This window comes from Polaromonas sp. P2_G11, from assembly GCF_056403595.1.
In genome coordinates, this window is the sequence record NZ_JBFUFE010000001.1 from 1287785 (window position 1) to 1342123 (window position 54339).

The following is a 54339-nucleotide window of genomic DNA, read 5'->3' on the forward strand; positions in this document are numbered from 1 at the left end:
CCTTCGGACAGCGAGGCGTTGAGCACGGCCGAACTCAGGTTGGAACTGGCTGCGCCGCTGGAGGTGAAAGGAGAGCTCCCAGTCGCGCCGACGCTTGCCGTGCTCGTAATGTTGATGTTGTAGGGGTCGATCAGCCAGGTGCCTCCCTTGCCGGAGGCCGCGCTGATATCCACCGAACCCGTTGCATCCAGGTGATGGCCCGAGGTCTCGACCAGGCCCCCGCTGCCTGTCTGCCCGCCACCCAGCACCGTGATGCCGCCGTGAAATTGCGTGCTGTCGGTGGACCACAGGATGACTTTTCCGCCGCCGCCGCTGCTGAGCGCATCGGCATGAATGCGGGCATCCTCCCCCATATAAGTTCCGACGGCCTGGCGCTCGGTACCACTGCCCTGGTAGTTGCCGCCGACCAGTACCGTGCCGCCACCGGCATCGCCGGAAGCATCGATTCGGGCACCGTCGAACACACCGACGTACTGGCCCAAAGCCTTGAAGCTGCCGCCGGTTTCGCCGGCATCGCGGCCGGAGACGTCGACACGGCCGCTTACGGCGACAACACCGGCCTCCCCGCCGTCAAGCAGGACCGTGCCGTTTCGGCGCTGCAGGCTGGTCGCCTCGATCACGCCTTCGTTGTTGACCACATTGGACATCAGCGCGTCGCCGGAGCGGGCCGACATGACGACCAGGCCACCGTTGGCCTTGAGCAGCCCCTGGTTTACCACACTGGCGCCCAGCGAAGGGTCACTCACCTGCATATTGATCAGGCCGTCACCGTTGAAGTCCAGCGTGATATTCTTGCCCGCGCCCAGCATCACGCTGCCCAGACGGGCCGTGATGCTGCCCACATTGCGCACCTGCGCACCCAGCAGCGCCACGTACCCGCCGTCGGCCGCCACGATGTTGCCCTCATTGATCACGGCGCCGCCCGCGCTGCCGGCTTCAAAGCGGTTGTTGCCGGCCATGAAGTTGCCGTCCGAGATGTTCAGCGAGCTGGCCACCAGGCCGCCGACATTGACAGCTGAACCCTGACCGAACAGGATGCCCGAGGGATTGATCAGGTAGACCTGCCCGTTGGCATTGAGCTGGCCCATGATCTGCGAGGCATCGCTGGATGTGACACGGTTGAGGGCCACCGACGAGGCCGAGGGCTGCGCGAAATTGACTTTGGCCGCGCTACCGATGTTAAAAGTGTTCCAGGTAGCAACCATCCGGTCGCTGCCCTGTACCACGTTCATGACGTTGCCGCTCTGGCTGATGCTGCCGCTGCCAGCTGTGACCTGACCATTGGTAGGTAAGGCGCTGGCGTCCAGCGCATATCCCCGTACCGGGTATATGGCGCAAAGCGCTGACAGGATGGCTGCACTCAGCGGTGTCAGCGTCGGGCGGCTTTTACGTGGGAAAACCGGGGAAGAGTGGTATGTCATGCGAGCCCCTCAGAACGTGTAGTTGATACCGAAACCGATCGCGCGGATCGTGGTGCCTGCGCCTGCGCTGCCGAACACGCCGGCAACGGCGTAGTTGTAATTGGCCAGCGGTTGGTTGCGCAGCAGCACGTACTGCCCGAAAATCCTGAGCTGCTTGCTCCAGGCATAGGAGAAACCGATGGCCTGGGAGGTCGCACCCATACCTTCCGTCGAACAGTTCACGCCATTGCCGGAAATCATGGTGCAGTCGCCTGCGAAGGCTTTGGCATGGCTGGCGCGCAACTGCCAGGCACCTATCTTGTGTGAGACGCCGACCATGTAGGCGCGGCGGCGGTAGCTGGCGAGGTCGCTTGAAGTGACGCTGGTGTTGATGACACCGGACTCGGCATAGCTCAGTTCGTCGGCGATCAGCGAAACCTTGGTATCGCCAAAATCGTAGGCTACGCCGTAGCGCACGCTGTAGTCATTGGACGAAGTGCCCTGCGTGACGTGGGTATTGGTACCTACCCCGCGCGCGTTGCGGCCCAGGCTGGCTATGCCGAAATAATTCACATGCTGCTCAGCCGCAACCACAGCAGAAAATCCGCCGTTCTCATACGACAGGCTGCCGCCGTAGAGGTAGCCTGTATCAACGTCCGGCGCGGCCTTCATGCCGTTGTTCGAATAAGCCAGCTTGAGCTGGAAGCCGCCCATCTTGGGCGTCCAGTAGCCGAACACGCCGGCCTGGCGGCGGTTGAAAGCGGCGTCGTCGTTGTTTTCCACCGCCGCCGTGCCCACCGGGCCGGAGTTTTTAGTGATGCTGGTGGCGAAGCCCGGTGACCCGATGATGTTGTAGTGCGCCGCACTGGTGGTCGCGCCGAAGGGGTCGAAGGAAGAGGTGCTTTCCTTGAGCGGCATGTCCCAGTTGCCGTACATCGCGGTGCCAGCATCTGGATGGGCGACAGCCACGCCGGTATTACGCAGCTCTTGCCTGTGTGTCCAGTTCGGGGTCGCGTCGTCTCCGGCCGCGCCCGCGCTCAGTGACAGGCCCAGCTCCAACTGCCACAGCAGCTTCCACTGCTCATGGATTGGAATGCCGCCACGCGCGCCCACATACGACACATTGTCGCGCGCACGCCAGAAGCCCGACATGTTGCGCCCATTGGGCGTGGCCAGCTTGCTCTGGTCGGCGGGCGCCGCAGGGGTCGCGCCTGAGCGGCTCACGTATTCGGGGATGATGCCCAGTGATCCGTACAGCCGCATGCCGTCTTCCGCCTCCTCGAAATCCTCACCCCGGCTGCCGCTGCTGGAGGCCAGGCCCGTGAAGGCCTGGGGTGAACCCGATACCGATAGCCACAGGCGACGCGCGCTTTTTGGTTCGCTGACCGGATTGACGCCGGGCGACACCGCGATGCTGGCATTGAACACCAGGTCCTTGTTGTAGACGTTCAGGCCCACGCCATAGCCGTAGCGGCTCGCGCGGTTTTCGCTGTTGTCCCACGGCTTCTTGTTGATGGTCACGCGCCCTGCATCGGCGAACAGCGCACCTTCCACGACGGAGTTGCCGACAACACCCAGGGTCTTGCGCAGTTCCAGACGCGCCAGCATGCCCTGGTCGCCCGCGGCTTCGCCGGCAGGGTAAGCGCGCACGCCGCCGGAGCCGCCCAGGCTCATTTTCTCTGACGCGTCCAGGTTCTTGTCGGCGTACTGCGCGGTGACCGAGCCCAGCAGGGAGTAGCCGCCGCCAAGCTGCTGCAGGCGGCTGAACGACAGGTTGAGCTTTTTGTAGTCGCCTGCCGCATTGGCCGTGAAACGGTCCAGTGCTGCGTCGTTGGGCGTTTCTTTTTTCAGGTGACCCATACCCAAACGCGCGTTCCAGCTGTTGTTCGCCGACGCGCCTGTCCAGTCGTCACGCCAGTCGCCAGACAGGCCCGCACTCATCAGGTTGGCAGACTTTTCAACGGTCGTGCCGCCAGTAGTGTCCTGGAAATGTCGGTATTCCGTCGCCAGCGACAGATTCATGTTGGCGCGCCGGCTGCGCAGCAACGCCGCGTTGAGAAACAGCGTGCTCACGCGGGCTTCACCTCTGGCCTCTACTTCCTTGAGGTTTTTGCCGATGTTGTATTGCAGGCCCGCAAAATTCGCGCCTACTGACAGCCCTGTCGTGCCGAGGGGCTGCACATAACCAACGCCTGCAATACGCAGGCCTTCAAAAGTTTGCTGCGTATTCAGGCTGAAGCTTTCGCCCATGCCCAGTGCGTCGTTGAGGCTCAGGTTGGCGGACAGGCGATTGGCACCGGTGTAATAGCTGCCACCGTTGTCGATGCTCACGCGCGAGGTGATCGCCCCCATCTCGCTGACCTTGACGATGACGTCGGTGGCGCCCGGTTCTGCCGAAGGCCGCAACACCGCCTTGACCGTCACACCGGCGATGTCAGAGAGCCGCAGCAGCGTGTTTTCGAGGTCGCTTTCCTGGATCACCTCGCCCGTCTGTAGTCCCGCGAGATGTCGGCCTATCAGTTCCGGGTCCAGGCGCACGTTGGCATCGGGCTCGGCCACCACCCGGCCGATGACGCCTTCACGGATGCCGAGGGCAACCACACCGCCTTGTATTTCCTGTGCGGGGAGGTAGGCGCGCGCTACCAGATAGCCCCGGGTGCGATAGTAGGCCGTGATTTTGGCGGCGGCTTTGCCCAGCCCGGCGAAGTCCAGCTCGCGGCCGACAAACTCCTGCAGTTGGGCTTGCAGCTCGGATGCCGGCAGAGACCGGTTGCCGCTCAGTACAAAACCCGTGACCTGGATGCCCGTTCCGCCGGCGGTGGGGCTCTGGCCCTCATCACTGCCTTCCACCTCTTTTTCGATGCGCGCAGGACGCTGCACCGCCGCCGGCGGGCCGGCATTTTCCGTCGGCGAGAGCTGTTGCCGGTTCGCGTCGAAAAGAGTACCGGCGCTGGGCGGCGTCTGCGCATGGACGGCAAAAGGGGCGGCGGCCAGCATTGCGCAGATCCGCGATGCGAGGATTTTTCGCCGTGGTGCGGCAAGGCGTGAGGGTTCCATCATGGTTTTCGTCTTCTGTCTTGGTGTTGTGTCCGCGCGTCTCTGTGCTTCTTCTTTTTTTTCTTGTTGTGCTCGTTCGGCTTGTCCCTGTTTGTCCCGGCTGTTCGCTAGTTGCCGGCGGCATGGAAAATTTTTGCAGCAACATCGCGGGACTCAAAAATTTCGGCCGCTTCGTGCCCCGCGTCTGGCACCACCATGACCGCACGCGTCACGGGTGTCTGCCATTTCTGGGCTAAAAACTGTTCGTAGCGCATGTAATTCCTGTGCCGATTAAGCCGGTCTGTGCCCTGCATGGCGGCCCCGCAGGATTTGTCGAGTGACTCGTAGGCTGGGTCGTTGTCCTGCGCGCCCACCAGGTAGAGGACTTCACGCGCTGCATAGCGCTTGAACAACTGTTCGCCGTCCAGGCCCTGCCCATAGGGAACCATGTTGCCCAAGCCGTAGCGGAAGTTGTTGTAACCGGGGCAAAGGATGCTGTTCACAGGCTTGAAGCTCCCACCCTCCGGCCGGTTGTCATCCAGGTACAAATAGGAAGACGGGCTGGAGACTACATACCGCACGCGGACGCCCGACTTGCGCAACTCCTCCTCGCTGTTGTTGAGCACGGCATAGCGCTGCATTAGCTGTCCACCGGCTGAGTGGCCGATGAAAACGATTTCCTTGAGTACGGGAAAACGCTTGCCCGCGCTCAGATAGCGGGCGATATCGTCCAGCACGCCGCAGGAATTGATGGCCTCCTTGCCCCGGGAGGGCTGGCACTGCATCCAGTTGCCACCGCGCCAAAGCGGGATATTGCCGTCAGGCGAAGTGTCTGATGCCGTCAGGAAGTGGGGTACCAGCAGCAACGTGCTTGATGCGTCCAGCCGCGCGGCTTCCAGCAAGCCCAGGCCCACGCCAAAATAACGGTCGGCATCGCGCTGCACGCCATGTACAAAAATGACCGCACGCTTAATCCCGGCGTCCGGCTGGCGCAAGTCAATGTTGGAATAGACCGCAAAGGGATATGCGGTGCCCGCGGCTTCCAGGTCAATTACCTGCTCCCTGGGCGGTTCGCCGGCGGCTTTGTCAGCTGCGGCGAAAAGACGCGCGCCAAAGAAAGCCAGGCCCATTGCCACCACCAGTTGTAACCACTTGTTTCTAGTGCGTGTCATACCTGTATCTCGCTTTGTCAAAAATGCAGACACCGAAAAGGCTTGACGCGTCGTGCTCGAATGCCGGGTGCTCCCGACTTACGCACTACAAATGGATCACAAATCCAGCGTTTCCCTTCACGGCCTTTTTTAGGAGATCCACCGGGAAAGATCAGTTGTAATAACTTGCAACTCACGGTGTTGTTGGCGATTCTAGGAAGACAACCGCTACCTGTAAAATATCTTGATTCTGGTACGTGAATACTTTAAAAGTATCTTATGAGCAAGAATCCAGCAGCGAGGATCAGCGTGACACGCGATGGACGTTAGCCACTGGATTGATACCGGGTAGGCATCGGTTCCACGCAAATTCGGTGTGGACGTGCCTCGACTCCAATGCTGGAATGCGGTCTGGCGCTAACCCCGTGCGCTCTAAGGGGATAGCCGCTGAGCGTGCGTTTTTGATGGAAGGTCCCAAGGCGCCATTGCCTCGCGGATCAGCGCGACGTGCGGATGATGACCTTGCCGCGCGCATGACCGCCGGCCACCTGCTCAAGCGCCGCGCGGGCGTCATCCAGCGGATGGATTGTGTCGAGGATCACCTGGAGCCGTTTGTCGTCGAAGCGCTTGAGAATCAGCGCCAATGCCGCAGCATCGCCGCTGAAGAATGCGAAGACGCCGTGGATATCTCCACGCGGCTGTATCGTGTGATCGACGATCGACACCACCGTCCCGCCCGGCCTTGTCACTCGCCACGACCGCTCGAGAGTCTCCCCACCAATCGTGTCGATGACCAGGTCCAGGTCTCGCCAACGCTCTGCAAAGTCATCACGGCGGTAATCGATAATTTCGTCCGCACCCAATTCTTTGACCAGTGTGTGGTTCTTTGCAGAAGCCGTGGCTAAGACGTGCGCACCTGCCTGCCTTGCGAACTGGACGGCGAAGCTGCCCACGCCACCGGCTGCCGCGTGAACCAGCACGCGCTGCCCCGCCCTTAACTTTCCAGCCCCAAACAGTGCCAGCCAGGCCGTACCAGCTGCCGTCGGCAACGCTGCGGCCTGCTCGTAGCTCATCTCAGCGGGAACCAGGCACAACGCGCTTGCGGACAGCAGGGCAGACTGCGCGAAGGCACCCCCCGCCGTCGGCGCGAGCCTCCCCACGACGCGGTCACCGGGCTTGAACCGGTCAACCTCTGGACCCACGGCTTCAATCACACCGGCAAGGTCAGTGCCTAACGTATAGGGCAAAGTGACAGGAAAGACAGGCTGCATGGACCCGCCAAGGATTTTCAGATCCAGCGGGTTCACGCTCGCCGCCTCGACGCGGACCAGGGCCTGACCGCCACCCGGTGTGCCCAGGGCGGCATGTTCAATATCCGCCTGGCTGGCGCCGCCGAATGCATGGATGCGAAGTGCTTTCATCAAATTCTTTCCCAGTTAATCGCCGAGTGGAGGGAAGCTTCCAAGTTGCAGGAAAACGCCAAACCAGTCTTCCAGGTGCCAGGTTCGCTGGATACGCGTCTCATGGAATTCGTGGAACTCGTGGATGCGGATGCTGACCTTTTTTCCGGTTGCCGCAATGCCGAAGAGTGGCCCCAGATGGGTACCCGTTATCTCAGCCCGTACACCGATACGCCCGGGTACCTGAATCAAGTCGTGAATGGCAATATGGACGTCCGGCAGGGCTTCGATGAAGCTGCGGATGATCGGTTTCAAACCCTCGGGTCCCGGGCCTTGCCCGGGCGCCAGCGGAATGTCATCCCAGTCGGCAGTCACAGCGCTGTCCAGCAGGTCCGGGTTCTTGTCGTTGAATGCGCGATACAAGGTTTCGGTGGCGCGGCGCTCAGCCATCATCTGTGTGGTGTCGTTCATTTGTCCGGCTTTCGGTGGTTGAAGTGGAAGAAGGCCGATTCTGGTAGACCGATAAAAATCTGTCCAACAAATGACTTATATACAGTTATATTTGATTCATGGATTTTCATGGCATTGATCTGAATCTGCTCGTGGCGTTTGACGCGCTGATGGACGAGTGCAATGTGACCCGCGCAGCCGCGCGGGTAGGCGTGAGCCAACCTGCCATGAGTGCCGCGCTGTCACGTCTGCGAACGTTGTTTGGCGACCCGCTGTTCCTGCGCAGCGCAGAAGGACTTCTGCCGACAGCGCGTGCCAGGGAAATCGTGGGACCCGTGTCGCAAGCACTGCGGCAAATCAAGACAGCTCTCGTGCAGGAGCCGGACTTCGAGCCCGAGCAGGCATCTCTGGTGTTCAACCTTGGACTGTCCGACTATCCGGCTTTCGTATTGCTGCCCGCACTTGTCAGGGAGCTGGCGCGCGCGGCGCCGGGAATATCGCTGAGCGTGCACGCGATTAACAATCGGGATAGTGCGGTCGACATGCTGGACGCAGGAACGATTGATGCGGCAGTTGGCGTCCCGCCGACCCATGCAGAGAGACGGATATTGACACGGCCTGTTCTGAGAGACGAGTTCGTGACCATCGTTCGCCGGGACAACCCGGCAGCGAAGCGAAGCATGGGTCTGAAGGCATTTCTTGCGCTGCCTCATGTGCTCGTGTCACCTGAGGGTGATCGCCATGGCCTGGTTGACGAGGCGCTGGCCGGGCTGGGGAAGCGCCGCACCCTCGCACTGACGCTTCCGCAGATGTTTGCCGCGCCCGCGGTGGTGGCCCAGACAGATACCACGGCCACGGTGATGAAGCGCGTGGCCCTCAAATCCCCGGCTCTGCGCAAGCTGGTCTTGTTTCCGCCGCCTGTTGCGTTGCCAGAAGTCGTCTTCGACCTCATCTGGCACCGACGGAACGATGCACATCAGGTGCAGCAATGGCTCAGGGAATTGATCGCATCACTTGCTTTGGCTGCCTAGAATAATAGAACCCGCCAGTCGCTTCACCGTGACGAATTTCAGTGCAGTTGGGCTTTGAAACGCTGCGGCGTGCCTGCGCGACAACGGCAAACAAGAAAAACCATGATTGGTGCGGCTGGCGGGGATCGAACCCACGACCCTTGGCTTCGGAGGCCAATACTCTATCCACTGAGCTACAGCCGCAACGCTGGAAACGGTCTGCGCCGGATTCGCGGCCGAGGGGCGCAAAATCAGGGCAATTTGCACTGCGCGGGCGATTCACGCCGCGCAACGTCTCCGATTCTACCAGCCGGCCGTGACGCTCCCCGGCCTCTGCAAGCCCCCAGTTATAATGTGAGGTTGCTGAGCAAGCGCTGCCCAAGAGCGCCATATCACCACGCGATAGCCCCCCGATTCTTAGTTTTTTGAGGACGCCATGAGCGCAAACGACCACACCACGGCCCACGAAGAAGCCCATACTGGCCCCATCAAGACCCCCCAGCAACTGCTGGCTGCGGTTTTTTTCTCTTTTGTCGTTCCTGTTTTCGCCATCATCGGCCTGGTGTATTACGTCGCTTCGGCCAACAAGCCAGCTGCGGGTGCGGACGAAGGCGCCAAGGCGGTTGCGCAGCGCATCCAGAAGATCGGCGCGGTTGAAATCCGTGATGCCAACCGTCCGCTGAAGTCCGGCGAAGAGGTCTACAAGGCGCAGTGCGTGACTTGCCATGGCACGGGTGCAGCCGGTGCGCCGAAGTTTGGCGATACGGGTGCCTGGGCAGCCCGTATCAAGACCGGTTTTGACGCGCTCTGGCATTCCGCCCTGAAGGGCAAAGGCGCCATGGGAGCCCAGGGCGGCGGTGATTTTGAAGACGTCGAAATTGGCCGTGCAGTGGTTTACATGACGGCTGCCGCAGGCGGCAAGTTTGCGGAGCCAGCCGCCCCGGCAGCTGCTGCCGCTACGGCACCTGCAGCCGCAGCCGCCGCACCGTCCGCAGATGTGGTCGCCGCACTCGCTGCAGCCAACAAGACGGCAGCGCCAGCCGCCGGTGCAACGCCGGCTGCAGCCGGTGGTGCCGCACCTGCGCTGTATGGCCAGGTCTGCGCAGCCTGCCACGTGGCCGGCGTTGCCAATGCACCCAAGCTGGGCGACAAGGCTGCATGGGCTCCCCGGATTTCCGCAGGTGTCGAGGCACTGACAGCCAGCGCCATCAAAGGTAAGGGCGCCATGCCTCCCAAGGGCGGCTCGGCCGCCTCCGATGGTGAAATCAAGGCCGTGGTGCAGTACATGGTCAATACGTCCAAGTAAACGCTGTCGTGCACCCCAAAAAAAGCCGGTCAATGACCGGCTTTTTTAATGGAAATTTGATGTAAATTCAAAAGGAAATGGGCTGCAACCCAAGCAGAGCCAGCGCAAACAGCTACTTTTTTTGTAGCAGCTGAGGGCTTCGCACATAGCCGAACCGGCGCGACAAATCGCTGGCCAGGACTTCCTCGGGCACCCACAGGCCCTGCTCTATCGCGTCAGCCGCATGCGTCATGTCCTGGGTATGAACGAGGCCAAAACCCAGGTCGGTTTCCAGGTAGACCCTGCCGGATTCGTCCACGATGCAGCGCTGCGGCCGCGCCGTTTGGCCGGAATGGGCTGTGACCTCAAACATAGGTGCCGGGGCGACACGCCAGACCAGCGGCGTCACTTCGAGCTCCACATACACGCGCTGTGGCCCATTCTGGAAGAACCACTGGCCAGCAGCGTCGCTTTCATAATTCCGCTGAATGAAATCGATCAGCTTGTCGTGCTTGAGCAGCGAGCCCTTGCTGGCCGCATGGCGCGCGGCATCCAGGCCAGGCGCGCCACCAAAAGGTCCCGCGGCCTGGGCCCTCTCATCACGCATGTACCAATTGCCGCGTGCGTCCAGCCCCAGCCAGCCGTAGCAGTCGGGAACATTGGGCCATTTCGCAATGGCCTGCCTGACGATGTCATCCATGCCGCTATTTTGCGCTGCACACGGCAGGTGCGATGTGGGCAGGGTTATGGGTAAGCATCAAAGATGCGCAGCCAGGAAACCGGTGACCGCTTCCGGCATGGCACGCACATGACCAGGAAATGGCGGCGAAGGAAACCCGACATGGCCGCCCTGTGCCGGCTGCCAAAGCGTGACATGGCTGCCGGCGTCTGCGGTTTGCGGCAGGCTGCCGGCCGGCACAAAGGGATCGTTCAGCGCGTTCAGGGCCAGCGCCGGCACGGCAATGCTGCGCAAATGCGGCTTGGCAGAGGCACGCAGCCAGTAGTCATCCGCATCCTTGAACCCGTGGACAGGCGCGGTGAATACATTGTCGAAAGCGTACAAGTCGCGCGCGGCCAGCAATCGGTCGCGGTCAAAAAGACCTGGGTGCTGCTCCAGTTTTTTCAGCGCCTTCGGCACCATGGTTCTCAGGAACATGCGGGTGTAGACCTGCCGGTTGAATCCCCGACCTATGGCCCAGCCGCTGGCCGTCAGGTCCAGCGGCGAACAGACGGACGCAATACCGCTAACCACCTGGCGGGCCTCCGCGCCAAGCTCGCCGGCCCAGCGCATCAACGCATTGCCACCCAATGAAATGCCTACGGCAACGACCGGCCCGGAATGGGCCTGCGCAAAGCGCCGCAGTATCCAGTCTATCTCTGCAAAATCTCCTGAGTGATAAGCCCGCGGCGCTAGGTTCAATTCACCGGAACACCCCCGGAAGTGTGGAATGGCGCAGCCCCAGCCGCGCTCGCGAGCCACATCGGCAAGCGCTTCGGCGTAGTGGCTGGCAGATGACCCCTCAAGCCCATGAAACACCACCAGGAGTGGCACTTCCTTGCGCGATTCCTTGCGTCTCATCTCGATGGATTCGTTGCCCGTCGGGGAAGCTGCCGGAAACCCCGACGAAGGCTCGTTTCCATCGAGCATCCAGTCAACGTCGACAAAGTCGCTATCGGGGGTATCCCAGCGCTCGCGGCGAAACACGGGCGGCGGGCCCAGGTAGCGGCGTGACCGCAGCGCAGCCCAGATGGTCTGCAAATTGCCGCCCGGCAGCCACCAGGGTGCTGCGTATTTCACCGCAGGCCTTTCAGTGCAGGACGGTCGGTGTTTCCGACACTTCCTGCATTTCTCGCGGCGTGCCGGGACTGGCATGGTGTGCCACCATGCGCCAGCCTTGCGCACCCTTGTGATACACATTGGTGGCAATCACGTAGGCATGCCGTGGCCCTTCATCGGTCAGCACCTCGATGCGTTCCAGCACGCTGTGCACGCAGGCGCTCATGGTCTCGACCTTTCGCACCTTGATGGCCTGGGCATTGATGGTGCCATTGGCAAACATGGCGTCAAAAGTGGCGCGTATGGCCGCCGGGCCCACCAGCCGGGCGCCACCCGGGTGCACACAGACGATGTCGTCGTCATCGCCCCAGCAGGCCATGAGCTTTTCGATGTCGCCGCTTTGCAGCGCGTCATAAAAAGCCGCCTCGATGTCATCGGCGTTGCCGCTGCTGGCGGGCGGGACTTTGGGTTTGGGCATGGGAAGGCGTCAGTCCGGCTTGGCGTTGGGTGGTGAATTCTGCTCGGGATTGAGCCTTGCAGCAAGCCACGAGCGTACGACACCTTGCATGCTGTTGTCTTGCGGCCCGATACGCCGGCCGTTTCCGCCGCTCTGGTTAGCCTGCCAAAGCACCTCAGGCGCGGCCACATGGGTACCCGGCGGCAAAACCTGCAGCGCTGCGTCGATAAACTCTGCCAGCTTGGCAGGACGCACCGGCTGCTCGGCTGCGGGAATCATGAACTTGAGGGTCGACAGCATCCACGACGCCGTCTTCTCGAAAAAATTGGCGCCCGCAATACCTTCGGTCTTGCGCGCCGAGCGCACCAACAACACGCGTTCAAAGCCCAGTGAAGCCACGGCTTGCTCATCGAGGTCGGCCAGTCCGCGCTTGAGGGCATCGGGTAAACGCCCCGAAGCGTGGGGCACCACCACAACCAGTGTCTGTGCGCCACAGCGTTTCAACCAGCGGGCCAGCACCGGCAGTTGTCCCGGCACGGGCGTCCACAGTGTGCGCTCACGCCCATAAAAAAGCCGTGGCGGCTCAAACATGACCAGGCCGGTATGAACAAGCTGAGGCCGCGCGGGCCATGCCTCGATTGCTGAAGCATCACCTGCCAGCACAATCCCCACGCCGGCCATACCGGTGGTCATGGTTTCAGTAGCCAGCACCTCGGTGTGCGCATAACGTCCGCTGCCCACAAGGCGGCGCAACACTTCATTGCCCAGCACGCCGGTCGCGCCCGCAATCATCAGACGTGGTTTCGCGGCTGCCGCCGCCAAGGGGCGCAGGTTGGCCTGCAGAGCTTGGAATGCCTGCACGGACCCGGGGGAATGAGGCGTCATCGACATTCGACTATGTTAGTGTTGCGGCTTGCATTTTCGAAAGACATCGCCATGAAATCCCGCTTTTTAAACCTGTTCCTTGTCAGCATGCTGGGCCTGCTCCTCACGGGTTGCGGCTACAACGACTTTCAGCGCCTCGACGAGCAAACCAAATCGGCCTGGTCTGAAGTGCTGAACCAGTACCAGCGCCGTGCCGACCTGGTGCCCAACATTGTGGCCACGGTCAAGGGCGAAGCCGCTTTTGAACAGGACACCCTGACCAAGGTGATTGAAGCACGCGCCAAGGCCACCTCCATCCAGGTGACGCCGGAAACCCTGAACGATCCGGCAGCCTTCAAAAAATTCCAGGCAGCGCAAGGCGAATTGGGCAGTGCGCTGAGCCGCCTGATGGTGGTCAGTGAACGCTACCCCGACCTCAAGGCCAACCAGGGTTTTCGTGACCTGCGCGTGCAGCTGGAAGGCACCGAAAACCGCATCACGGTAGCACGCAATCGCTACATCCAGGCGGTCCAGGAATACAACGTGCTGACACGCAGTTTCCCAAGCAACCTGACGGCCATGGTCTTCAGCTACAACGTCAAGCCGAACTTCACCGTGGCCAATGAGGCACAGATTTCCGCACCGCCTGTGGTGGACTTCACGAAGAAATAAGTTTCTACAGGACTTGCTGTGCAGCAACTAGCGGGTTGGATATTGGGCCGTAGCCTCCTCCGCTGGATGGCGGGATTGTTGCTGGCCGTGTGGCTGCCCCTTGTGGCCTGGGCGCAAGGCGTCCAGCCGGTGCCGGCCCTCACGGCGCATGTCATGGACAGCACTGGTACGCTGGATGCCACGCAACGCGCCGCCCTGGAGGCCAAACTGGTTGCGTTTCAACAAAGCCGCGGCGCACAGGTGGTGGTGCTCGTCGTGCTCAGCACCCAGCCCGAAGACATCGCCGCTTATGCCCAGCGTGTGGGCGATGCCTGGAAAATTGGACGCAAAAGCGTGGGCGACGGGCTGCTGCTGGTCGTGGCCAAGAACGATCGTAAGGTCCGTATCGAAACCACCAAGGCGCTGGAAGGCGCCATTCCGGACCTCGCGGCGCGCCAGGTGATCGACACCGCCATCACCCCGCGCTTGAAACAGGGCGACTTTGCCGGCGGGCTGAATGCCGCGGCTGACCAGATCATGGCGCTGATCAGCGGCGAAAACCTCCCAGTGCCTGAGCAAAAAAGTGCTTCGGACATGGCTGACAGCGGCTTCGAGTGGACCGACCTCGCGGTGTTCCTGTTCTTTGCCGTGCCGATAGGCGGGCGCCTGGCCGCCGGCGTCTTGGGGCGCAAGCTGGGCTCCATCGCCACCGGCGGCGCCGTCGGCGTGCTGGCCTGGGTGTTCACCAGCAGCCTGATTGTGGCCGGCCTGGCGGCTGTGGCGGGTATGGTGTTTGCGCTGGTGGCCAGCCTCGGCGTCCTGGGCAGCGGCAGCCGCTCTTCGGGCGGCTGGACCACTGGCGGCTTTGGCGGCGGGAGCAGCGGAGGAAGCTGGGGCGGAGGCAGCAGCAGTGGCGGCGGATTCAGCAGTGGCGGTGGCGGTGATTTCGGCGGCGGCGGCGCATCAGGCGACTGGTAGGCACATGCTCAATAAACCCAAGACCATCCTCAAGCACCTCTGGCTGGATGCCTCCGACGCCCAGCGCGCAATTGCACCCGACATGCTCAACCGGCTGGCCAGCCGGGTGACGGCCAGCGAGCGGCGGCACAGCGGCGAAATACGGATATGCGTGGAGGCCTCGTTGCCCATGAGCTACCTGTGGCGGCTGGGCAAACACCAGTCCATCGGCCAGCTCACGCGCCAGCGCGCGGTCACGATGTTCGGGAAGCTGCGGGTATGGGACACCGAACACAACAACGGTGTGCTGATTTATTTGCTGCTGGCCGAGCACGCCATTGAAATCGTGGCGGACCGCGGCGTGGCGCGCCATGTGAATCAAGCACAGTGGCAGGCCACGGTGTCGCGCATGGCCCAGGCGTTCAGGGAGAACCGGTACGAGGACGGATTGACACAGGCACTGGAAGAAACCTCAGCGCTGCTGATGGCGCACTTTGCCATCGATGGTATGCAGGGCGACGCACCCAACAATCCCAACGAACTGCCCGACGCGCCCTGGCTGCAATAGCCGGTTCGCAGGTACCGCGGGCCTGGCGCCGATAACGCCGCGTCAGGGCGCCAGAACCACGACCAACACAAAGAGGGCGACTGCCGCGAGCACAACCCGCGTCAGCCAGGCCTTGCGCACGCGCCTGGCCCGACGCTCGAGCGACGCTTCCTCTCCCCATATCAGGCTGTCTAAAAGACTGTCCATTTCGCACCTCGTTGCTGGCTTGAACCCACCACAACGATAAGGGAGCGGCCCGGGCCATGGCTGTCATTTAGCGTGTCCAGTTGTTACTTTGCCGGCTCGGGCCAGGCCATTTGTCCGGAAACCGCTCCCTATTTGATAGCTGCTTGCGCTCACCCCGTATGGGTTGGAGGCCTTTTTTGCTTGAATAGCGGAAGCACGCCAGATTTCCGCATGGCGCAATGGAACGTCGCGCCGCAGCCACTCATGGCGGCGGGCAGTTAGTCCATCAACGTCCACTTCTGCTCACTGCGCGCCGATTGCACCCTTCTCGATAAAGCGGACGCCGCGGTCTCCGTCCTCGACCCGCAGATAGCCGGCGTCCAGCGGATCAGCCGCTTGCCCGGCGGCACGCACGTGGACGTCGGCCGCCCTACGAGGTAGACATTCGCAAAGGGTTCATGAAGGACTCGGGTGGCCGGCCAGTTGGCCCGCTACGCAGAGGGAGCACAAAACAACCATCTTCGTCATTTTCAGGAATGACTGTGAGCGCTTCGCCAACGGCATGAACGGCCAAACTGATTCGAATTTCTCCAGATCGAAGCGCCCATAAAAAAACCGGCCATAGGGCCGGTTTTTTCTGAAGCGTGGAAGCTTACTTTTTCTGCCGATATTTGCGCAAAGCGGCAATCTGGGCGGCCATGACGGCGAGCTCGGACTGGGCCATGGCAATATCGATATCGCTTTTTGCGTTTTTCAACGCTTCTTCAGCAGCAGCCTTGGCTTCCATCGCCTTGGCTTCGTCCAGGTCCTTGCCGCGAATGGCGGTGTCAGAGAGCACGGTGACACAGTTCGGTTGCACTTCGAGCAAGCCGCCGGCCACGAACACGAACTCTTCGCTGCCGTCGGCCTTCTCGATGCGCACCGCGCCCGGCTTGATGCGGGTGATCAGCGGGGTGTGGCGCGGGTAAATGCCCAGCTCGCCGGCCTCGCCGGGCAAGGCGACAAAGTGCGCTTCACCGGAGAAGATGGACTCTTCCGCGGAGACCACGTCGACGTGAATGGTGGTTGACATAAACGCTCCTTAATGGAAAAAAGTTGCAGGGCCTGAGCCCTTAGACCTTCTTCGCCTTCTCGAAAGCTTCGTCAATCGTGCCGACCATGTAGAACGCCTGTTCCGGCAGGTGATCGCACTCGCCGGCCACAATCATCTTGAAGCCGCGAATCGTTTCAGCCAGGCTGACGTACTTGCCGGGAGAGCCGGTGAACACTTCAGCAACGTGGAAAGGCTGCGACAGGAAACGCTGGATCTTGCGGGCGCGGGCCACGGCCAGCTTGTCTTCAGGGGCCAGTTCGTCCATGCCCAGAATCGCAATGATGTCGCGCAGTTCCTTGTAGCGCTGCAGCGTGCCCTGCACGGCGCGCGCCGTGGCGTAGTGGTCTTCTCCCACAACGTTCGGGTCGAGCTGACGGCTGGTGGAGTCGAGCGGGTCAACCGCAGGGTAGATACCCAGCGAAGCGATGTCACGCGAAAGCACCACGGTGGAATCCAGGTGGGCAAAGGTCGTGGCAGGCGATGGGTCGGTCAAGTCATCGGCAGGAACGTAAACGGCCTGGATGGAAGTGATGGAGCCGACCTTGGTGGAGGTAATACGCTCTTGCAGGCGGCCCATTTCTTCGGCCAGCGTAGGCTGGTAACCCACGGCGGAAGGCATACGACCCAGCAGTGCGGACACTTCGGTACCGGCCAGCGTGTAGCGGTAGATGTTGTCCACGAAGAACAGCACGTCGCGGCCTTCGTCACGGAAGGACTCGGCGATGGTCAGGCCGGTCAGCGCCACGCGCAGACGGTTTCCTGGAGGCTCGTTCATCTGGCCATAGACCATGGCCACCTTGGATTCGCCGAGGTTCTCGAGGTTCACAACACCGGAGTCGGCCATCTCGTGGTAGAAGTCATTGCCTTCGCGGGTACGTTCACCCACACCGGCAAACACGGACAAACCCGAGTGCGCCTTGGCGATGTTGTTGATGAGTTCCATCATGTTCACGGTCTTGCCGACGCCGGCGCCGCCGAACAGGCCCACCTTGCCGCCCTTGGCGAACGGGCAAACCAGGTCGATCACCTTGATGCCGGTTTCCAGCAGTTCCTGCGATGGCGAGAGTTCGTCATAAGCAGGCGCCTTGCGGTGGATGGGGGCGGTCAGGGTCTGGTCGACCGGGCCGCGCTCGTCAATCGGCGCACCCAGCACGTCCATGATGCGGCCCAGCGTGGCTTTGCCCACGGGAACGGTGATGTTGGCGCCGGTGTTGTAAACCATGTTGCCGCGGCGCAGGCCGTCGGAGGTACCCAGCGCGATGGTGCGCACGATGCCGTCACCCAGCTGCTGCTGGACTTCCAGCGTCAGCGCGGAGCCTTCCATTTTCAGCGCGTCATAGATCTTGGGCATCTGGTCGCGCGCGAATTCCACGTCAACCACCGCACCAATACACTGAACAATCTTGCCTTGAGCTTGAGCCATGATTGAATCCTCTTTCGTTTCTTTAAATCTTTAAATCGGGTGTGGCGGCCTAAACCACGATCAGACCGCTGCAGCACCGGCAACGATTTCCGAAAGTTCTTTCGTGATCGCCGCTTGACGCGTTTTGTTGTAAACCAGCTTGAGTTCGCCGATCACGCTGCCGGCGTTGTCCGTTGCGGCCTTCATGGCCACCATGCGGGCAGACTGCTCGGACGCCATGTTCTCCGCAACCGCCTGATAGACCAGCGCTTCCACATAGCGGATCAGCAAGTCGTCGATGACGGTTTGCGCGTCAGGCTCGTAGATGTAATCCCAGCCGTGCTGGTCCTTGTCGGCCTGCAGGTGCGCTGCCGTCAAAGGCAACAACTGCTCGACCACCGGTTCCTGGCGCATGGTGTTGATGAACTTGGTGTAGCACAGGTACACCGAATTGATCTTGCCTTCGCTGTAGGCATCGAGCAGCACCTTGACGGGGCCGATCAGCTTTTCCAGGTGCGGCTTGTCGCCCAGCTGCGTCGCATGCGACACCACCTTGGCGCCCACACGGTTCAGAAAACCGAGGCCCTTGTTGCCGATGGCCACAGCCTTCGCATCATGGCCGGCGGCCTGCACTTCCTTGAGCTTTGAGGTCACGGCGCGCAGCACGTTGGTGTTCATGCCGCCGCACAAGCCCTTGTCGGTCGTCACCACGATGAACCCGGTGGCCTTGGCGTCGTTGGACTCCATGAACGCGTGGGTGTATTCGGGGTTGGCCTGACTCAGGTTGGCCGTGATGTTGCGGATCTTGTCGCTGTAAGGACGGGCAGCGCGCATCCGCTCCTGCGCCTTGCGCATCTTGGAGGCGGCCACCATCTCCATGGCCTTGGTGATCTTCTTGGTGTTTTCCACCGATTTGATCTTGCCGCGTATTTCCTTGCCTGCTGCCATATGGATTCCTAAGGGGTTCCTGAGGGTTGCTTAATTACTTGCTTGACGATGCGTCAGGCGAGATCAGGCAAACGACTTCTTGAACTCGGCCACAGCCGCGTTCAGTTCAGCCTCAGCATCCTTGTCCATGGCCTTGTTGGCTTCGAGCTTGGCCATCAAGGCCGCGTTCTTGTCCTTCAGGAAGGCGTGCAAGCCGTGTTCGAAAGCCAGGACCTTCTTGACTTCGATGTCGTCCATGAAGCCCTTGTTCACTGCGAACAGCGTAGCGGCCATGTTGGAAATGGACAAAGGCGAGTACTGGGCCTGCTTGAGCAGCTCGGTCACGCGGGCACCGCGGTCCAGCTGTTTGCGGGTGGCTTCGTCCAGGTCGGAAGCGAACTGCGCGAAGGCAGCCAGTTCACGGTACTGGGCCAGGTCGGTACGGATACCGCCGGACAGATTCTTGATCAGCTTGGTCTGGGCAGCACCGCCGACGCGGGACACCGAGATACCGGCGTTAATGGCGGGACGAATACCGGCATTGAACAGGCTGGTTTCCAGGAAGATCTGGCCGTCGGTGATCGAAATCACGTTGGTTGGCACGAAAGCGGACACGTCGCCGGCTTGCGTTTCAATGATCGGCAGTGCGGTCAGTGAACCGGTCTTGCCCTTGACGGCGCCCTTGGTGAAGTCTTCAACGTACTTCTCGTTCACGCGAGCTGCGCGCTCGAGCAGACGGCTGTGCAGATAGAACACGTCGCCGGGGTAGGCTTCGCGTCCTGGTGGACGGCGCAGCAGCAGCGAAACCTGGCGGTAAGCCACGGCTTGCTTGGACAAATCGTCATACACGATCAGCGCGTCTTCGCCGCGGTCGCGGAAGTATTCGCCCATGGTGCAGCCAGAGTAGGCGCTCACGTATTGCATGGCGGCGGATTCGGAAGCGGAAGCGGCCACGACGATGGTGTATTCCATTGCGCCGGCTTGTTCCAGCGAACGCACCACGTTCTTGATCGACGAAGCCTTCTGGCCGATCGCGACGTAGACGCAGGAAACGCCTTTGCCCTTCTGGTTGATGATGGCGTCGATGGCCACAGCGGTCTTGCCGGTCTGACGGTCGCCGATGATCAGTTCGCGCTGGCCGCGGCCGACGGGCACCATGGAGTCGATGGACTTCAGGCCGGTCTGCAGGGGCTGGTCAACGGATTTACGGGCGATCACGCCGGGCGCGACCTTTTCGATCACGTCGGTCAACTTGGCGTTGATCGGGCCCTTGCCGTCAATCGGCTGGCCCAGTGCGTTGACCACACGGCCAAGCAGCTCAGGACCCACAGGCACTTCCAGGATGCGGCCCGTGCACTTCACGGTGTCGCCTTCGGCGATGTGCTCGTACTCGCCCAGAATCACGGAGCCGACGGAGTCGCGCTCAAGATTCAGCGCCAGGCCGTAGGTCGGCGTGCCGTCGGCGGTTGCGGGAAATTCCAGCATTTCGCCCTGCATCACGTCGGATAGGCCATGGATACGGACGATACCGTCGGTCACAGACACTACGGTGCCCTGGTTGCGGACATCGGCACTGGCTGTCAAGCCTTCGATGCGGCTCTTGATCAGTTCAGAAATTTCTGCGGGATTGAGTTGCATGACTCTTTCCTTCTTTCTATGTTGTTGGCTAAAAACCGGGGCGCGCCTGAGCGCAAGCTCAGGAAATCAGCGCCACTTTCATTTGCTCTAAACGGGCTTTGACCGAGGTGTCCAACACCTCGTCACCCACCACGACACGTACGCCACCGATCAGCGCCGGCTCAAGCTCGACCGAAAGGTTGAGCTTGCGGCCAAACCGCTTCTCCAGCGTTGTTGCCAAATCGGCCAGCGCAGCGCCTTCCAGCGGAAATGCGCTGTAAACGGTGGCATCCGAAGAACCACTTTGCGCATTTTTCAGTGCGCGAAACTGTGCGGCGATTTCCGGCAGGACGCTGATGCGGCCGTTCTCGATCACGGTCCGCAAGAAGTTCCTGGCGGCTTCCGGCAGCTTCGTTTTGGCCACCCCGGAAACTACGTCAAACGTCTGGTTTACCGTCACGCTGGGGTTGCCCGCAAATTGCTGCAACTGCACGTTGGCGGCAATGGCGGCAAGCTCATCGAGCCAGACGGCGGTGCCGCCCAGGTCGGAACCGGATGCCTTGAACAACGCTTCAGCGTAGGGACGGGCAATGGTGGCTAGTTCGGCCATGTTTTACGCTCGCTTAAAGTTCGGTCTTCAGGCGACCCAGCAAGTCAGCATGCACACCGGCATTGACTTCCTTGCGCAGAATCTGCTCTGCACCCTTGACGGCCAGTGCGGCGACCTGCTCACGCAGGGTCTCGCGGGCCTTGACGGTTTGCTGCTCGGCCTCAACCTTGGCGGCGGCAATGATCTTGCTGCCCTCTTCGGTTGCGCGGGCTTTAGCCTCTTCAATCAGGGCCTGGGCGCGGCGCTCGGCTTCCGCCAGGCGCACTGCCGATTCGTTGCGCGATTTGGCCAGTTCTTCTTCCACGCGCTTGTTGGCAACGGAGAGTTCAGACTTGGCTTTATCGGCAGCGGCAAGGCCGTCGGCGATCTTCCGGGCGCGTTCGTCGAGCGCAGCTGCAATTGGTGGCCACACGAATTTCATCGTGAACAGCACCAGAATCGCAAACACGACGAGCTGCGCAAAGAATGTGGAGTTAATACTCACAGCGGCACCTCTGTAGGTTGTCTAGAAAGGCGTGCGATTTACTTCAACACAAACGGGTTGGCAAATGCGAACAGCATGGCAATACCCACGCCGATCAGGAAAGCAGCATCGATCAGACCGGCCAGCAGGAACATCTTGGTCTGCAGTTCGTTCATCAGCTCAGGCTGGCGTGCAGCGGCTTCGAGGTATTTGCTGCCCATGATGCCGATGCCGATACATGCGCCGACAGCGCCCAGGCCAATGATCAGGCCAGCGGCCAAAGCGACAAAACCGAGTACGTGTTCCATTTAATGCTCCTATGGATTTAACTAACTAACAAAAATAAAAAAGAAAGCGGAAACCAGAAAACCAGGGGAAACTGATTCGTGAGAATCAGTGATGGTCGTGGGCCTGCCCCACATAGACCAGCGTCAACATCATGAAAATAAACGCCTGCAGCGCAACGATCAGGATGTGGAAGATTGCCCAGCCCGTGCCCGCGAGCACATGGCCGATGAAGAGGAACACACCAGTCGCAGAGCCGAAGCCCACTGCACCCATCAGCGCGATCAGCATGAACAGCAGTTCGCCCGCGTACATGTTGCCGAAAAGCCGGAGGCCGTGAGATACGGTCTTGGCGGCGAATTCGATCATCTGCATCAAGAAGTTGACGGGATACAAAAACCATTTGTCGCCGAACGGGGCCGAGAACAGCTCATGCACCCAGCCGCCAAAACCCTTGATCTTGACGTTGTAGTACAGGCAAACCAGCAGCACGCCGCAGGACATGCCCAGCGTGGCCGAGAGGTCGGCCGTGGGAACCACGCGGAAGTTGTGAATGCTGTGATCGAGGCCGGTCACAGCAAAAATTGTGTGGAACAGGTCGACAGGCAGGAAGTCCATGGAGTTCATCAGGAAAATCCAGATGAATACGGTGAGCGCCAGTGGGCCGACGGCCTTGCGCGATTCGGCGTTTTTAACGATGCCCTTGGCCTGGCTGTCCACCATTTCGAGCAGGATTTCAACAGCCGCCTGCAGGCGACCGGGAACGCCGGCGTGCACGCTTTTGGCCACACGCCACATCACGAACATACCGATCACACCGAGGGTGATGGCCCAGAAAATCGTGTCGAAATTGACAACGGAAAAGTCGACGATGCCTGTCTGTTTGTGGTTTTGCAGATGGACCAGGTGGTGACCAATGTACTCACCAGCGGTCAAAGCGTTTCCGGAAGATTCAGCCATTTACGAACTCTTTTCAACTCTTGAAAATGGATTACGCCAACTTTTTCGGCCGGGACTGGAACCAAAGCACCAGCCAGACCACCTTCATTGTCACTACAAGGCCAACCAGCATTGCCGGCCAGCTCAAATCCGAAACCATTCGGGGAGCAGCGAACAACATCGCTACCGTCAGGCCAATCTTGACCATTTCCCACAAAAAAAATCCAGCCACCGCAGCGCCCGGATTCATTGAAGACATCTTGCTGGTCAGGCCGCGCGCAAACAACGCACCCGGGATGACCACCGCCAGCGCGCCATAAAGGGCGGACCAGCCTGCACTTTGCCTTCCGGTCAATCCCCAGGCGGCCAGCGCCACCACAAGACCCACCACACTTTGCCCCGCCAATACCACCCAAGGTGAAACCGAGGGGTCCGCTTCACGAAGCTTTTGGGCTTCTTCACGCGTCAAGGGCTTGAAACCCTCATCACCAGTCTCCATCTCTTCTGTGACACGCCGCCCTGTCACACCCGGATTTCCCGGGTTTGTCGCTGACTTTGCCGAATTTGCCATTTTGGTCGTCACAAATTACGGAAAAGTTACAGGGCAGTTATCAGCAAAGCCCTTGATTATACGTAGAAACCCCTGCGTATCCGACAAAACCCCCGGCTTGCATATGAATTAGGGGCGATTCGCATCATTTGGGTGCGGCTCGCAGCGGGTGGTTCACAATTGTCCGGCGACTACGGCGCGCCGACCCTCCTACGTAGTTGCACGTGATGCTCGACGATGGCCCAAGCCCCCGCATCCGTCACCTTCCACCCACCGAAAGATGCCATGCCCGCCCTGATGAAATTCCTGCACATTGCCGCCGCCATTGCCTGGCTGGGCGGGGTGGTCTTCATGCTGTTTGCCTTACGGCCTGCCGTCGCCGAACAGCTGGCGCCACCCCAACGCCTGCCGCTCATCGCAAAGGTCATGCAGCGATTTTTCGTCCTGGTCTGGGCCACCATCGGCGTCCTGCTGGTGACAGGCCTGGCGATGCTGCTGGCCGAGGGCATGAAAACCGCCCCCCTGGGCTGGCACCTGATGTTCGGCATCGGCCTCTTGATGTTCGCGCTGTTCGGACATCTGTATTTCGGCCCTTTCCGGCGCTTGAAGCTCGCTGTCAGCGCGTCCGACTGGCCCGAGGGCGGTCGCCGCGTCGGGCAGATCGCCACTCTGGCCATGGTCAACCTGGTGCTGGGCGCGCTGGCGATAGCCGCCGTCATCTTTATTGCCTGATGCCGGAGCGAGCCTGCCATCTTGATCACCGCCTGCCATGAGCGCCCCTAAAAAGAAGGCGCCGCAACACCGGCACTGGACGGACCGGCTGAAAGCATCCGTGCCGACACGTGAAGCCCTGGTTGCGAACCGGTGGCTCAAGCCGGTGGCCCACCGGCTGCTGGAACCGCAGCTGTGGCGGCTGCAGCACGAGGCCGTGGCGCGCGGTGTGGCCATCGGCATATTCTGGGCATTTGCCCTGCCATTTGCGCAAACCGTGGCGGCCGCAGCCCACAGCGTCTGGTGGCGCGCCAATATTCCGGTGGCCGCCGGCATCACCTTCATTACCAACCCTTTCACCGTCGGATTCTGGCTCTGGCTGGCCTATCAGGTGGGCGATCTGCTGCTGGACGCGCCGCCGCCCATCCGCATCTCGGAAGGCTCAGGCATCGTGGCGTGGGCAGCCTCCTTCGGCGGGCCTGCCATCCTGGGCATGGGCATCTTTGCCGTGCTGGGCTCGATTACCGGCTACCTGCTGGTCAAGCTGGGCTGGCGCGTTCGCATCTGGTTCAAACGCCGCCGCCGGCAAACCGCCAGACGTTAGACAATCGGGTGCAGACCGTCCGGCAGTAGCCGTCTCGACACAGTTTCATTTCCTTTTCAAACCGATCCATGACAACGCTTCCCGCCAACGCCCTTCCCGACACCCCCTGCTACCTCAACGGCGAATTCACCCCGCTCAAAGACGCCAAGATCAGCGTGATGGACCGCGGTTTCATCTTCGGCGACGGTATTTATGAAGTGGTGCCGGCGTATGCAGGCAAGCCGTTTCGCTTCGAGCAGCACATGGCGCGGCTGGAACGCAGCCTCACCGAGCTGCGCATCGCCAACCCGCTGACCCGCGCCGAGTGGCTGGAAATTGCTCTTAAATTAATAGCTGCCTGCGCACAATCCACGGTCGCCTCAGCCGAAAAAGGCAATCAACTGGTGTACATCCAGATCACCCGCGGTGTGGCCATGCGCGACCACCCCATGCTGCCGGGCCTGACGCCCACCGTGTTCGTGATGTGCAATCCGATGAAGCTGCCCAGCGACCAGGCACGCGAAAACGGCGTGGCCTGCGTCACCGCCGACGACTTCCGCTGGGAAAAAGCCCACATCAAAAGCACCAGCCTGCTGGGCGCGGTGTTTTCACGCCAGATCAGCGTGGACGCTGGCGCGGTCGAGACCGTGATGTTCCGCGGCGACTACCTGAGCGAAGCCGCTTCCAGCAACGTCTGGATCGTCAAGGACGGCAAAGTCATGGGGCCGCCCAGGGACAACCTGGTGCTCGAAGGCATCCGCTTTGGCCTGATCGAAGAGATGTGCCGCGCGGCGGGCATTCCTTTTGAGCTGCGCCGCATCACCCGCGCCGAAGTGCTGGCAGCAGACGAGCTGCTGCTCTCATCCGCCACCAAGGAGGTTCTGCCCATCACCCTGCTGGACGGCCAGCCGGTCGGCCACGGAGTGGAAAAAGGCAAACCTGGCCCCATTTATGCAAAGCTGTACGCCCAATACCAGCGTGCCAAAGCGGCCTGAAAGGACCCATTGCCATGACGACTTCCCCCAACATCCCCAAAATCATCGGTGTTCCCAGCACGGAGCCCTCGCGCCAGGAATCGCTGATCGAGTACCCCTCGCAGTTCCCGATCAAGGTGATGGGTGAGAAGGTCGATGGCATGGTCGCGGCCATCACGTCCATCGCACACCAGTTCGACCCGGCCTTCGACGCCTCCACCATCGAGCTGCGTGAAAGCAAGGGCGGCAAATACCTGGGCGTCACCATCACCGTCACAGCCACCAGCCGCGAGCAGCTCGACGAGCTTTACCGCACGCTGTCGACGCACCCGATGGTCAAGGTAGTCCTGTAAACAATATCCGGGCAGACGCCGAACATGCAGGCTGAAACGCGCAACCTGGGCAAGGTCGACTACCTGCCCACCTATGAAGCCATGCAAGCCTTCACGGCGGCGCGCAACCCCGGTTTTTCAAGCGAAAATGGGCTGCAGCCTAATCGGGGCCTGCCCGACCAGCTATGGATTTGTGAGCATCCACCGGTCTACACCCAAGGCCTCGCGGGCAAGAGCGACCATGTTTTGAACCCCGGCAGCATCCCGGTGGTGCAGACCAACCGCGGCGGCCAGGTGACTTACCACGGCCCCGGCCAGGTGGTGGCCTACCCGCTCATCGATTTGAAGCGTGCCGGCTATTACGTCAAGGAATACGTCTACCGCATTGAAGAATCCGTCATCAAGACCCTGGCGCACTTCGGCGTGACCGGGCACCGGGTGGCCGGCTCGCCCGGCATTTATGTGCGGCTGGACGACCCCACCTCACATGCCGCCCTGACCGGCCCGATGCACCCTGCCGACCCGTTTCGCGGCCTTGGGAAGATCGCCGCCCTGGGCATCAAAGTCAGCCGGAATTGCACCTACCACGGGGTCGCGCTCAATGTGGCGATGGACCTGGAACCCTTCTCGCGGATCAACCCCTGCGGGTATGTGGGGCTCAAAACCACAGACCTTTCTACAATCGGGGTATCGGCAAGCTGGCAGGAAGCCGCAGATGTGCTGGGCCGCAAGCTCGTCACCTACCTGGCGCCCTGAGCACATTCCTTCAAAGAAATACACCATGAGCACCCCAGAAACCGTCAATCCTGTTGTTCGCGACATCCAGAGCCAGGAAGACTACAACCCGCTGGCCAAGCAAAAAGCCGCGGCCAAGCTGTCGCGCATCCCCGTCAAGGTGGTGCAGGGCGAAATGCTCAAGAAGCCCGACTGGATCCGCGTCAAGGCCGGCAGCCCGACCACGCGCTTTTACGAGATCAAGCAGATCCTGCGCGAAAACAAGCTCAACACAGTGTGCGAAGAAGCCAGCTGCCCCAACATCGGGGAATGCTTCGGCAAGGGCACGGCCACCTTCATGATCATGGGCGACAAGTGCACGCGCCGCTGCCCGTTTTGCGACGTGGGCCACGGCCGCCCCGATCCGCTGGACGTGAATGAACCGCTGAACCTGGCGAAAACCATCGCAGCACTCAAGCTCAAATACGTGGTGATCACCAGCGTGGACCGCGATGACCTGCGCGACGGCGGCAGCGGCCACTTTGTGGAATGCATCCAGAAGATCCGCGAACTCTCGCCCGCCACCACGATTGAAATCCTGGTGCCCGACTTCCGCGGCCGCGACGACCGCGCGCTTGAAATTTTGAAGGCCGCGCCGCCCGACGTGATGAACCACAACCTCGAAACCGCGCCGCGCCTTTACAAAGAAGCGCGTCCCGGCAGCGACTACAACTTCAGTCTGAACCTGCTCAAGAAGTTCAAGGCCCTGCACCCCGATGTGCCGACCAAGAGCGGCATCATGGTGGGCCTGGGCGAAACCGACGAGGAAATTCTGCAGGTCATGCGCGACATGCGCGCGCACAACATCGACATGCTGACCATCGGCCAGTACCTGGCGCCCTCCACCAGCCATCTGCCGGTGCGCCGCTATGTGCACCCCGACACCTTCAAGATGTTTGAAGAAGAAGCCTACAAGATGGGCTTCACGCACGCCGCCGTGGGCGCCATGGTGCGCAGCAGTTACCACGCCGACCAGCAGGCCCACGCGGCAGGCGTGGCCGACAAGGCCGACGCGGCCACCGCCGCTCTTTAATCCCCGCAACATGACCTTGCCGCAAGGCTCCCTGTCGCTGCGCCACTACGGCGCCTCGCACGGCAGCCATGCGCATGACCACTTCCAGGTACTGCTGGGCCTGAGTGGTGTGCTGGAACTGGAAGTACGCGGACGCGGGCGGCGCATTGCCGCCGGCCAGGGCTGCGTGATCACACCCGGCGACCGGCATGACTTTGAATCACGTGAAGGCAGCCGCTGCCTGGTGCTGGACACCACGCATGCGGACTGGGCTCGCTGCGCCTATGACCCTGCAAAAACCGCGCAAACCCTTGCGCTGGGAAATTACCTCGCCGAAGCGATGCAGCAGCCGGGCAGCCTCGCGCAACTTCACGGTCCGGCGCTGTTGCTGGAAGCGTGGCAACCCACAACACCCGCATCAACGCCCTTGCGCCATGCGCGGCCCATCCACTGGGAACAACTGGCCACCTGGACACAGCAGCGCCTGCACGAACCACTGAGCGTCGCGCAACTGGCCGCGCAGGTGTTTTTAAGCCCGACGCAGTTTGCCGCACGCTGCCGGCGCGAAACCGGCCTCAGCGTGATGCAGTGGCTGCGCCGGCAACGCCTGGCACTGGCCGTGCAACTGCGCAGCCGCGGCATGAGCGTGGCCGACACCGCGCTGCACTGCGGCTACCAGTCGCCCTCAGCCCTGACGGCCGCGATGCGGCGCGCCGGGCTGGGCAGCGCCTGACCTTTACGGATTTTCAATAGCGGCTCGGGTCGTTCGGCCGGCGGTCGTAGCGGTTGCGCACACCGTCGCCATCGCGGTCACCCCGGTAGCCGGGGCCATAGCCCGGCGCAGGGGCGGGCACGACACGATATTGCGGTCCGTTGTCATAAGCCACCGGGTAAGCCACGCAGCCCGACAGGGCGGCCATGCCGGCCAGCGCCAGCAAAAGGATGGAAAGCTTTCTCATGGTGAGTCTCCTTGGGTTTCATGCGATTTCGGAGAAATCTGCCATGCCATTGCAACTGAAGTCCGTACGGGCAAGGTGTCTGCAGCGCCCCTCGCACGTGAAGCTCGTTACCGGATGTTGGTCTGCGCGTAGGACATACCCCTGAATCGCCAGAACCGTCGTTGCACGACAACAAAGCGTTGCTCTGCGACGACGCCCACGTGACGTCCCCCTATGCTTGCCGCCATGCCAGCCAATCTCTACGCACTGGGCGCCATCGCCCTCTGGACCCTGCTCGCCTCGCTCGGGGTCTCGCTCAAACACGTTCCGCCCTTTCTGCTCACCGGCGTTGCGCTGCTGACCGGCAGCCTGCTGGCCCTGCCTTTTGTGCTGCGGGACCGCGCGCAATGGAAGATTCCCACCGCCACGCTGGCGCTCGGCGTGTACGGCCTCTTCGGCTATCACTTCCTGCTTTTCATCGCGCTGCGGTATGCGCCGGCAGTCGAGGCCAACCTGGTGAACTACCTCTGGCCGCTTTTTATCGTGGTGCTGGCGCCGCTGTTCCTTCGTGGCGTGCAGCTGCGCGCTGTGCATGTGGCTGCAGGCCTGCTGGGATTTGCCGGCGCCGCCATTGCCATATTGGGCGCGGGCGGTGGCGGTGCGACGTCCTCCGCAGGCTGGTCATGGGGTTACCTGCCGGCGCTGGGCTCGGCCTTCATCTGGGCCAGCTACTCGCTGCTGACAAAACGCGTGCCGGCCTTTCCCACCGCGGCCATCGGCCTCTTCGGCCTGGTCTCGGGCGTGCTTTCGCTGCTGTGCCATTGGGCGCTGGAGCCTGCCGCCACGCTGTCGGCGCAGGACTGGCTATTGCTGGCGGTGCTGGGCGCAGGGCCGCTGGGCGCGGCGTTCTTTCTCTGGGACAAGGCCCTCAAGCTGGGCGACGCGCAGCAGATCGGCATCCTCAGTTACCTCACGCCGCTGGGCTCGACTGCACTGCTGATGGGGGTAAGCGGCCGCGCGCTGAGCTGGAGCATCGCCCTGGCGGCGGTGATGATCATCGGCGCCGCGCTGCTGGGAACAAGAGCAAAATAAGGCTGCAGCCCTTTAAGGACGGGCGCCAGCAGCTCCTGATTCAATAGCATGCCACAGCACGAACACGGCCAGCCCGGGCTCTGCATTGCGCACTTGCAGCTCGGCGCCATGCGCTTCGGCCACCAGTCGGCACAAGTACATGCCCAGGCCCACGCCGCCCGTGGCGCGCTGGCGTGCGCCGTCGGTCCGGTAAAAGGGCTCGGTCAAATGCGCCAGCTGCGCGGCATCCACCCCCGGGCCGAAGTCGCGCACTTCCAGCATCACGCCGCCGCCCGCCGGCTGCAGCGACACATGCGGCGGCCTCCCGGCGCCGCTGCTGTAGCGCAGTGCGTTGTCCATCAGGTTGCGCACCAGCAGGCGCACGCGCATGCGGTCCAGTGCCAGCGGCGCAAGGCCAGTCGCCAGGTCCAGCACCATCTCCGACGCACCTGGCACCTCGGTGGCCGTCTCGCGCACCAGCGCCGCCAGGTCCACCGGTTCGCGCTGTAGTGCGACGTGCGGGCTGGCCAGACGCTCGCTTTCGAGCAAGTCGCTGATCAGGTCGCGCATCTCGCCCAGGTCGCGCAGCAGCGCCTCGCGTTCGCGCTCGCCGGCACCGGTGCCCTCGGGCGTGGTGGGCAACAGCTCGGCATTGAGCCGCGCACGTGTGAGCGGGGAGCGCAGTTCATGGCTCAGCGCCAGCAGCAAGGCGCGTTTGGCGTTCAGCATGCCTTCGATGTCGTGTGCCATGGTGTTGATGCGCCCGGCCAGGTCGCCGAGTTCGTCGCGGCGGCGCAGGGGAATCGGCGTTGCGAACTCGCCGCGGCCAAAGCGCTCGGCGCCTGCGCGGATGTCGTCCAGCGGGCGCAGCAGGCGCCGCACGTAGGCATAGGCGCCTATGAGCAAGCCCAGCAGCAGCGCCAGCGTGATCCAGCCAAACACGCCGTGTGGCGCTGCCTGCCAGGGCGCAGTGCCGGGGCCAAAAATCACGCGATGGCCGTCGGCCGTGGTGCGGCTCAGCCAGTCCTTGGCGCGGGCGTCGAACACCTTGCGGTCGGGCCTGTCAGGATGGGACTGCCAGTTGACCTGCGGCCCTTCAATGCGGATGGAAATCGGCAGCCGCGCAGCCAGCGCCTGGGCACGGCCCACATCGGGCGGCGAACCCAGGTCGGCCACCAGCCTGTCCATGTAGTCGCTGATCAGCGGTTTGGCCGCGTCGCGCCAGCCCGTTGAAAACGCCCGCTGCATGCCGCTCATGAACACAGCACCCATGGCCAGCGCCAGCAGCAGGAACACGGTGATCAGCCGCAGCCGGAGCGAATGCTTCCAGCGGTGGCGCCAGCGCTCGGGGCGTGAGCGTTCGCGGGCCCGGCAGTCCCGGCGCGTTTTCCACCGCCTCATGGCGTACCCGCCTTGCCGGCAGCGAGGGCATAGCCCGCGTTGCGCAAGGTCTTGATGCAGTCCAGTGGCTCCAGTTTTTTGCGCAGCCGGCTCACCACGATGTCGACGGCGCGCGTGTACAGCTCGGCCTCGTGGCCGCGCAGGCGGTTGAGGATGTCGTCGCGGTTGAAGACCTTGCCGGGCTCGGCCGCCAGCAGGGCCAGCAATTCAAATTCGGTGCCGGTCAGCTCGACCTTTTCGCCCAGGCGCAGCACCTCGCGCGTTTCCACGTCGATCACCAGCCCCTGGAACACATGGCGTTGGGTGGCCGCAGCCGGTGCGCTGCGCTGGCGCCGCAAAATGGTCTGCAGGCGCGCCACGAGCTCGCGCGGCTCAAACGGCTTGGGCAGGTAGTCGTCGGCGCCCAGCTCCAGCCCGACCACACGGTCCATCACGTCGCCGCGGGCCGTCAGCATCACGATGGGGATGTCGCTTTCCTTGCGGATCTCGCGGCACAGGGCAAAGCCGTCCATCTCGGGCAGCATGACGTCCAGGATGGCTGCGTCATACGCACCGGTGCGCAGCATGGCCAAGCCTTCACCGGGGCGCAGCGCGCTTTCGAGCACAAAGTCAAAACGGGCAAAGTAGGCGGCCAGCGGCGCAGCCAGGTGCTCGTCGTCGTCGATCAGCAGGATATGGGGCATAGGATTGGCTACATTCGCTTCGGAAAACTCGCATCGACCTGGAGTTGCTCCTGAAAAAACATCAATGCATCGCGGTTCACATTGTCATGCACAGCAGCCCGATTGACGCCTTGTGGATCCGTACACAGAGCGGGCGCGACGCCGCGCATCTCCGACGTGCACGGCGCGAGAAACACGAAGTGGTCGGCTGCGGGGATCTCGGTGTATCGGGCCAATGAGGGGAGCAGTTCCTTCACTTTGATCGCGTTCTCCTTGACCGGGAGCACGGAATCGGCGCCGGCCGCGTACAGATTCACCGGCCTCGAGACCTGCGACAGGCTTTCGCGGTCAAAGAAGGCTCCCGGCGGGCTCATGATGAACGCGGCGCGGATGCGGTCGTCGGTCTTCGCGATCAGCGGGGGAGACGACAGGGAAACCTTTCCGCCACCGGCACATAGAACACTTGTCGGCAAGGCTTTGCAATAGGCACTCAGCAGCTCGAACTTCGGTTTGGCGCCCATCAACAAGAGGGCCGAATAGCCGCCTGCCGAAAAACCCGCGACGCCCACCCGCCGGGAATCGATCAGGCCCGCAGAGGCCGGAGCCTGCAACAGGAAATCCAGCAGTGCCGACAGTTGCAGCGCTCTTCCAATCAGCACCCGATCGGTGCCGACCCCGCTGCTGTCGCGAAAATTGTCGCCCGGATGCTCGATTGCGGCCACCACGTAGCCATGACGCGCGAGGAATGTCGCTGTATCGTGGTGACTGAACCGGCCGGCACCATTGCCGTGCGAGAGCAGCACCAGAGGATGGCGCACACCCATCGGCGCCGCATCCTTCACGGCAGACACAACGACAGCCCCCATCCTGGTTGTTTCAGACGTAGGTGCTGCCGGATAGAACACCGCCGCCTGCATCGGTTGCTGCGTGACAGGATCGGGAAGCTGAATCAAACGAAAGCCGGCGCCACCGGAAAGTTCAGTGGCGTCCACCACGCCGGCGATCGCCGCCAAAGCAACGAACATGCTGCAAGTTAGCGATTTCAACATCGGGTTCCTTTGAAGCGGAGAAAAGCGCTGTTCACCACGGATCGGCCCGTCCGATGCGCCCGAGGTGCGTCTGGCCAAAACCCGCCGCGTACTTGAGCCCGTAGCCCAGCGCACGGTCAAAGCCGATGTGCGCGCACCAGACCAGGCCGCCGGCCACCAGCACGGGGGTTGCGCCCAGAACGCCCGCCGCCAGCAGGGCTACGGCGCCGAAGTAGGAATGCATGGCGTTATAGGCGGCAGCCCCCACACGCGGCCCGGCCAGGTAGGCCAGGAAAGACAGGTCGGGCAGCAAAAATAACGCTGCAAACCAGCCCCACCCCGCGCCGAACTGGGCGTAGGCCGCAGCCGCCGCAGCCACCACCGCCAGCCCCTCGGCACGCAGCAGCAGGCGTACGCCGCCGTTGGCGCTGCCCGGGGCAGCCACCTTGGTGATGCGGCGCACAGCGGTTGGCGCCGTGCGGCCCACCGGGAAGAGCAGCGCCTCAGCCACGGTAGCCCCAGCGGCGGCCGCGCTCCATGAAGTCGCGCACTTTTTGCTGTTGCTCAGGTTTGAGGTTGTCAAAGAAGTCCGCCGCTGCGGCGATCACTTCCGGGCTGCCGGACTGAATCGCGGCGGTTTTTTCCTCGATCAGCTTTTTGGCGCCGGCCTGGTCCAGCTTGTTGCCGGCAAAGAGGCCGCGAACGGCTTCCCGTGGCTCACTGCTGCCGCGCAGGGCCGCGCGCTGTGCCTGCAGCTTGTCAGCCAGCACGGCGAGTTTTTGCTTTTGCACAGCGTCCAGGTCCAGGCGTGAGCCGATTTTTTCGACCATGCGGGCGCGCGCTTCAGGGGAGCCGGCGTCGCCGTGCCAGCCGTGGCCGCCGTGCGAGCACGCACCCAGGCTGCCGACGATGAGCGCCCCGCCGAAAAGGCCGAGCAGGATTTTTTTAACGCGATGTTTCATGAGGAGCCTCAAAGAAGAAGTGAAGGTTCCTCATGGTGCCCGCGGGAGGCCCGCGGCTGTTTGCAGCGCGGTTGCGGCGTGTTTCGCTTTGTTTCAGCCCTCTCAACGGGTAGATTCGCGAGATTTACAAGCGTTTTCGGGCTCTAGCCCAATCTGAACGTGCGCGAGCAGCTATATTTTTAATAGCATCACACCTGCCCTGCCGGCAGCACCCTTCAGCCTTGCAGCATCGTCGCCGGCTCTTCGCAGGCCAGCACCTGTTCAGCCCAGGGCTGCAGCTTGGCGGCATCGGCGCGCAGGATTTGCTGCTTGACCGCCAGGATCTGCGACGGGTGCATGGAAAAGCTGCGCAGGCCCATGCCCAGCAACAGCCGCGTCATGGTGACGTCGCCGGCCATCTCGCCACAAACGCTGACACCCTTGCCCTGCGCGTTGCATTCGTTGATGGTGTCAGCGATCAGCCGCAACACGGCCGGGTGGCAGGGGTTGTACAGGTGTGACACCGCCTCGTCGGCGCGGTCGATGGCCAGCGTGTACTGGATCAGGTCGTTGGTGCCGATGGACAGGAAATCGAAGTACTTCAGGAAGAGCTTGAGCGTCAGCGCCGCGGCCGGGATTTCGATCATTGCGCCCAGCCGTACCGGCCCGTACGGAACGCCCTTGTTGTCGAGCAATGCGCGCGCACGGTCAATCAGCGCCATGGTCTGGCGGATTTCACTGCCGTGCGCCAGCATGGGCACCAGCAGGTTGACCTTGCCATGGGCGGCCGCACGCAAAATGGCGCGCAGCTGCGTCAAAAACATCGGCGGGTCGGCCAGGCTCCAGCGGATCGCGCGCAGGCCCAGCGCCGGGTTGAGGTGGGTGTCCTGCGCCTTGTGGCGGTCCAGCTGCTTGTCGGAGCCGATATCCACGGTGCGGATGGTGACGGGCAGGCCGTGCATGCCTTCAATCGCCTTGCGGTAGGCCTGGTATTGCTCTTCCTCGTCGGGCAGTTTGCCGCTGCGGCCCATAAATAGGAATTCACTGCGAAACAGCCCGACGCCGACGGCGCCGGCAGCCACCGCGCCCACCGTGTCTTCGGGCATTTCAATATTGGCCAGCAGATCGACTTTCTGCCCGTCGATGGTCAGCGCCGCCGTGTGCTTGAGCCGGTTCAGGCGCTGGCGTTCCAGCTCGCCCTGGCGCTGCTTGAAGCCGTATTCGGCCAGGATGATGGGCGACGGGTCGACGATCAACACCCCGGCCTCGCCGTCGATGATGACCCAGTCGTCCTGCTTGATCAGCTGGCTGGCGCTGCGCGCCCCGACCACCGCCGGGATGTCCATGCTGCGCGCCACGATGGCGGTGTGCGAGGTCTTGCCGCCCACATCGGTGGCAAAGCCGGCAAAGAGGCTCTGCTTGAACTGCAGCATGTCGGCCGGGGAAATATCGTGCGCAATCAGCACCAGCGGCACGTCGGTGGTGTCGTCCAGCAACAGGTCCTGCTGCGACTGCTTGCGGCTGGCGCCCGCCTGGGCCGCGGGCTGCACCGGCGAGGCCACGCCTTTCATGTGGCGCAGGATGCGCTCGACCACCTGCTCGAGGTCGGCCTTGCGTTCGCGCAGGTACTCGTCTTCCATGTCGTCGAACTGGCGCGCGATGATTTCGTACTGCGTAGTCAGCGCCCATTCGGCGTTGTAGTGGCGGTCGGTGATCCAGTGCTTCACGCCGCTGATCAGCTGCTCGTCCTGCAGCAGCATCAGGTGCACATCGAGCAGCGCGGCCAGCTCGTGCGGCGCGTCTTTGGGCAGGTCTTGCTGCAGGCGCGTGATTTCCTCCATCACCGCATTGCGCGACACCCTGACCCGCGTGATCTCGTCCGCCGTCTTGGCGTCGTCCACGAAATAGTGCGCCACGTCGGCACGGCTGGAAGCCACCAGCACGGCGCGGCCGATAGCAATGCCGCGCGAGACCGCCAGGCCGTGGACTGAAAAAGTCATGCAACAACTCCCTCCACGACGGTATCTTCGAGCCAGTCCGAGACGTGGAACCGGCTTTGCCGGGCCACAGGCGGGCGGCCCCCTCGGGGGGCAGGGAGCACACGAAGTGAGCGACCGTGGGGGCTGCACCTTCGGCTTTCCCGGGCCGCAGGCGGGGCGGCCCCCTCGGGGGGCAGCGTATTACACGAAGTGAAAAGCGTGGGGGCCATTCATTCCCCTTCGCCAAACTTGTCGGCGATCAAAGCGAGGATGGCGTCCATCGCGGCCTGCTCGTCGTTGCCGTTGGTCTCGACCTCGACAATGCTGCCCAACCCGGCAGCCAGCATCATCACGCCCATGATGCTTTTGGCGTTGACGCGGCGCTCGCCCTTGCTCATCCAGACCTCGCAGCCAAAGCTGCCGGCGAGTTTGGTGAGCTTGGCGGAGGCGCGGGCATGCAGGCCCAGCTTATTGCTGATGTTCGTGCTGGTCTTGATCATGATTTCGGCGTACCTGATTTTGCGGTGCGGTGATGGCCACCTGCATCACGCCCTGCGTGGCGCCGATCAGCGCGCGCGCTACCAGCGCATCGAGCGACTCGTGGCGGTAAGACACGGTGCGCAGCAGCATGGGCAGGTTGATGCCGGTGATGAGTTTGGAATGAACGCCGTCCACCAGCTTTTGCGCCACGTTGCAGGGCGTGGCGCCGAACACGTCGACCAGCACCAGGGCATGCGAGGTGCCGAGCTGCGTCAGCATGATGCGCGCCTGGGCCAGGGTTTCTTCGGGTGGCATGTTGGGCTGCACGTCCAGCGCGGAAATACCCGCTGCGTTGTCCGGAAACACATGCAACACGCATTGGCGCAGGGCAGAGGCCAAAGGAGCGTGAGCGATGATGAAAATGCCGTTCATTGCGGTGAATTATCAGCTTTCATACTGAGGAAATACCCATATGAGGCGATACAACAACACAAAAACACGGACATCGCCGCCTGAAAGCTCGCCACCCGTGCCAGGCCCATGGCGGCAAACACGTCAATCAGCAAGCCGATTCCCCATTGCACGGTGAACACGCCGGCAAAAATCATCAGGTTATAGGCCGATAGCGCCCGGCCGGCGAGCGAGGCCTTGAACGCCATGCCCACCGCGGGCTGCGCCAGCCCCATGACGCTGCACCCCATGCAAAACAGCGCCCAGCCCAGCCATCCGGTGGAGGTGCCGGCCGCGATATTGACCGCCAGCACGGTGAGGCTGAAGGGCACACCCCAGGTGATCAGACGGGTAGCGCCCCAGCCGTGCCGCGACAGCCAGGGGTTCACCATGCCCCAGCTCCAGAAGGTCACCAGCATGGAAGCATTGATATAAAAGAGGCCGGTGGCGGCCTCCAGCGGCGTATAGCCCGCGACCCTGATCATCCAGGGGCCGGCCCACAAGGTTTGCACAGCCACCAGCCCGCCGTAATTGAAGAAAGCCAGCGGCGTCATCTTGCGGAAGTAGCGGCTGCGCCAGATCGGCGCGTAGCCGGCTTCGGCATCGGTGCTTGAGGGCACGGTGGTCTCTGTGCTTTCGTGCTTCTTGGTCTGTTGCCACGTAGGTACGACCCAGGCGAGCGCGGCCATCGACAACAAAATCATCGCGGCCAGTATCCAGAACAGCGGTCGCCAGCCCGTCAACGGCATCAGCCATTGCACCGGCAGGGTAGACGCCAGCATGCCGAGCGAGCCGGTCATCAGCATCCACGAATTGGCGCGCAGCACAGTGGCGGGTTCATACCAGCGGCGGTAACCCGTGAGCGGCGCCATCAGGCAGGCGCTGACGCCCATGCCCACCAATACGCGCGAGGCCAACAGCCAGGCAAAGCTGGTGCTCAACGAAAAGGCCAGGCAGCCCAGCACCGACAGCGCCAGAAAACACAGGATCACGCGCTTGGGGCCGTGGCGGTCCAGCCAGGTGCCCAGCGGCAGCTGCGTGGCGGCAAAGCCCAGAAAGTAGCCGCCCGCCAGCAGGCCGAGGTCGCGCGCATGCAGCGAAAACTCCTGCGTGAGCACAGGCGCCAGCGTGGCGGTAATGGCCCGTACCAGCGCCGAGCAGAAATACGCGGCGGCAAACGCCAGGAAAACAATGGCGCCGGTTTTTGCGTCCAGCCGGCCCGGATGGGAACTGGCAGCCGGCGCAGCGGTATTCGGGGAGGTCGGCAAGGAAGCTTCTGCGCTGGTCATGAAAGGCAAGCCACTTTATTCAAACTTGAGGCTGGAGAAAAATGTCTCGGCCACCTCGGGCGCGATGCGCGGGGCATACATCACCACCTGGAACACCTGCGGGCCTTGCACAAAGTAGGCGGCCTGCCCGCTCACCGGTTTGCCGTCGGGACCCTGCCCATCGGCCTTGACCAGCGAGGCTGGCGGCAGCGTGGCAGCGCCGGGTAACTTGAGCGGTGACACCTGCGGCGCAGGCCCGGCCTTCATGTTCGCCAGCGTGAGGCTTTGCCACTGTGCGAGCACGGGCGCCGCTTTTGACGCGTCGCCGAGGTCGGCCACCGCCACGGCAAAGGTGGCGCCGCCGGCATCACAACCCAGCATGCGCAAGGTAGTTGCCGGGCCACCCAGTGGAACCACTTTTTCGGCTTTGTCGGGCTTGCAGGGCAAAAGCAGCGCCAGGCGCGTGCCCTCGGGCCGCACTTCGCGCCAGTTCAGCGCGGGGCTACAGGCCACGAGCAAGATCATCACTGTCAGGGCAAAGGCGGCGACCGGCCGCGGCGAGAGGTGCGCGGCGCCTCCAGAAATCGTAAGCATGCCTTGGACTTTACAGGGAATCAAAAAAAGCAGCCCGTTTTGGGGCGAACCTGGGGCAAGCCGCTCCGTCCAGCCCGCTTCAGTACCGATTTTGGGTTGATACAGTCCCGGCCACGCACCAAGCTGGGCACGATGTTTGCTCATGCCCGCATGTGCAGTATGGAAAGAACTCCGGCTTTGCCATGCCATGATGCGGTCCAACAATCACAACCGTTCAATGATGATGGATTTGAAAACACACCGATTACTGGCTGCTCTGCTGCTATGTGCTGCAAACCCTGTCTGGGCTTTGGAGCTGCAGAATCAAAACTTTAGCGACGACGAAATTTTCTCGGCTGTCGTTAACCGGTTTAAAAAGCCGCTTCAACACCGGTTCAACCCTGCCTCTACGGATGAGCGAAAACCTTTGCTGGTGCTGGGTCCAGCACTGAAATTCGGCAAAAAAATGCAGTCCCAATCGTTTATCCACCTGACGCAGCAGGAGCTGGTTGAGCAGCAACAGGCGGTTTTTATATTGGTAGAGAAGGCGCGCCCGAATCCTGAGCGGACCGAACTCTATGTGGACTACGACATACCGAGCAATGCGTCTTTCGGCGTGCTGAAGGTTTATCCCAAAGATGGTGTGCTGGTCGTTGAAAGTCTTGACAGCTTCCGGTCATCCTCAGGCGCAAGGGCCACTTACGGCAAGCTGTACAAGGGCGTGGCTTGCCAGGACAACACGGAAATGGCTTACCGCTGGAACTACTACGAGCGCAGTGGCTCCGGCGGGCGTTGCCCTGACAAGATGTTTACCGAATTTACGGACTACGGCGGTTAACCGAACTACGCCATGCCCGCACCCGCCCACCTTCCCGGCGCCAACCAGCCTGTCTGGCGCGACAAGCTGTCACAGCTGCTCGAATCCACCGGCGAAGGCATTTTCGGCATCGACATGGATGGCTGCTGCACATTCATCAACCGTGCCGGCGCCGAGCAACTGGGCTATGCCCCCGCCGACGTGCTGGGCCACAACATGCACGAGCTGGCCCACCACTCGCATGCCGGCGGCGAGCACTACCCCGAGCACCTCTGCCCCATCTTCAACGCTTTTCGCAAGGCCTTGCCTTGCCGCATCGACACGGAGCTGTTCTGGCGCAAGGACGGCAGCGCGTTTGCGGTCGAATATTCGTCGCACCCCATCGTCGAAGGCGGCGTGGTGCAGGGCGCGGTGGTCACCTTTGTCGACATCTCAGGGCGCCGCCAGGCCGAAGACGCACTGCGCCAGGCGCATGCGGTGCTGGAGCAACGCGTCAGCGAACGCACCCAGGCCTTGTCTGAAGCGCTGCAGCACCTGCGCGAGCTCACCGCCTACACCCACACTGTGCGCGAGGAAGAACGCACGCGCATCGCGCGCGAGGTACATGACGAGCTGGGCAGCCTGTTGGTGGCGCTGAAGATGGACGTGGGCTGGCTCGACAAACGCCTGGGCGAACAGCAGCAGCGCGAACCCGGCGACGCGCAGGCCATGCGCGACACCATGCGCAGCAAATGCCAGAACATGGGCCGGCTGATTGAAAGCGCGGTCGATAACGTGGGCCGCATCATCACCGACCTGCGCCCCAGCATCCTGGACCACCAGGGCCTGTGGGCGGCGCTGGACTGGCAGGCCCATGAATTCGTGCAGTCGGCCGAACTGGCGCTGGACTGGCAAATGGACGTGGCCAATGCGGTACCGCTGCCCGAGGCTTCAGCGATTGCCATCTTTCGCATCTTCCAGGAAATGCTCAGCAATGTAGGCCGGCATGCGGCTGCCAGCCGCGTGGCCATCACCATACGGGCCACAGCCAAAGACATCAGCATCGCCGTGCAGGACAACGGCCGCGGCGCCGAAGCCGCCGCCTTTGAAGCAGCCAATGCTTATGGCGTGATGGGCATGCGGGAGCGCGCGCGCCACCTGGGCGGCAGCCTGGAGATCACCAGCCGGGTCGGCCACGGCTCTCTCCTTCACCTTCGGATCCAGTTATGAGCACCCTCAAAATCCTGATCGGCGACGACCACCGCATCGTGCGTGAAGGCCTCAAGCAGGTGCTGGCCGACGCGCCCGAAATTGAAGTGGTGGCCGAAGCGGAGACCGGCCCCGACATCCTGCAGCGCGTCGACGCGTTGGGTGGGGACAAAGGCCTGAGCGCCGTGCTGCTGGACATTGCCTTGCCCGAGCGCGATGGCCTGGATGTGCTGCAGGCGCTCAAGAAAAACTGGCCTCGCCTGCCTGTGCTGATGCTCAGCACCTACCCTGAGAAGCAGTACGCCGTGCGCTGTATCAAGCTGGGGGCGGCGGGCTACCTGAATAAAAGTGCCAACCCCGATGACATGATTGCCGCGGTGCGCAAGGTGGCGGCCGGTGGCCTGTACGTTTCAGCCGCCACGGCCGAAGCGCTGGCCAGCGCCGTCGGCGGCAGCGGGGGACGCAGCGGCGCCGAAGCCCTGTCGCACCGTGAACACCAGGTGTTCCGCCTGCTCACGGCCGGCAAGTCCGTGGGCGAGATCGGCACGCAACTGGGCCTTGCGTCCAACACCGTAAGCACCTACCGCTTGCGCATCCTGGAAAAAACCGGCGCCAAAAACGACGTGGAACTGGCACTGTATGCCGAGCGCCATGGCAGGGCGCCTGCCGACAGCTGACCGCAACACGTCAAACGGCCTTGTCCTACGGCCGCTCGGGTACCCATGACCGGAAAAAACACGCACGCGCGGGGCATGCTGGCTGCAGACGGCGATGTCGTTCCGATATCGCCCAGCCCAGACCCAAGCTCACCCATCCAAGGAGTATTTTTATGACGACCGTCACCGACGTGATGACCCGCAACGTGCGAACCATGGCCCCCGGCAATACCGTGGCAGACGCCGCGAAAGCCATGCGCGAGCTCGACGTGGGCGTGATCCCTGTGTGCGAGGGCGACAAGCTGCTCGGCATGGTGACCGACCGCGACATCGTGCTGCGCGCCGTCGCGGAGGGCCTGAACGGCGGCACGCCGCTGTCTACCGTGATGAGCACCGACATACATACCGCACGTGAAACTGACGACCTCGACACGGTCCTTGCAGACATGGCGTCCCGCCAGATTCGCCGTCTCCCGGTTCTGGACGGCTCGCAGCGCCTGGCCGGCATCATTTCCATCGGCGATATCGCGGTCAAGGGCCAGGACGAAGAGGATGTGGGGCAGTCACTGGCCGACATCTCGTCTCCGGCCTGAGCCAGCAGAGGTAGAGGCAGGGCCCGCGCCCTGCGCGAATTTGGTGCGTGACAAAACCGGTGCGCCACCGTGAGCCCGGCGCAACGCTGCTGAAGGTGAAAGAAACCAGCTGACGTATCTGCCTGCGCGCAGGCCTGCGCAGCCAAAACCAGCATGGCGGCACCGTGGTTGCTGTTTGCGGGCCGGTTTTTGTAGTGGATGCCCTACACCCTGTCATGGCATCCACAGCGAAATGCGGCAGCTGCCGCGCTTTCGCCCCAATTGGCCCAAATTGGCCCGCTGCTTGCAAGTCAGGCGCATCTTCCAAAGAAAGGTGCGCGCCATGTCTGACCTCTTTTCTCCCTACGACGCCGACCAGCCCCTGATGCTCAAATGCAGCTGCGGCAGGGACCACAGCGCGGCCGATCACCATGCCGCCGACGCGTCTGCCGCCAGCCCGCAAGCGCTCTCACACAGCTTTATGGAAGCCAGCCTGGTGAAGGCGCTGTTCCCGGTTGACAGCGTGCGCCGCAACTTCCTGCGTGCGGTGGGCGCCAACACGGCGCGCGCTGCGATTGCCTCGGTGCTACCGCTCGGTGCGCTGGAGGCCATGGCGCAAGACCGCGTGCCCCTGGAAAAGAAGGATCTGAAGATCGGCTTCATCGCCATCACCTGCGCCAGCCCGCTCATCATGGCCGACCCGCTGGGCTTTTACAAAAAAGAAGGCCTGAACGTCCAGCTCAACAAAACCGCCGGCTGGGCGCTGATACGCGACAAGATGATCAACAAGGAGCATGACGCCTCCCACTTCCTGTCACCCATGCCGCTGGCAATGACCATGGGTCTCGGTTCCAACCAGGTCAACATGAATGTGGCCAGCATCCAGAACACCAATGGCCAGGCCATCACGCTGCATGTGAAGCACAAGAACAACCGCGATCCGAAGAACTGGAAAGGGTTCAAGTTCGCGATTCCGTTCGAGTACAGCATGCATAACTTTTTGCTGCGCTACTACCTGGCCGAGAACGGCCTGAACCCCGACACCGACGTGCAGCTGCGGGTTGTGCCACCACCCGAGATGGTGGCCAACCTGCGCGCCGGCAATATCGACGGTTTCCTCGGCCCTGATCCTTTCAACCAGCGCGCGGTGTACGACGAGGTCGGTTTCATCCACATCCTCTCCAAGGAAATCTGGGACGGCCACCCTTGCTGCGCTTTTGGCGTCAGCGACGAGTTCATCCAGAAGAACCCCAACACCTTTGCCGCGCTCTACCGCGCCGTGCTGGGCGCATCCTTCATGGCCAGCCAGCCGAAAGACCGCGACCTGATCGCCAAGGTGATCGCGCCTACGCAATACCTCAACCAGCCCGAGGCCGTGCTGCAGCAGGTTCTCACAGGCAAGTTCGCCGACGGCCTGGGAAATATCCGCAACGTGCCGGACCGCGCCAACTTCGACCCGGTGCCGTGGCAGAGCATGGCGGTGTGGATGCTCACGCAGATGAAGCGCTGGGGTTATGTGAAGGGCGAGGTTAACTACAAACAGATCGCCGAAAAGGTCTTCATGCTCACCGACGCCAAGAAGCAGATGGCGCTGGCCGGCTTCAAGCCGCCCGAAGGCGCTTACAAGAAGTTCAAGGTGATGGGCAAGGAGTTTGACCCTGCAAAACCAGACGACTACGTCAAGAGCTTCAGCATCAACAAGCTTTCATGAAATCCCTGAACCTCAAGGCGGGCCTGGTCTCGCTGCTTATCTTTTTCGCCTTCCTGGGCATCTGGTACGTGGCCACGCTGCCCGCATCCGGTACGCCGGCAGCCAGCACGGCGGGCCTGAGCGCCGAGCAGATCGAATACCAGAAGATGATGGGCAAGGACCCTGGCAACACCAAGACCACCGGTTTCCCCACGCTGGGCCAGATGGGCACAGCCATCTGGAAGCAGGTGTCCAACCCGCTGTATGACAACGGCCCCAACGACAAGGGCATCCTGATCCAGCTCGGCCATTCGCTGGCGCGTGTGGGCCTGGGCTTTTTGCTGGCCTGCGCGGTGGCCGTACCCCTGGGTTTTGTGATCGGCATGTCGCCACTGCTGCGCCGCGCGTTTGACCCCTTCATCCAGGTGCTCAAGCCCATCTCGCCGCTGGCGTGGATGCCGCTGGCGCTCTATACCATCAAGGACTCATCGATCTCGGGCATCTTTGTGATCTTTATCTGCTCGGTCTGGCCCATGCTGATCAACACCGCCTTTGGCGTGGCCTCGGTCAAGCGCGAATGGCTCAACGTGGCCAGCACGCTCGAAGTCGGCCCCCTGCGCAAGGCCTTTCAGGTGATCCTGCCGGCGGCGGCGCCCACCATCCTGACCGGCATGCGCATCTCCATGGGCATTGCCTGGCTGGTGATTGTGGCGGCCGAGATGCTGGTGGGTGGCACCGGCATTGGCTACTTCGTCTGGAACGAGTGGAACAACCTCTCACTCACCAACGTGATCTTCGCCATCCTGGTCATCGGCATCGTCGGCATGCTGCTGGACCTGGCCTTCGCTCAACTACAGAAGGTCGTCACTTATGTGGAGTGAGCCTATTGCGCGCGCCCCTGTCGCCACGCCAATGAAAGAACACAACATGCAGCAGGGATTCCTCAAGATCGAAGGCCTGAGCAAAGCCTTTACGCCCGCCCGGCCGGTGTTTGCCGACGTGTCCTTCACCATCAGCAAGGGTGAGTTCGTCTGCATCATCGGCCACTCGGGCTGCGGCAAGACCACCATCCTCAATGTGCTGGCCGGGCTGGACAGCGCCACCGCCGGCCACATCTTCATGGAAAACCGCGAGATCGGCGGCCCCAGCCTGGAGCGCGGCGTGGTGTTCCAGAGCCATGCGCTCATGCCGTGGCTCACCGTGCGCAAGAACATCGCGTTTGCGGTGGTGTCACGCTGGGCCGACTGGACTTCGGCGCAAGTCAATGCGCATGTGGAAAAGTTCGTCGCCATGGTGGGCCTGACACCCGCCATCGACAAAAAACCGTCGCAGCTCTCAGGCGGCATGAAGCAACGCGTAGGCATCGCACGCGCCTTTGCCATCCAGCCCAAGATGCTGCTGCTCGACGAGCCCTTTGGTGCACTAGATGCACTCACACGCGGCACCATCCAGGACGAACTCATGGCCATCGTGCGCGAGACACAGCAAACGGTTTTCATGATCACCCACGACGTGGACGAAGCCATCCTGCTCGCCGACCGCATCCTCTTGATGAGTAACGGCACCGACAACGACGGCGTCTACGCACCCGGCCGCATCGCCGAAGAAGTCATCAACCCATTGCCCCGGGAACGCACCCGCGCCGGCCTGCACCACCTGCCCGGTTACTACGACCTGCGCAACCACATCGTCGATTTCCTCGTCACCCGCGCCAAGGCGCATTGACCATTCCCGCTTTTCACTTCACCCATCTCACATACAGGAGCAAACTATGAACCGCAACGACATCACCGAAAAAATCATCACCGTCAAAGTCAGCAAAGGCATCACCTGGGAGTCCGTCGCGAAGAAGGTCGGCCTCAGCAAGGAATGGGTTACCGCCGGCTGCCTGGGCCAGATGACCTTTGACGCCAAACAAGCCAAAGTCATCGGCAAGATTTTTGGTTTGACCGCCGAAGAGCAGAAGTGGCTGCAAGTCGTGCCCTACAAAGGCTCACTGCCAACGCCCGTACCCACAGACCCCCTCATCTACCGCTGGTACGAAATCGTGAGCGTCTATGGCACCACGATCAAGGAACTGATCCACGAAGAATTCGGCGACGGCATCATGAGCGCGATTGACTTCAGTATGGACATCGTGCGGCAGCCGGATCCCAAGGGTGATCGGGTGAATGTGGTGTTGTCGGGGAAATTTTTGCCGTATAAGACTTATTAAATTCCCTGCCTAGAAGGGTTGTGAGCGACAGGCAAAAGACAGGGTACTTCTGCAACCTTGACTTGATAGCGCACCGTTGCCCTCCGGTTGTGCGAAGGGGTTAAGTATCACGCTCCGCACACCAATGGAAGAGTTTGTCCTCCCCTTCTTTCAGTGAAGTATCAGTACGATGTCTAACCCACCACGTCCCTTCTTCGGCAATGGAAGTGATCTGAAGCCGTGGGATCTGCTCAACAGCCTCTCGCACGGCCGATTCTTCACCGAAAAATCCAATGACTCGGTACGACTTGTTCCATTCCACAGCCCAAGACCAGAGTCGATGGGTTGGGTGCCTACGAATCGCTGCAGAGAAGTGGTCTTTAGCAGTTGAAACTAAAAGTCTCGGCTCCCACATGACAACGGCATTCATGAAGGAGAGGTGAATGGAATTTCCCCAGTCGGATTTTCTCGCCTCTATCAATGGCACGAACGTCCCCCTCCAGAATTGCCCACGCGAAGTCTGTTCGCTGTAGGTCAGGAAGTAGAAAAAAGCCATCATCTGCAGTCGAGCAAGTTCGAAAGCCCTATCGCTCTCTATCTGAGGTGGTGCTGTGAAGGTAAACGTCATCGTGACTGAGTTGCCGAGCTGGGTGCGCAGCGTCATGCTCTCGGCACTCTCTCCCACTGGTTTTCCGGTGCGACGGCTTCGACTCTTGGCTTTCTTTCTGTCAGCCTCCACCGCAGCTTCTGGCGAAGGTGAGTTGCCAAAAGCATCGTGATGCATTGTGATGGCAGAGATGTCGTCCTCAAGGTCAGATTTTCGTCCGTTGCACGGCTTGCACGCCCGAACAATCAGGTTCCAATCTTGATACAGAGTTCCAACCGGAACGAACCTCTTCCCAATCACGTGCTCTTTAGTGAATTCCTCGTTTAGCTCACATCCACAATACGGGCAAGTGAGGTTTCGCAGCACTATTGGCCGGTTGCGCGGGATTTCTTGAAGTTCAGCGCCAAGCATGATGCTAGAGCTTGGTGGGGTCGCCGAGTGTTTTGTTAAGCCGTACCGATTCTTTGACAAGACGGCCCGACAAGGCGAGGTTGACTTCATCACCCTCATGAAACTCTCTCGTCGCCATTTCGTACTTACCACCGGGTTTTAGCAGCGGATCCATCTCGCGAAGACGTTGGCCTCGCCAGAAGCCGAACAATACGCGACTTTCCTCAGCGCGAATGAGCAGCACAGGCCCATTCGACAGATAGACCAGATGGCCCCACTTGATGACTTCATCCAGCTCGGCACTGCCCAAGACGGCGGCCCGCAGTTGCTCAACTGTCGCACGCTGCCAGCCGGACAGCGCGGCGACATAAGCATCAGGGCTAGCGGCTGGGATGGTTTTCTTCATCATGACTGAAACAGATTACACCAGCCAATCGATATGAGGTAACTAAGCTACAAGGTGCAGGGAGGTGACGCCACGAGTACCGCCGATTTCTATATCTAAAGCGCGCTTATTCGCGGCTGTGCATCATTGATCGCGGGACTGGTCAGCGAGAAAAGGAACGCGAAGCAGAGAAACCGGCTTATCCAAGGAGATGTCCCAAGGAGAGCCTCGCACAGCCAGCAAGCGCTGTCGCTGCTTATCGGGGCGTTCAATCTCAGCATTGTGGTTTTGCAAGGGCAGAGGCACAGGACCGAGCGGATCGAGAATTATCAAGCGCGGAAGCTGACCGGGCATGAGTACAAAGGCATGGCCGCAGGTCAGGCCCAGATGACGATGCCTGCAGAATGCAGCCACAATGGCCGGTGCGCCTCGGGCTGCAACTAGTTCTAAAGAGCTAATCACGTTCTGTGGTGTTGGTTGCCTAATATGCATCCATCGACTTTTGATGTCTGGCCGAACCGTCACAACGGCACGGCGGATGTCGGTATGCGAGGCACCTACCCAGTACCGCGGACGCACGCCAAACAATCTCAGAGCATCTTTGCGCGACGTAGGTGTGCCGGACACTGACAAACACATTGCTGTTGCGTAGACCGCGCAGTAGTCGGACTGGATACTTTGACGAATAAACAAGCGCTATCCCATTCTTGCCACAGTGCCAAATCCGCGAAAAGGGCTCTGCGCCTTTTTCGCTGAAGCCTTCTTAATTGGCGCTTTCTTTGCGGCGGCTTTCTTGGCTGGTGCCTTCTTTGCCGCAGCTTTCTTGGCTGGTGCCTTTTTGGACGAGACCTTGAGAATCAATGATTTCTTCGCTGTGGACATGATCGTCTGTCTTTCAAAGTTAGCTTTTGGCTTTAAAGGCTTCGGGTGCTCCGTCGGCCTCGGCCAGGTTCATCGCTAGGCGAACAGAGTCTGCGCCGGCCAACGGCACTATCACGCCAAGCCAAAATGACTCGTCGGCCATCGTTGTGTAAGTGGCATACCCGTCCTTAATGGGGCACTCGTCAATCAACCCTGGGGTGAAAGTGTTGTGAAACAGCCAGAATACTTTCGTTGCGGTACTGCCGTCCGGCACTTTTACTCGTGTTTCGATCTGGCACTGTCTACCGCCCACATTACTCACCTTGACCAATACGCGATAGCCCTGTGCATCAGTAGGTCCGAAATCCTTCATGGGTTCGTCGTCTATCGCTTGCGCGGCAGAGTAACGACGAGTCACCTCCTTGATAGTTGCTTCGTCCACACCTTCGGCCATCAGCCTTGTTTCCGTTCTAGTCAGTGTGTCCGCGGGTACTTTGTAAAGGGGTTCCTTTCGGAATTTGACTTCGATATCGTTGATGCTGCTTTTGATGTCCTGCATCTGTGCCGACAGATCAGAATATGAACTGCGCAACTCAGCTGGCAAGAACCGCATGGCCCATAGGTAAACGAGCAGGAAGCCGAAAAATGCGAAAGAAATGGCAATGACGATGCCAGGCGTTCCATTGCCGGCACTAGTGCTTCCCGAAATCGCCTGCGTCAACCACACCCCAAGGACGTTGGAGCGCTCTTCGATGGCTCTCAAATTCACCAGGCTCAGACCCACAATCATCGTTGTCAGCCAATCGGCGATGCGTTCCAAACTCGTATTGGGGCGGATCCCCTGCTGCGGTTTCTCGCCATTGCCTTCTTTCACCTGCACGCCTGCACCGCCCCAGTTGGGCGATCCAAACAGCAACCCGAGCATCCCACCAGCCGAAAAGGCACCGACGCATGCAAGCACGGCCACAAATCCACCGGTAAGACTGTTCCAACCTCCGGTACTGCGCGACGCCAAACCATACATGAAGGCGCAAAGGAGACCGATAAGCGAAGAGAAGGCAATGACCACAATGGCCAACGCAACCTGAGAATTGTTGTTGTTTGGCGCAAGGATCCTCCACCCGAATCGTAAAACTCGGAGCCGACACGTCACACATCCTTTGTTAAACATGGCAGTTAGTCCTTTCGCTTTTTACGCAGCGCCGAGCCGAAACCGCGGAAAGGGGAATCCTTTCGTTCAGGAATTGGCTGCGGAGATGGATGAGGACGCGGATCAGGATTCGGATTTCGGCCGATTGCAGATATCGATGACATGGTCTCTCCTTTTTAGCGTCGCGAGTTCTTCTTTGCTGAGCCGAATCCGCGAAATGGCGTTTCGGTTGTCGGCCGGTTATTTGGTGTCGGCGGTGAATGCGGAGGCGGAGGCGGAGGCGGAGGCGGAGGCGGAGGCGGAGGCGAGGGGGATTGGGTCGCGTCAGTCATCGTGAACTCCTATGTAAACATCGTTGCAGTGGTGCTGTTGCCGCAATAATTAAACGTCGATTGCCACTGCCTGTCATCCTCTAGATAGATGTCTAAAACACCCATCGCGGGCAATGCATTCCGGGTTGGTCAGTCACGGCTGAGGTCATCCTCCAATCGGAGGAGCTGTCAGGCAAGTCTTTGCCATACAAGACATATCGATTGATTCAGGCTGCAGTACGACGCTGGCCGACAGCCCTCATCCCAACCTTCTCCCAGAGGGAGAAGGAGTAACAGCCAAAGTCCTGAACGGACACCGACCAGCCTGTTTTCCTCCCGCGCTCCCTGGGAAATGGCGGCGCGATGGCTAGCAGCCTTCATGAGGGCAAAATGCCCCCATGAACTCCCTATCCGGCATCCGCATCCTCGACCTCTCCCGCGTACTCGCAGGCCCCTGGTGTACCCAGACACTCGCCGACCTCGGCGCCGACGTCATCAAGATTGAACGGCCCGGCACGGGTGACGACACGCGGACCTGGGGGCCGCCGTTTTTGAAGGATGCGCAGGGAGCGGATACCGAAGCCGCTTATTACCTGGGCACGAATCGCAACAAGCGCTCCGTCACCTGCGACATTGCCCAACCCGCAGGCCAGGCACTGGTGCGTGAGCTGGCGGCGCATTGCGATGTGTTTGTCGAGAACTTCAAGGTGGGCGACATGGCGCGCTATGGGCTGGACTATGCGTCGCTGAAAGCGATCAACCCGCGCCTGGTTTACTGCTCTGTCACCGGGTTCGGCCAGACGGGGCCTTATGCCGACCGTGCCGGCTATGACTACGCGATCCAGGGCATGGGCGGTCTGATGAGTGTGACGGGTGAGCGTGACGACCTGGGCGGCGGGCCGCAGAAGGTGGGCGTGGCGGTGGCGGATTTGATGACGGGGATGTATGCGACGGTGGCGATTCTTGCTGCGTTGCGCCATGCCGAGAAAACCGGTGAGGGCCAGCAGGTGGACATGGCACTGCTGGACACGCAAGTGGCGATGTTGGCCAACCTGGGCGCCAACTACCTGGTCAGCGGCAAGGCGCCGGGCCGTGCGGGCAATGCGCACCAGAACATCGTGCCTTACCAGGTGTTTGAAGTGGCCCCGGCCGCGGATGGCAGCAAAGATCACTTGATCCTCGCGGTGGGCAATGACTCGCAGTATGCGAAGTTCTGCGCGGTGGCCAACATTCCGGAGCTGGCCACCAACCCGCTCTTTGCCAAGAACCGCGACCGCGTGTTGAACCGCGGCCAGCTGGTGCCGATCCTGGAAGCGGTGATGAAAACGCGCAGCAAGGCCGACTGGCTGGGCGCGCTGGAAGCGGCCAAGGTGCCGTGCGGTGCCATCAACAGCCTGGCTGAGGTGTTTGCCGACCCGCAGATCGAGGCGCGCAAAATGGTCACCGAGTGGCAGCACCCGGTGAAAGATGACTTGAAGCTGGTCTCCAGCCCGATGCGCCTGAGCGCGACGCCGGTGCGCACCGACCTGCCGCCGCCGCTGCTGGGCCAGCACACCGAAGAGGTGCTGCGCGGCGTGCTGAACTATTCAGACGCCAAGCTGTCTGAACTGAAGGGTGGCAAAACCATTTGATGCAGCAACCTTCCACAAAGAGGTGACTCGATGAAACACAATTTTGTTCTGGTGCACGGCGCGTGGCATGGCGGCTGGTGCTGGCGGCGCGTGGCGCAGGCACTGCAGCTGGACCACCACAAGGTGTTCACGCCGACACTGACCGGCCTGGGCGAGCGCGCCCATTTGCTCTCACCCACGATCAACCTGGACACGCACATCAACGACGTGATCAACCTGATCGAAGCGGAAGAGCTGCACGAGGTGACGCTCGCGGTGCATTCCTATGCCGGCATGATCGGCACGGCCGTCACTGACCGCATGCCCGACCGCATCAAGCACCTGGTGTATGTGGATGCGGTGGTGCCCAAGCCCGGCGAGAGCTGGAGCAGCACGCAGGCCAGCGCCACGCAGCAGCAGCGCATGGCGGCGGCGCAAGCTTCACCCAGCTTCAGCTTTCCGGCGCCCGACCCGGAGGTGTTCGGCCTGCACGATGCCGACCGTGAATGGGTCAAGCGCCGACAGACGCCGCACCCCGGCAATACCTACCAGGCACCGCTGGACTTTGACGTGAAGCGCGTGGCCGCTGTGCCGCGCACCTTTGTCAGCTGCACGCAGCCGGCACTGGCCACGATTGAGCCGAGCCGGCTGCGCGTGAAGGACGCCAAGTTCTGGGACGGTGCATGGCTGCCGAATTCGCGCGTGGTGGAGATCAAGACCGGCCATGACCCCATGATCAGCGAACCGGCTGCGCTGACGAAGATTTTGCTGGAAAGCGCTGAATGACCCTGGTGAGCCGCCGCCAGTTCACTGCCGTGCTGGCAGCCGGGCTGGCCGTGCCCCAGCTCGCGCTGGCCAAAGACACGGCCCTGCCTGTGCCGGCCTCTTTGCCGGCGGCCGCTGGAATCGCCTTCGCCAAAAATGAACCACTGGTGCTGTTGGTCAGCCTGCCCGGCTGCCCCTTCTGCGAACTGGTGCGGCGCAACTACCTGTTGCCGGGGCAACGCGATGGCAGCCTGCACGCCTGGCAGCTCAACATCAGCGACCGCGCGACACCGCTGACCGGCTTTGACGGCCAGGTGACGACGGCCGCCGCCCAGGTTGCGGCATGGAAGGCCGGCTTCACCCCCACGGTGCTGTTTCTGGGCCCGGCCGGGCAAGACCTGGCGGAACGGCTGGTCGGCCTGGCGTCTGTCGACTTTTATGGTGCCTATCTGGAAGAGCGGCTGGCACAGGCGCGCAAAGCTGTGCTGGCGCTCAGGTGAATGAAATGCAGACCGCCCCATTCGCAGCCGTGGGGATTTCTGGTTGCTATTGTTTTAATAGCTGCTCGCGCAATTACTGATTGGGCAAATGGCCTTTTTTATGCTTAAAACCGCCTTAAAAATGACCCCGCAAAGGATTCTGGCGTGTCGCACAGCGTTTTTTGCCCCTGCACAACAACCTGCCAGCCGTCACGCGCATGACTGACCAGGAATCGCTGCTTGCCGCTATCCACGAGGAAGTGGTCTTGCAGGCCTACAACCCGGCCTGGCCCCAGCAGTTTGTGGCTGAGCGGGACCGCCTGCTTGCGCTCTCCCCCCAGCTGCCGGCCCGCCTGATCGACATCCAGCACATCGGCAGCACGGCCGTGCCCGGCCTGGCGGCCAAACCGGTGATTGACATGCTGGCCGGTGTGGAATCAATCGCGGCGGCTGAAGCGCTTCTGGCGCCGCTGTGCGCCAACGGCTACACGACCTCCGCTGAATTCAATGCCTCGCTGTCTGACCGCAAATGGCTGATGCGCTGGGCAGAGGGGCGGCGCACGCATCACCTGCACCTGGTGGTGCACGGCGGCGAGGTGTGGGCGCAGCGCCTGCGTTTTCGCGACGCCCTGCGTTCGGACCCGGCGCTGGCGGCGCGCTATGCCGCGCTCAAGGCGGAACTGGCGGCCAGGCACCCGGGTGACCGCGAGGCCTATACCGATGCCAAAGCCGCGTTTGTGAACGCGGCCAGCTAAGGCTGAGCCGCCCTGCTTCCTACTATTAAGCCGCTGAATCAACCCGCTAGACCTGTACTGAACGCCCTATTCACGCTTGGCAAAACAGGCTTCGGTGGTAAATTCAAACCCGTTCAAGCAGGAGAGCGCTGCCCCACAAGGCAGCCACCGAAGGCGCAAACTTCCATAATCGCTCAGGTCCCGTACTGCCCGGAACACACAGCCGTCTGGAGAGACGCCGCACGCAAGGTGCAGCGCACCGAAGGAGCAAAGCCGAAGCTTGTCATCGACATCAAAGCAGCGGCTGAATCTCTCAGGTAACAAGGACAGTGGAAGCGGCCGCAAGCATGTGATGGCTTGGCGGTTGCCACGTTTCTTTTTGATTCAAGCACCCCAAGGCATTGCACTTGCGCAACTGCAATGTTCTGCTTGAATGAAAAGGAATCGTCATGAAAGTCATGGTTTTGGGAGCTGGTGTCACGGGTATCACCACGGCCTGGTATTTGGCGCAACGCGGCCATGAAGTAACGGTGGTGGAGCGCCGCAACGCGGCCGCGATGGAAACCAGTTTTGCCAACGGCGGGCAAATATCGGTGAGCCATGCGGAACCCTGGGCCAACCCGGGCGCGCCGCTCAAGGTCTTGCAATGGCTGGCGCGTGAAGATGCGCCTCTGCTCTTCAGGCTGCGCGCCGATGTGAACCAGTGGCTGTGGGGGCTGGAGTTTTTGCGCAACTGCACGCCCGCGCGTACGGCACAAAACATCAAGCAGATCGTGAACCTGGGCATGTACAGCCGCGGCGCGCTGCAAAAACTGCGCGCCGAGCTGGGCCTGCTGTACAACGCGCAGACCAAGGGCATCCTGCACTTCTATACCAGCCAGGCCGAGTACGACGCGGCGCAGGAGCCCGCACGCATCATGCGCGAGCACGGCTGCGAGCTCGACATGAAGACGGCCGACGAATGTGTGGCGATTGAGCCCGCACTGGCGCAATGCCGCGGCAGCATCGTGGGCGGCAGCATGACACCCAGCGATGAATCGGGTGACGCCCGCGCTTTTACCGCCGCGCTGGCTGCGCGTTGCGAGCAGGCCGGTGTGAAATTTTTGTACAACACCACGGTGCTGGGCCTGGACGCCGCGCAGGGGCAGCTCAATGGCGTGCAGGTGGCGATGGGCAGCGGCGAGGCCGGCGGCAAGGTCGAGATGCTGAAAGCCGATGCGTATGTGATGTGCCTGGGCGCCTTCAGCGCGCAGTGGGCCAAGGTGCTGGGGCAAAGCCTGCGCATCTACCCGGCCAAGGGTTACTCGGTCACGCTGCCAGTGATCAACGAAGCCGCTTCCTATCAGGTCAGCCTGACGGATGACGAATACAAGCTGGTGTTCTCGCGCTTTGGCAACCGCTTGCGCATTGCCGGCACGGCCGAGCTTAATGGCTACAACACCGAGCTGAACCTGGTGCGCTGCAACGCCATCGTGCGCCGTGTAAAACAACTCTTTCCCGACATGACGGACGGCGAAGGCGCGCAGTTCTGGACGGGCCTGCGGCCGGCCACACCGAGCAATGTGCCTTACATCGGCAAAAGCAAGGCCTCCAATGTCTTCCTCAACACGGGCCACGGCACGCTGGGCTGGACGCATGCCTGCGGCTCGGGCGCGGCGATTGCGGACATCGTGAGCGGGCGCGTGCCGGAAGTCGA

The 54339-nt window shown here is 61.7% G+C and carries 60 protein-coding genes, 1 tRNA gene and 1 riboswitch (2 of these 62 only partly in view); of the genes, 26 read left to right on the top strand and 35 right to left on the bottom strand.

Going from position 1 to position 54339, the window contains the following annotated elements; all coding sequences use genetic code 11:
• The 5 genes from AC1DWQ_RS06215 to AC1DWQ_RS06235 all read right to left on the bottom strand — a co-directional run.
• A protein-coding gene (locus AC1DWQ_RS06215; RefSeq protein ID WP_477668839.1) for a beta strand repeat-containing protein crosses the window boundary here: on the bottom strand, nt 1–1421 show its beginning. Its footprint begins 2476 nt before the window's first position; the window shows 1421 of its 3897 coding nt (coding positions 1–1421); it begins with the start codon at nt 1419–1421; its stop codon lies beyond the left edge, outside the window.
• 9 nt (nt 1422–1430) lie between these two features.
• Nucleotides 1431–4460 (bottom strand): ShlB/FhaC/HecB family hemolysin secretion/activation protein, encoded by a 3030-nt coding sequence (locus AC1DWQ_RS06220; protein WP_477668840.1) that lies wholly within the window; start codon nt 4458–4460, stop codon nt 1431–1433.
• A gap of 104 nt (nt 4461–4564) precedes the next feature.
• The gene (locus tag AC1DWQ_RS06225; RefSeq protein ID WP_477668841.1) at nt 4565–5608 is read right to left on the bottom strand and encodes an alpha/beta fold hydrolase; all 1044 of its coding nucleotides are present in this window, start codon (nt 5606–5608) and stop codon (nt 4565–4567) included.
• A gap of 476 nt (nt 5609–6084) precedes the next feature.
• A complete protein-coding gene (locus AC1DWQ_RS06230; RefSeq protein ID WP_477668842.1) occupies nt 6085–7008 on the bottom strand; it encodes an NADP-dependent oxidoreductase in 924 nt (307 codons plus the stop codon).
• A gap of 15 nt (nt 7009–7023) precedes the next feature.
• A complete protein-coding gene (locus tag AC1DWQ_RS06235) occupies nt 7024–7458 on the bottom strand; it encodes an ester cyclase (RefSeq protein ID WP_477668843.1) in 435 nt (144 codons plus the stop codon).
• Nucleotides 7459–7556: 98 nt separating this feature from the next.
• Between AC1DWQ_RS06235 and AC1DWQ_RS06240 the strand changes: the two genes are divergently transcribed.
• Entirely contained in the window at nt 7557–8468 is a 912-nt protein-coding gene (locus tag AC1DWQ_RS06240; protein WP_477668844.1) for a LysR family transcriptional regulator, read from the top strand.
• 107 nt (nt 8469–8575) lie between these two features.
• Here the strand turns inward: AC1DWQ_RS06240 and AC1DWQ_RS06245 are convergent.
• A tRNA-Arg gene (locus tag AC1DWQ_RS06245) sits at nt 8576–8651 on the bottom strand.
• A gap of 232 nt (nt 8652–8883) precedes the next feature.
• Here AC1DWQ_RS06245 and AC1DWQ_RS06250 point away from each other — a divergent pair.
• A complete protein-coding gene (locus tag AC1DWQ_RS06250) occupies nt 8884–9753 on the top strand; it encodes a c-type cytochrome (protein WP_477668845.1) in 870 nt (289 codons plus the stop codon).
• A gap of 112 nt (nt 9754–9865) precedes the next feature.
• Here the strand turns inward: AC1DWQ_RS06250 and AC1DWQ_RS06255 are convergent, their stop codons facing one another.
• Genes AC1DWQ_RS06255 through AC1DWQ_RS06270 form a run of 4 tightly spaced genes read right to left on the bottom strand, consistent with a single transcriptional unit; the run spans nt 9866 to nt 12827 of the window.
• Entirely contained in the window at nt 9866–10432 is a 567-nt protein-coding gene (locus tag AC1DWQ_RS06255; protein WP_477668846.1) for a DUF2946 family protein, read from the bottom strand.
• 57 nt (nt 10433–10489) lie between these two features.
• Nucleotides 10490–11530, bottom strand: coding sequence for a YheT family hydrolase (locus tag AC1DWQ_RS06260; RefSeq protein ID WP_477668847.1), 1041 nt, complete (start codon nt 11528–11530; stop codon nt 10490–10492).
• 10 nt (nt 11531–11540) lie between these two features.
• The gene (locus tag AC1DWQ_RS06265; RefSeq protein WP_477668848.1) at nt 11541–11987 is read right to left on the bottom strand and encodes a YybH family protein; all 447 of its coding nucleotides are present in this window, start codon (nt 11985–11987) and stop codon (nt 11541–11543) included.
• Nucleotides 11988–11996: 9 nt separating this feature from the next.
• Nucleotides 11997–12827, bottom strand: coding sequence for a hypothetical protein (locus AC1DWQ_RS06270; protein ID WP_477668849.1), 831 nt, complete (start codon nt 12825–12827; stop codon nt 11997–11999).
• Nucleotides 12828–12902: 75 nt separating this feature from the next.
• Between AC1DWQ_RS06270 and AC1DWQ_RS06275 the strand changes: the two genes are divergently transcribed.
• From AC1DWQ_RS06275 to AC1DWQ_RS06285, 3 genes are all read left to right on the top strand, one after another.
• Nucleotides 12903–13502: a LemA family protein gene (locus AC1DWQ_RS06275; RefSeq protein WP_477668850.1), complete on the top strand. Its 600-nt coding sequence runs from the start codon at nt 12903–12905 to the stop codon at nt 13500–13502.
• A gap of 66 nt (nt 13503–13568) precedes the next feature.
• Entirely contained in the window at nt 13569–14459 is an 891-nt protein-coding gene (locus AC1DWQ_RS06280; protein ID WP_477668937.1) for a TPM domain-containing protein, read from the top strand.
• Nucleotides 14460–14463: 4 nt separating this feature from the next.
• The gene (locus AC1DWQ_RS06285; protein ID WP_477668851.1) at nt 14464–15006 is read left to right on the top strand and encodes a TPM domain-containing protein; all 543 of its coding nucleotides are present in this window, start codon (nt 14464–14466) and stop codon (nt 15004–15006) included.
• Nucleotides 15007–15048: 42 nt separating this feature from the next.
• Here AC1DWQ_RS06285 and AC1DWQ_RS06290 read toward each other — a convergent pair whose 3' ends face one another.
• From AC1DWQ_RS06290 to AC1DWQ_RS06335, 10 genes are all read right to left on the bottom strand, one after another.
• Nucleotides 15049–15192, bottom strand: coding sequence for a hypothetical protein (locus AC1DWQ_RS06290; RefSeq protein WP_477668852.1), 144 nt, complete (start codon nt 15190–15192; stop codon nt 15049–15051).
• A gap of 631 nt (nt 15193–15823) precedes the next feature.
• A complete protein-coding gene (locus AC1DWQ_RS06295) occupies nt 15824–16243 on the bottom strand; it encodes a F0F1 ATP synthase subunit epsilon (protein WP_477648282.1) in 420 nt (139 codons plus the stop codon).
• A gap of 40 nt (nt 16244–16283) precedes the next feature.
• The gene (gene atpD / locus AC1DWQ_RS06300; RefSeq protein WP_293400292.1) at nt 16284–17687 is read right to left on the bottom strand and encodes a F0F1 ATP synthase subunit beta; all 1404 of its coding nucleotides are present in this window, start codon (nt 17685–17687) and stop codon (nt 16284–16286) included.
• A 60-nt stretch (nt 17688–17747) separates the two neighbouring features.
• Complete coding sequence (atpG, locus tag AC1DWQ_RS06305) at nt 17748–18614, bottom strand: F0F1 ATP synthase subunit gamma (protein ID WP_457281582.1); 867 nt, start codon at nt 18612–18614, stop codon at nt 17748–17750.
• 63 nt (nt 18615–18677) lie between these two features.
• Complete coding sequence (gene atpA, locus AC1DWQ_RS06310; protein WP_457281583.1) at nt 18678–20231, bottom strand: F0F1 ATP synthase subunit alpha; 1554 nt, start codon at nt 20229–20231, stop codon at nt 18678–18680.
• A gap of 58 nt (nt 20232–20289) precedes the next feature.
• Entirely contained in the window at nt 20290–20820 is a 531-nt protein-coding gene (locus AC1DWQ_RS06315; protein ID WP_477668853.1) for a F0F1 ATP synthase subunit delta, read from the bottom strand.
• Nucleotides 20821–20833: 13 nt separating this feature from the next.
• Nucleotides 20834–21304, bottom strand: a complete 471-nt coding sequence (locus AC1DWQ_RS06320) for a F0F1 ATP synthase subunit B (protein ID WP_457281585.1) — start codon at nt 21302–21304, stop codon at nt 20834–20836.
• 38 nt (nt 21305–21342) lie between these two features.
• A complete protein-coding gene (gene atpE / locus AC1DWQ_RS06325; RefSeq protein ID WP_293400282.1) occupies nt 21343–21591 on the bottom strand; it encodes a F0F1 ATP synthase subunit C in 249 nt (82 codons plus the stop codon).
• A gap of 85 nt (nt 21592–21676) precedes the next feature.
• The gene (gene atpB / locus AC1DWQ_RS06330; RefSeq protein WP_457281586.1) at nt 21677–22528 is read right to left on the bottom strand and encodes a F0F1 ATP synthase subunit A; all 852 of its coding nucleotides are present in this window, start codon (nt 22526–22528) and stop codon (nt 21677–21679) included.
• Nucleotides 22529–22559: 31 nt separating this feature from the next.
• On the bottom strand, nt 22560–23078 hold the full coding sequence (locus tag AC1DWQ_RS06335) for an ATP synthase subunit I (protein WP_477668938.1): 519 nt from the start codon (nt 23076–23078) through the stop codon (nt 22560–22562).
• A gap of 216 nt (nt 23079–23294) precedes the next feature.
• Between AC1DWQ_RS06335 and AC1DWQ_RS06340 the strand changes: the two genes are divergently transcribed.
• From AC1DWQ_RS06340 to AC1DWQ_RS06370, 7 genes are all read left to right on the top strand, one after another.
• Nucleotides 23295–23789 (top strand): DUF4149 domain-containing protein, encoded by a 495-nt coding sequence (locus AC1DWQ_RS06340; RefSeq protein WP_477668854.1) that lies wholly within the window; start codon nt 23295–23297, stop codon nt 23787–23789.
• 37 nt (nt 23790–23826) lie between these two features.
• A complete protein-coding gene (locus AC1DWQ_RS06345; protein WP_477668855.1) occupies nt 23827–24372 on the top strand; it encodes a DUF2062 domain-containing protein in 546 nt (181 codons plus the stop codon).
• Between the two features lie 68 nt (nt 24373–24440).
• Nucleotides 24441–25346, top strand: coding sequence for a D-amino acid aminotransferase (locus AC1DWQ_RS06350; RefSeq protein ID WP_477668856.1), 906 nt, complete (start codon nt 24441–24443; stop codon nt 25344–25346).
• Nucleotides 25347–25360: 14 nt separating this feature from the next.
• Nucleotides 25361–25678 carry an HP0495 family protein gene (locus AC1DWQ_RS06355; RefSeq protein WP_477668857.1) on the top strand — a complete coding sequence of 106 codons (318 nt, stop codon included), beginning with the start codon at nt 25361–25363 and terminating at the stop codon, nt 25676–25678.
• Nucleotides 25679–25702: 24 nt separating this feature from the next.
• Entirely contained in the window at nt 25703–26413 is a 711-nt protein-coding gene (lipB, locus tag AC1DWQ_RS06360; protein WP_477668858.1) for a lipoyl(octanoyl) transferase LipB, read from the top strand.
• A gap of 25 nt (nt 26414–26438) precedes the next feature.
• Nucleotides 26439–27464 carry a lipoyl synthase gene (gene lipA, locus AC1DWQ_RS06365; protein ID WP_477668859.1) on the top strand — a complete coding sequence of 342 codons (1026 nt, stop codon included), beginning with the start codon at nt 26439–26441 and terminating at the stop codon, nt 27462–27464.
• A 10-nt stretch (nt 27465–27474) separates the two neighbouring features.
• Nucleotides 27475–28176, top strand: coding sequence for a helix-turn-helix domain-containing protein (locus tag AC1DWQ_RS06370; protein ID WP_477668860.1), 702 nt, complete (start codon nt 27475–27477; stop codon nt 28174–28176).
• Nucleotides 28177–28189: 13 nt separating this feature from the next.
• On the opposite strand, the gene AC1DWQ_RS06375 is transcribed toward AC1DWQ_RS06370, so the two are convergent.
• Nucleotides 28190–28402, bottom strand: a complete 213-nt coding sequence (locus AC1DWQ_RS06375) for a hypothetical protein (RefSeq protein WP_477668861.1) — start codon at nt 28400–28402, stop codon at nt 28190–28192.
• 225 nt (nt 28403–28627) lie between these two features.
• On the opposite strand from AC1DWQ_RS06375, the gene AC1DWQ_RS06380 reads away from it, so the two are divergent.
• Nucleotides 28628–29473 carry a DMT family transporter gene (locus AC1DWQ_RS06380; protein WP_477668862.1) on the top strand — a complete coding sequence of 282 codons (846 nt, stop codon included), beginning with the start codon at nt 28628–28630 and terminating at the stop codon, nt 29471–29473.
• A 12-nt stretch (nt 29474–29485) separates the two neighbouring features.
• Here the strand turns inward: AC1DWQ_RS06380 and AC1DWQ_RS06385 are convergent, their stop codons facing one another.
• The 10 genes from AC1DWQ_RS06385 to AC1DWQ_RS06430 form a co-directional block, all read right to left on the bottom strand.
• Nucleotides 29486–30853: a HAMP domain-containing sensor histidine kinase gene (locus tag AC1DWQ_RS06385; protein WP_477668863.1), complete on the bottom strand. Its 1368-nt coding sequence runs from the start codon at nt 30851–30853 to the stop codon at nt 29486–29488.
• On the bottom strand, nt 30850–31536 hold the full coding sequence (locus AC1DWQ_RS06390; RefSeq protein WP_477668864.1) for a response regulator transcription factor: 687 nt from the start codon (nt 31534–31536) through the stop codon (nt 30850–30852). The genes AC1DWQ_RS06385 and AC1DWQ_RS06390 overlap by 4 nt, the downstream gene beginning before the upstream one ends.
• A gap of 8 nt (nt 31537–31544) precedes the next feature.
• Nucleotides 31545–32540 carry an alpha/beta hydrolase family protein gene (locus AC1DWQ_RS06395; RefSeq protein WP_477668865.1) on the bottom strand — a complete coding sequence of 332 codons (996 nt, stop codon included), beginning with the start codon at nt 32538–32540 and terminating at the stop codon, nt 31545–31547.
• A gap of 55 nt (nt 32541–32595) precedes the next feature.
• Entirely contained in the window at nt 32596–33054 is a 459-nt protein-coding gene (locus AC1DWQ_RS06400) for a DUF4260 domain-containing protein (protein WP_477668866.1), read from the bottom strand.
• On the bottom strand, nt 33047–33505 hold the full coding sequence (locus AC1DWQ_RS06405; protein ID WP_477668867.1) for a Spy/CpxP family protein refolding chaperone: 459 nt from the start codon (nt 33503–33505) through the stop codon (nt 33047–33049). Before AC1DWQ_RS06405 ends, AC1DWQ_RS06400 begins: the two co-directional genes overlap by 8 nt.
• A 215-nt stretch (nt 33506–33720) precedes the next feature.
• Nucleotides 33721–35484, bottom strand: coding sequence for a phosphoenolpyruvate--protein phosphotransferase (gene ptsP / locus AC1DWQ_RS06410; protein WP_477668868.1), 1764 nt, complete (start codon nt 35482–35484; stop codon nt 33721–33723).
• 209 nt (nt 35485–35693) lie between these two features.
• Nucleotides 35694–35963, bottom strand: coding sequence for an HPr family phosphocarrier protein (locus AC1DWQ_RS06415; RefSeq protein ID WP_477668869.1), 270 nt, complete (start codon nt 35961–35963; stop codon nt 35694–35696).
• The gene (locus AC1DWQ_RS06420) at nt 35932–36375 is read right to left on the bottom strand and encodes a PTS sugar transporter subunit IIA (RefSeq protein ID WP_477667617.1); all 444 of its coding nucleotides are present in this window, start codon (nt 36373–36375) and stop codon (nt 35932–35934) included. Before AC1DWQ_RS06420 ends, AC1DWQ_RS06415 begins: the two co-directional genes overlap by 32 nt.
• Entirely contained in the window at nt 36372–37682 is a 1311-nt protein-coding gene (locus AC1DWQ_RS06425; protein ID WP_477668870.1) for an MFS transporter, read from the bottom strand. The genes AC1DWQ_RS06420 and AC1DWQ_RS06425 overlap by 4 nt, the downstream gene beginning before the upstream one ends.
• A gap of 15 nt (nt 37683–37697) precedes the next feature.
• The gene (locus AC1DWQ_RS06430) at nt 37698–38255 is read right to left on the bottom strand and encodes a hypothetical protein (protein WP_477668871.1); all 558 of its coding nucleotides are present in this window, start codon (nt 38253–38255) and stop codon (nt 37698–37700) included.
• Between the two features lie 217 nt (nt 38256–38472).
• Here AC1DWQ_RS06430 and AC1DWQ_RS06435 point away from each other — a divergent pair, with 217 nt between their 5' ends.
• The 8 genes from AC1DWQ_RS06435 (at nt 38473) to cynS (ending at nt 45372) form a co-directional block, all read left to right on the top strand.
• Complete coding sequence (locus AC1DWQ_RS06435; protein ID WP_477668872.1) at nt 38473–39072, top strand: hypothetical protein; 600 nt, start codon at nt 38473–38475, stop codon at nt 39070–39072.
• Between the two features lie 12 nt (nt 39073–39084).
• On the top strand, nt 39085–40260 hold the full coding sequence (locus tag AC1DWQ_RS06440) for a sensor histidine kinase (RefSeq protein WP_477668873.1): 1176 nt from the start codon (nt 39085–39087) through the stop codon (nt 40258–40260).
• Nucleotides 40257–40916 carry a response regulator transcription factor gene (locus AC1DWQ_RS06445; protein WP_477667613.1) on the top strand — a complete coding sequence of 220 codons (660 nt, stop codon included), beginning with the start codon at nt 40257–40259 and terminating at the stop codon, nt 40914–40916. Before AC1DWQ_RS06440 ends, AC1DWQ_RS06445 begins: the two co-directional genes overlap by 4 nt.
• Before the next feature lie 152 nt (nt 40917–41068).
• On the top strand, nt 41069–41488 hold the full coding sequence (locus tag AC1DWQ_RS06450; protein WP_477667612.1) for a CBS domain-containing protein: 420 nt from the start codon (nt 41069–41071) through the stop codon (nt 41486–41488).
• A 322-nt stretch (nt 41489–41810) separates the two neighbouring features.
• Nucleotides 41811–43178, top strand: a complete 1368-nt coding sequence (locus AC1DWQ_RS06455) for a CmpA/NrtA family ABC transporter substrate-binding protein (RefSeq protein ID WP_477668874.1) — start codon at nt 41811–41813, stop codon at nt 43176–43178.
• Nucleotides 43175–44038: a nitrate ABC transporter permease gene (gene ntrB / locus AC1DWQ_RS06460; RefSeq protein ID WP_477648256.1), complete on the top strand. Its 864-nt coding sequence runs from the start codon at nt 43175–43177 to the stop codon at nt 44036–44038. The genes AC1DWQ_RS06455 and ntrB overlap by 4 nt, the downstream gene beginning before the upstream one ends.
• A 46-nt stretch (nt 44039–44084) precedes the next feature.
• A complete protein-coding gene (locus tag AC1DWQ_RS06465; RefSeq protein WP_477648255.1) occupies nt 44085–44882 on the top strand; it encodes an ABC transporter ATP-binding protein in 798 nt (265 codons plus the stop codon).
• A gap of 46 nt (nt 44883–44928) precedes the next feature.
• Nucleotides 44929–45372, top strand: coding sequence for a cyanase (cynS, locus tag AC1DWQ_RS06470; protein WP_477648254.1), 444 nt, complete (start codon nt 44929–44931; stop codon nt 45370–45372).
• 100 nt (nt 45373–45472) lie between these two features.
• Here cynS and AC1DWQ_RS06475 read toward each other — a convergent pair whose 3' ends face one another.
• The 4 genes from AC1DWQ_RS06475 to AC1DWQ_RS06490 all read right to left on the bottom strand — a co-directional run bounded on the left by AC1DWQ_RS06475 (nt 45473) and on the right by AC1DWQ_RS06490 (nt 48765).
• On the bottom strand, nt 45473–46369 hold the full coding sequence (locus AC1DWQ_RS06475) for a hypothetical protein (protein WP_477668875.1): 897 nt from the start codon (nt 46367–46369) through the stop codon (nt 45473–45475).
• Nucleotides 46370–46373: 4 nt separating this feature from the next.
• A complete protein-coding gene (locus AC1DWQ_RS06480; protein ID WP_477668876.1) occupies nt 46374–46754 on the bottom strand; it encodes a DUF1801 domain-containing protein in 381 nt (126 codons plus the stop codon).
• Nucleotides 46755–47429: 675 nt separating this feature from the next.
• A complete protein-coding gene (locus AC1DWQ_RS06485) occupies nt 47430–47615 on the bottom strand; it encodes a hypothetical protein (RefSeq protein WP_477668877.1) in 186 nt (61 codons plus the stop codon).
• A gap of 19 nt (nt 47616–47634) precedes the next feature.
• A complete protein-coding gene (locus AC1DWQ_RS06490) occupies nt 47635–48765 on the bottom strand; it encodes a hypothetical protein (protein ID WP_477668878.1) in 1131 nt (376 codons plus the stop codon).
• A 688-nt stretch (nt 48766–49453) separates the two neighbouring features.
• Between AC1DWQ_RS06490 and AC1DWQ_RS06495 the strand changes: the two genes are divergently transcribed.
• From AC1DWQ_RS06495 to AC1DWQ_RS06515, 5 genes are all read left to right on the top strand, one after another.
• Nucleotides 49454–50686: a CaiB/BaiF CoA transferase family protein gene (locus AC1DWQ_RS06495; protein WP_477668879.1), complete on the top strand. Its 1233-nt coding sequence runs from the start codon at nt 49454–49456 to the stop codon at nt 50684–50686.
• Between the two features lie 30 nt (nt 50687–50716).
• A complete protein-coding gene (locus AC1DWQ_RS06500; protein WP_477668880.1) occupies nt 50717–51451 on the top strand; it encodes an alpha/beta fold hydrolase in 735 nt (244 codons plus the stop codon).
• Nucleotides 51448–51930, top strand: a complete 483-nt coding sequence (locus AC1DWQ_RS06505; protein WP_477668881.1) for a thioredoxin domain-containing protein — start codon at nt 51448–51450, stop codon at nt 51928–51930. The genes AC1DWQ_RS06500 and AC1DWQ_RS06505 overlap by 4 nt, the downstream gene beginning before the upstream one ends.
• 197 nt (nt 51931–52127) lie before the next feature.
• Nucleotides 52128–52664, top strand: coding sequence for a GrpB family protein (locus tag AC1DWQ_RS06510; RefSeq protein ID WP_477668882.1), 537 nt, complete (start codon nt 52128–52130; stop codon nt 52662–52664).
• Between the two features lie 196 nt (nt 52665–52860).
• A riboswitch (glycine riboswitch) is annotated at nt 52861–52982 on the top strand.
• 110 nt (nt 52983–53092) lie between these two features.
• On the top strand, nt 53093–54339 hold the 5' portion of the coding sequence (locus tag AC1DWQ_RS06515; RefSeq protein ID WP_477668883.1) for a D-amino acid dehydrogenase. It continues 67 nt past the right edge of the window; the window shows 1247 of its 1314 coding nt (coding positions 1–1247); it begins with the start codon at nt 53093–53095; its stop codon lies off the right edge, out of view.

Coding starts and splice junctions, on each gene's coding strand:
- AC1DWQ_RS06220 (WP_477668840.1), bottom strand. CDS start 4,460: ATGATGGAACCCTCACGCCTTGCCGCACCACGGCGAAAAATCCTCGCA.
- AC1DWQ_RS06225 (WP_477668841.1), bottom strand. CDS start 5,608: ATGACACGCACTAGAAACAAGTGGTTACAACTGGTGGTGGCAATGGGC.
- AC1DWQ_RS06230 (WP_477668842.1), bottom strand. CDS start 7,008: ATGAAAGCACTTCGCATCCATGCATTCGGCGGCGCCAGCCAGGCGGAT.
- AC1DWQ_RS06235 (WP_477668843.1), bottom strand. CDS start 7,458: ATGAACGACACCACACAGATGATGGCTGAGCGCCGCGCCACCGAAACC.
- AC1DWQ_RS06240 (WP_477668844.1), top strand. CDS start 7,557: ATGGATTTTCATGGCATTGATCTGAATCTGCTCGTGGCGTTTGACGCG.
- AC1DWQ_RS06250 (WP_477668845.1), top strand. CDS start 8,884: ATGAGCGCAAACGACCACACCACGGCCCACGAAGAAGCCCATACTGGC.
- AC1DWQ_RS06255 (WP_477668846.1), bottom strand. CDS start 10,432: ATGGATGACATCGTCAGGCAGGCCATTGCGAAATGGCCCAATGTTCCC.
- AC1DWQ_RS06265 (WP_477668848.1), bottom strand. CDS start 11,987: ATGCCCAAACCCAAAGTCCCGCCCGCCAGCAGCGGCAACGCCGATGAC.
- AC1DWQ_RS06275 (WP_477668850.1), top strand. CDS start 12,903: ATGAAATCCCGCTTTTTAAACCTGTTCCTTGTCAGCATGCTGGGCCTG.
- AC1DWQ_RS06280 (WP_477668937.1), top strand. CDS start 13,569: ATGGCGGGATTGTTGCTGGCCGTGTGGCTGCCCCTTGTGGCCTGGGCG.
- AC1DWQ_RS06285 (WP_477668851.1), top strand. CDS start 14,464: ATGCTCAATAAACCCAAGACCATCCTCAAGCACCTCTGGCTGGATGCC.
- AC1DWQ_RS06290 (WP_477668852.1), bottom strand. CDS start 15,192: ATGGACAGTCTTTTAGACAGCCTGATATGGGGAGAGGAAGCGTCGCTC.
- AC1DWQ_RS06295 (WP_477648282.1), bottom strand. CDS start 16,243: ATGTCAACCACCATTCACGTCGACGTGGTCTCCGCGGAAGAGTCCATC.
- atpD (WP_293400292.1), bottom strand. CDS start 17,687: ATGGCTCAAGCTCAAGGCAAGATTGTTCAGTGTATTGGTGCGGTGGTT.
- atpG (WP_457281582.1), bottom strand. CDS start 18,614: ATGGCAGCAGGCAAGGAAATACGCGGCAAGATCAAATCGGTGGAAAAC.
- atpA (WP_457281583.1), bottom strand. CDS start 20,231: ATGCAACTCAATCCCGCAGAAATTTCTGAACTGATCAAGAGCCGCATC.
- AC1DWQ_RS06315 (WP_477668853.1), bottom strand. CDS start 20,820: ATGGCCGAACTAGCCACCATTGCCCGTCCCTACGCTGAAGCGTTGTTC.
- atpE (WP_293400282.1), bottom strand. CDS start 21,591: ATGGAACACGTACTCGGTTTTGTCGCTTTGGCCGCTGGCCTGATCATT.
- atpB (WP_457281586.1), bottom strand. CDS start 22,528: ATGGCTGAATCTTCCGGAAACGCTTTGACCGCTGGTGAGTACATTGGT.
- AC1DWQ_RS06335 (WP_477668938.1), bottom strand. CDS start 23,078: ATGGCAAATTCGGCAAAGTCAGCGACAAACCCGGGAAATCCGGGTGTG.
- AC1DWQ_RS06340 (WP_477668854.1), top strand. CDS start 23,295: ATGGCCCAAGCCCCCGCATCCGTCACCTTCCACCCACCGAAAGATGCC.
- AC1DWQ_RS06345 (WP_477668855.1), top strand. CDS start 23,827: ATGAGCGCCCCTAAAAAGAAGGCGCCGCAACACCGGCACTGGACGGAC.
- AC1DWQ_RS06350 (WP_477668856.1), top strand. CDS start 24,441: ATGACAACGCTTCCCGCCAACGCCCTTCCCGACACCCCCTGCTACCTC.
- AC1DWQ_RS06355 (WP_477668857.1), top strand. CDS start 25,361: ATGACGACTTCCCCCAACATCCCCAAAATCATCGGTGTTCCCAGCACG.
- lipB (WP_477668858.1), top strand. CDS start 25,703: ATGCAGGCTGAAACGCGCAACCTGGGCAAGGTCGACTACCTGCCCACC.
- lipA (WP_477668859.1), top strand. CDS start 26,439: ATGAGCACCCCAGAAACCGTCAATCCTGTTGTTCGCGACATCCAGAGC.
- AC1DWQ_RS06370 (WP_477668860.1), top strand. CDS start 27,475: ATGACCTTGCCGCAAGGCTCCCTGTCGCTGCGCCACTACGGCGCCTCG.
- AC1DWQ_RS06375 (WP_477668861.1), bottom strand. CDS start 28,402: ATGAGAAAGCTTTCCATCCTTTTGCTGGCGCTGGCCGGCATGGCCGCC.
- AC1DWQ_RS06380 (WP_477668862.1), top strand. CDS start 28,628: ATGCCAGCCAATCTCTACGCACTGGGCGCCATCGCCCTCTGGACCCTG.
- AC1DWQ_RS06385 (WP_477668863.1), bottom strand. CDS start 30,853: ATGAGGCGGTGGAAAACGCGCCGGGACTGCCGGGCCCGCGAACGCTCA.
- AC1DWQ_RS06390 (WP_477668864.1), bottom strand. CDS start 31,536: ATGCCCCATATCCTGCTGATCGACGACGACGAGCACCTGGCTGCGCCG.
- AC1DWQ_RS06395 (WP_477668865.1), bottom strand. CDS start 32,540: ATGTTCGTTGCTTTGGCGGCGATCGCCGGCGTGGTGGACGCCACTGAA.
- AC1DWQ_RS06405 (WP_477668867.1), bottom strand. CDS start 33,505: ATGAAACATCGCGTTAAAAAAATCCTGCTCGGCCTTTTCGGCGGGGCG.
- ptsP (WP_477668868.1), bottom strand. CDS start 35,484: ATGACTTTTTCAGTCCACGGCCTGGCGGTCTCGCGCGGCATTGCTATC.
- AC1DWQ_RS06415 (WP_477668869.1), bottom strand. CDS start 35,963: ATGATCAAGACCAGCACGAACATCAGCAATAAGCTGGGCCTGCATGCC.
- AC1DWQ_RS06420 (WP_477667617.1), bottom strand. CDS start 36,375: ATGAACGGCATTTTCATCATCGCTCACGCTCCTTTGGCCTCTGCCCTG.
- AC1DWQ_RS06425 (WP_477668870.1), bottom strand. CDS start 37,682: ATGACCAGCGCAGAAGCTTCCTTGCCGACCTCCCCGAATACCGCTGCG.
- AC1DWQ_RS06430 (WP_477668871.1), bottom strand. CDS start 38,255: ATGCTTACGATTTCTGGAGGCGCCGCGCACCTCTCGCCGCGGCCGGTC.
- AC1DWQ_RS06435 (WP_477668872.1), top strand. CDS start 38,473: ATGATGATGGATTTGAAAACACACCGATTACTGGCTGCTCTGCTGCTA.
- AC1DWQ_RS06440 (WP_477668873.1), top strand. CDS start 39,085: ATGCCCGCACCCGCCCACCTTCCCGGCGCCAACCAGCCTGTCTGGCGC.
- AC1DWQ_RS06445 (WP_477667613.1), top strand. CDS start 40,257: ATGAGCACCCTCAAAATCCTGATCGGCGACGACCACCGCATCGTGCGT.
- AC1DWQ_RS06450 (WP_477667612.1), top strand. CDS start 41,069: ATGACGACCGTCACCGACGTGATGACCCGCAACGTGCGAACCATGGCC.
- AC1DWQ_RS06455 (WP_477668874.1), top strand. CDS start 41,811: ATGTCTGACCTCTTTTCTCCCTACGACGCCGACCAGCCCCTGATGCTC.
- ntrB (WP_477648256.1), top strand. CDS start 43,175: ATGAAATCCCTGAACCTCAAGGCGGGCCTGGTCTCGCTGCTTATCTTT.
- AC1DWQ_RS06465 (WP_477648255.1), top strand. CDS start 44,085: ATGCAGCAGGGATTCCTCAAGATCGAAGGCCTGAGCAAAGCCTTTACG.
- cynS (WP_477648254.1), top strand. CDS start 44,929: ATGAACCGCAACGACATCACCGAAAAAATCATCACCGTCAAAGTCAGC.
- AC1DWQ_RS06475 (WP_477668875.1), bottom strand. CDS start 46,369: ATGCTTGGCGCTGAACTTCAAGAAATCCCGCGCAACCGGCCAATAGTG.
- AC1DWQ_RS06480 (WP_477668876.1), bottom strand. CDS start 46,754: ATGAAGAAAACCATCCCAGCCGCTAGCCCTGATGCTTATGTCGCCGCG.
- AC1DWQ_RS06485 (WP_477668877.1), bottom strand. CDS start 47,615: ATGTCCACAGCGAAGAAATCATTGATTCTCAAGGTCTCGTCCAAAAAG.
- AC1DWQ_RS06490 (WP_477668878.1), bottom strand. CDS start 48,765: ATGTTTAACAAAGGATGTGTGACGTGTCGGCTCCGAGTTTTACGATTC.
- AC1DWQ_RS06495 (WP_477668879.1), top strand. CDS start 49,454: ATGAACTCCCTATCCGGCATCCGCATCCTCGACCTCTCCCGCGTACTC.
- AC1DWQ_RS06500 (WP_477668880.1), top strand. CDS start 50,717: ATGAAACACAATTTTGTTCTGGTGCACGGCGCGTGGCATGGCGGCTGG.
- AC1DWQ_RS06505 (WP_477668881.1), top strand. CDS start 51,448: ATGACCCTGGTGAGCCGCCGCCAGTTCACTGCCGTGCTGGCAGCCGGG.
- AC1DWQ_RS06510 (WP_477668882.1), top strand. CDS start 52,128: ATGACTGACCAGGAATCGCTGCTTGCCGCTATCCACGAGGAAGTGGTC.